Origin of the sequence: Moellerella wisconsensis (genome assembly GCF_022592395.1) — a bacterium.
GTDB classification, from domain to species: Bacteria; Pseudomonadota; Gammaproteobacteria; order Enterobacterales; family Enterobacteriaceae; genus Moellerella; species Moellerella wisconsensis.
On the sequence record NZ_CP093242.1, the window covers coordinates 2,537,542 to 2,595,212 of the forward strand.

Below are 57,671 nucleotides of genomic sequence, written 5' to 3' on the forward strand. Positions count from 1 at the left end.
TTTCTTGCTTTACTAATAGGCGGATTATTATTGGCAATGTACCTCCCAATCTTTAATCTTGGCAATATTTTTTCTTAAATTTTAAGCCATAAGTATAAACCATAATTTCATTTTATTAAAAATTCCATCTTATTTGTCATAGAGACTGAAGCAACATTATTGTAAAATACGGATAATATATTGATTCAGTAAATAACTAAAAGTGCGAGAAAATCATGGCTTATATAGTGGCTCTTACAGGAGGAATAGGAAGCGGTAAAACAACTATCGCTAATGCCTTTGCCGCATTAGGGGTTCCTATAGTTGATGCCGATATTATTTCCAGACAAGTTGTTGAGGCAGGATCACCGGCATTAGCTGCCATTGCAGCTCATTTTGGTCAGGATATTTTACTGCCTGATAGTACCTTAAATCGCCCGCTATTAAGACATGAAATTTTTTCTGACCCGCAGCAAAAAGCGTGGTTAAACGCATTACTTCATCCTTTGATCCAGCAAGAGACACAGCGCCAACTCAAGAATACTGATGCTTTGTATGTACTATGGGTTGTTCCCCTATTAATTGAAAATAATATTTCACACTTAGCAGACAGAGTGTTAGTCGTTGATGTTACGCCAGAAGAACAAATACAACGGACAATTACTCGAGATAATATTACCCGACAGCACGTTGAGCGAATTATTGCAGCACAAGCAAGTAGAGCTGAGCGATTAAGTCTGGCTGATGATATTATTTCCAACCATGATGGCGAGCATCAACAGCAAGATGATATCGTAAAACTTCATCAGAAATATCAGCAATTAGCGAAACAAGCTCAACAGGAAAATGCGAAATGAATGAGACAACCACTTTTGTCATCTACGAGCATCCTTTAAATGAAAAAGTGCGTTCTTGGTTACGGCTAGAAACGCTTTTATCTCAAATTTTTGCATTGCAGCACATTGATTCCTATACATCTGGTATTGCTTTCTTTCGGGCGGTATCTGAATTGATTGAAGTTCTCGATCGTGGTGAAGTGCGTTCAGAATTAATCAAAGAATTAGATAAACAACATCAGCGTTTAGTCGCATGGTCAGAAGCACCGTATGTGGATAAAGAGATCATTGTTGGCTTATTGGCAGATGTGAACACTAAACAAGTTAAAGTAAAAACAGCACCGCGATTTGCCCATCAATTACGCGGAGATAAAATAATCAGTATGGTTCGTCAACGACTTAGTATTCCAGGTGGCTACTGCGGTTTTGATTTACCCTTGCTTCAATTATGGCTAAACTTACCACAACCAGAGCGAGATCAACGAATGTCACTTTGGTTAGACGGTTTGTTGCCGCTTAAAGAGTCATTAGATGTTATCCTGCTGTTGATCCGTAATTCAGGTTATTTTGAATTAATAGAATCACATAATGGTTTTTATCAAGACAGCGTCGAAGATAAGTATTTATTACGAATAAAACTGCCAGTAAATGAATTAATTTACCCTCAAATATCGGGACATAAAACACGCTTTGCGATTCGTTTTCTGCATTTTGATAGCGAACATGGCATTATTCCTCCGATACTAAAATTTGAGTTGGCAAGTTGTTAAAAATATAAGTTAAGTAAATATGAATGAAATAATTGAAGTCTCTTGCCCTACCTGTGGCAAGAAAGTCATTTGGGGCGAAAACAGTCCTTATCGTCCATTTTGCTGTAAACGTTGTCAGCTAATTGACCTCGGTGAATGGGCTGATGAAGAAAAGCGTATTGCTAGCCAGAGTGATATTTCTGAAAGTGATACCTGGAGCGAAAATCCGGACGATTAGGATGTTCTAATCGTGAAATACATTGCAGGCGGATCTCTGCCTGCAATACTAGTTATTGAGTCAATATATCGACCACAATACGATTTGCTGGTGGAAATTGATCGGCAATTAAGTCAGATTGTTTAACCCAACGTGAATTTTGTCCTTCCCGCCCATAAGGTTGATTATCCCAATTGGTCACCAAGAAAAAATACAGAGTGATAAAACGATCATCAAATTCATGTTCAACTTTTTTAAATAATTGATATTCTGTTGCAATAATTCCTATCTCTTCATCTAACTCACGCACTAAAGCATCTTCTGCTCGCTCATTAGATTCTAATTTACCGCCCGGAAATTCCCAAAATCCGCCCATATGAGAACCCATAGGGCGCTGAGCAATAAAGATATTATTCTGAGGATCTCGAATGATACCCGCAGCAATATAAAGGTGTTTCTTTTGCATAATTATTTTCATCAATGTAAATTCGGTATCCCAAACGAGAGATTAAATGACATTATTCTGCAATCACTATAACAACAATTGAATCTGTCTATCGATAGGTTGTGATACCGTGGGTATAAAAAGGCGGGTTTCCCCGCCTTTATTTATGAGTTTAATATATTAGCATCATGGCTTAGTTTAAACGGCCATGGCAATGCTTATATTTTTTGCCTGAACCACAAGGACAAGTATCGTTACGACCAATTTTATGCCCTTCTGTTGCAATTTTAGCCTCAGCTTCGGACATCAATGCTTCTTCTTCCGTTGCATGACTTAATTGCTGCTGTTTCGCTAAACGTTCAGCTTCATTACGACGTTGTAATTCAAGCGCTTCAACTTCTTCTGGCATACGAACGTGAACTTTACTCAACGTGCTAATAACTTCATATTTTAATGATTCCAACATGTTAGAGAACATATTGAAAGATTCACGTTTATATTCTTGTTTTGGATCTTTCTGAGCATAACCTCGTAAATGAATACCTTGACGCAGATAATCCATCGCAGCTAAATGCTCTTTCCAAAGTGTATCCAGCGTTTGTAGCATGATGCCTTTTTCAAAATTACGCATCATCTCTTCGCCAACCACTTCTTCTTTCTTCTGATACACTTCAATCGCTGTCGCTAAAATACGCTCTCTCAACGTTTCTTCATGTAATTCTGGCTCTTTATCTAACCATTCTTTAATTGGCAAGTCTAAATCAAAATCGTTGATTAAACGTTTTTGTAGCCCGTCAATATCCCACATTTCTTCTAGAGATTGTGGTGGAATATAGGCATCAATTACTGTAGTAAATACATCTTCGCGAATACTATCAACAGTTTCTTTAACATCACCGCCATCCAGTAATTCATTACGCTGGGTATAAATAGCGCGACGCTGATCACTAGCTACATCATCGTATTCAAGCAATTGTTTACGAATATCAAAGTTACGATTTTCAACTTTACGTTGAGCATTAGCAATCGCTTTAGTCACCCATGGGTGTTCAATAGCTTCGCCAGGTTTCATGCCCAATTTACGCATCATGCCCGTTACGCGATCTGAGGCGAATATACGCATCAAAGCATCTTCCATCGACAAATAGAAACGTGATGAGCCTGCATCACCTTGTCGACCGGCACGGCCACGTAATTGGTTATCAATACGACGAGATTCATGGCGTTCTGTACCGATGATATGTAAACCGCCTGCTTTTAAAACCTCATCATGACGTTTTTGCCATGCAGCTTTAATCTCTTCAATCTGTTCTTTTGTCGGTTCTTCTAACGCGGCAACTTCAGTCTGCCAGCTACCGCCCAATACGATATCCGTACCGCGCCCAGCCATATTGGTCGCTATAGTCACCGCCCCAGATTGACCTGCGTTAGCAATAATATCAGCTTCCATTGCATGGAATTTAGCATTTAAGACATTATGTGGAATATTGGCTTTAGTTAACGCTTGAGAAATCAACTCTGATTTTTCAATGGAGATTGTACCAACTAACACCGGCTGACCATTTTGGGTTCTTTCGCGGATATCTTCGATAATTGCGTTAAATTTATCTGCCTCATTCATATAAACTAAGTCAGGTAAATCTTTACGTACCATTGGACGGTTGGTTGGGATAACAATCGTATCTAATTTATAAATTGAGCTGAACTCGAACGCTTCAGTATCCGCAGTACCCGTCATACCGGCTAATTTTTCATACAGACGGAAATAGTTCTGGAAGGTAATTGAAGCTAACGTCTGATTTTCATTCTGAATATCAACACCTTCTTTAGCTTCAACCGCCTGATGCAAACCGTCAGACCAGCGGCGGCCTTCCATAGTACGCCCCGTATGCTCATCAACAATAATAACCTGATTATCTTTAACAATATAATCAACGTCGCGGGTAAATAGCGCATGAGCACGCAAACCGGCCATCACATGGTGCATTAACATAATATTTGAAGGTGAATATAACGATTCCCCTTCCTGCATCAAGCCAGCTTCTGCCAGTAATTGTTCAATTAATACTAATCCACGTTCTGTTAAAGTTACCTGACGAGATTTTTCATCGACAGAGAAGTGACCTTCCCCTTCAAACGTTTCAGTATCTTCTTTTTCTTGACGAATTAATTTTGGAATTAACTTATCAACTTGTTTGTATAGCTCAGAACTATCTTCAGCAGGACCTGAAATAATCAATGGGGTACGAGCTTCATCGATTAAAATGGAGTCAACCTCATCGACCAAAGAGTAATGCAGTTTGCGCTGAACACGTTCTTCTGGGCTAAATGCCATATTATCGCGCAGATAATCAAAGCCGAATTCGTTGTTAGTCCCGTAAGTAATATCTGCGGCATAGGCTTCACGCTTTTGTGGTGCCGGCATATTTGGTAAGTTAATACCTACAGTTAATCCTAAAAACTCGAATAACGGACGGTTATTTTCAGCATCACGTTTTGCCAAATAGTCATTGACGGTAACAACATGCACCCCTTTACCGCTCAATGCATTAAGATAAGCAGGTAAGGTTGCAGTTAAGGTTTTACCTTCACCAGTTCTCATCTCCGCGATACAACGTTCATTCAATACCATGCCACCTATCAGCTGAACATCAAAATGACGCATACCAAACACACGTTTACTGGCTTCACGTACAGTTGCAAACGCTTCAGGTAAGATGCTGTCTAAACTTTCGTCTTTTTTCAGGCGCTCACGGAACTCGTTAGTTTTAGCTTTCAATTCATCGTCAGTTAGTTTTTGGAATTCAGGCTCTAAACGATTAACTTTCTCAACTTCTTTACGCAAGCGACGCAGAGTACGGTCATTACGGCTACCAAAAACTTTGGTCATTAATTTAGTTAACATAAATTTCTTTTCTCAAATCAATAGATTACAGGTTAGAGTTAATTAAATTGATATTGGCAGCATTCTTATTTAAAAATATCACTCATCAATATCAATCACAAAACGAAGCAGTTAAACCTGCTCTGGCCCGGCTCTAATCCCTTGAGTTTGAGATACCCACATTGCAGGTTGGCATGCAATGTCTGGTGGAAGTTTAATATTAAATGGCTTGAAGGTAGGTTCAATATATTGCAGCGAACGCTGAGCCAACATCGCATACAGCGTGTCTAGCATAATTTGCGGCTCAAGCTGTGCAACTAAGATTAAATCATCATTTTCTGCGGGTTCATCTTTCTCTGATTCCAAAGAAGAGAACGCGAAAGTAAGCTGACGAATAACATTTCTAACTGCATGTTGTTGCCAGTAATTAATTGAATAAGAAGATGAGGGGCGTTGGTTACTTTTTTGAGCAAATAGATTATCAAAGGCACTCATTGCCTGAGTTTGTCTTTCGGCAACTGAGGCATTAATCTGGATATTGTGGCTTTCAACCAGCGCACTCAGGATAGCGGGCATGCCGATACCGGCAGCCACAACACCTAACAATAGGTGGGGCCAAAAATATCGTCTACCAAATTGTCGCCAAAGACTTACAATACCCATCAAGAATTTTTAATTTATCTTTTTATGTTGATAAAGCAGCTGATTCAGTACAGAGTCAGCTATATTACGCTCAATTACCATCTTATTTACTATAGCTATGCTGCTATAACTTATATTTTATTACTTGTTTTGTTGCTGATATTTTATAGTTAATGTTACAGAATCTATACTGCTAATGAACCATGTTGCTAACGAACTAAGCTACTAAAGGCTTAATTTTACTATTAACCCACTACACTAGCTTAGATTTTTAGCTATATTTAACCCAACTATTATGTTTTCTGATTTAACCGGAGTTGCTATGCGAGATAGTCACCCTCAACCACTAAGTGATGTTTTAGACGATTCACTCTCTAAAAATACGTCTGATGCTAAGGGATCACTCCAAGCCATACAACGCACTGCAAAAGCGATACTTCAACTAAATCGTACAGTAAAAAGCCTACTGCCTGCGGAAATGAAACCAATGTGCAGAGTCGCAAATTACCGCAATCATATTTTAATTATCGAAGTCGCTAACGCAAGCTGGCTTAATCGAATGAATTATGAAAAGCCTAATATTGTTTCAGCGCTAAGAACCACTATTCTACCATCTTTATCCTCTATCGACATCAGAATCAACCCAGTTCTAATGACAAAAAAAGGACAAAATAGCTCAACAAATCATCATTTGGTTCAACCAGAACAAAAAAGTAACCAGCGACGGATTAGTGCTAAAACGGCAGAGCAATTATTAGTGTTGGCAGAAAGAAGCCCGAAAAAATTAAAAGAGAAGTTTGAGCGGCTGGCTGCATTAGCCGGAGAGAGTACTAATGCAGCCAACAGGAAACGTTAATGCGGATTATTTATTGATGCAAATAACGTTATTTATATTTATGACAATACTACTTATTAATTAATAGCGCGTTTTATTACTAGCGCGCTATCACCAACATGATTTATTCATTTTGCTTTATGGCAGATATTTTTATGCCATAAAGATTTAATCATCATCTAGCAATATTGTCTAAATCTAGTTATCTACGCTGTCTAGCAACGATTAATTACGCAAATACCGCAGAAGGGGCTTTAAATGCCAATGGCAATTCGGCCTCATCTTCATAAGTTACTAGATCCCAAGCAGATTCTGTAGCTAAAACTGCTTGCAGTAATTTGTTATTTAGCGCGTGTCCTGATTTATATGCTGTAAAGGCACCAATAATATTGTGGCCGCACATAAATAAATCACCAATCGCATCCAGCATCTTATGGCGAACAAATTCGTTTTCAAAACGTAAGCCATCGTCGTTCAATACACGATAATCATCGACGACAATCGCACAATCAAAACTACCACCGAGGCAAAGACCTTTCGATTGCAGATATTCAATATCACGCATAAAACCAAAAGTACGTGCTCGACTTATCTGGCGAACAAAAGATTCCGCAGAAAAATCTAAACTATAACGCTGTGTACTGCTGTCAATCGCTGGATGATTAAAATCAATGGTAAAATCCAAGCTAAATCCATTATAAGGAGACAACTCAGCCCATTTATCACCATCTTCAACGCGAACAGCTTCTTTTAGACGTAAGAATTTTTTCGCACAATTTAGTTCATCAATGCCCGCGTCTAGCAATAAAAATACAAACGGTGCTGCACTGCCGTCCATAATAGGAATTTCAGGTGCATCAACTTCGATAACAATGTTATCGATACCGAGGCCTGCTAGCGCTGCATTTAAATGTTCAACTGTCGAAATACGTACGTTGTCTTCATTTACCAGACAGGTACACAACATAGTATCACGTACAGATTTAGCGTCTGCCGGAAAATCAACCGGTGGATTTAAGTCAGTACGACGGTAGATGACCCCGGTATTTGCCGGCGCTGGACGTAATGTAAGCGTGACTTTTTTGCCAGTATGTAAACCGACGCCAGTCGCTTGAACAATACGTTTTAATGTCCGTTGTTTGATCATCGTTATTTTCTCACTATGTTAGCCGTCTTGCCAATTATCGTACATGATAATTAGCAAAACAGTTTAGCACAAAAAGCGGAGAGTCCAATTAATTTATAATTATTAATCAGCCTGCTTACGCAAGAAAGCAGGAATATCCAGATAATCTGGTTCCTTATTTGCTTGCGTGTTTTGGTCATTCACCACTTGTGCAGCAGGTTTTTCCTCGTTCAGTGAAGACATGCTATTTTGAATTTTCTGATAGCGCTGTTCCATCGAAGCTTGTTGTGTTGCTTTATTAGTGACCAAGGTAATTTCTGGACGTTTGTCCATACCAATCCCGGTTGCAACTACAGTAACGCGTAACTCATCATTCATTTCAGGGTCTAATGAAGTACCGATAACGACGGTCGCATTATCAGACGCAAATGCACGAATGGTATTACCCACAGTTTCGAATTCATCTAAACGTAAATCGAAGCCAGCCGTGATATTAACCAGCACACCGCGTGCACCAGATAAGTCGATATCTTCCAGCAGTGGGCTTGAAATCGCCATTTCTGCGGCTTCTTCTGCACGATCTTCGCCTTGAGCAACGCCAGAGCCCATCATTGCATAGCCCATTTCTGACATCACAGTACGCACGTCTGCAAAGTCAACGTTCATTAAACCAGGGCGAGTAATCAGTTCTGCAATCCCTTGTACCGCACCTTTCAGCACGTCGTTCGCCGCGCCAAACGCGTCTAATAAGGAGATCCCACGACCCAATACTTTTAATAATTTATCATTAGGGATGGTTATCAATGAGTCGACATGTTTTGACAGCTCAGTAATACCTGACTCTGCGAATGCCATGCGCTTCTTGCCTTCAAAATTGAAAGGTTTAGTCACGACAGCTACCGTCAGAATACCTAATTCTTTAGCAACTTCGGCAACCACTGGGGCTGCTCCTGTACCCGTACCACCGCCCATACCCGCAGCGATAAAGACCATATCTGCGCCATCTAATGCATTGCGCAGGGCTTCTCTATCTTCTTCCGCCGCGTTACGACCGACTTCTGGATTAGCCCCTGCACCTAGACCTTTAGTAATTTCATTACCGATTTGAATGGTCTGGCCAACGGCCGTTTTGCGTAATGCTTGGGCGTCTGTATTAATAGCGAAGAACTCAACACCTTCGATACGTTCACGCACCATGTGTTCGACAGCGTTGCCGCCGCCGCCACCAACGCCGATGACTTTAATCACCGCATCATTGGTTAGCTCCATTGGTTCAAACATAATGTCTCTCCGTTTTGTGCTTACTTCGAAGCTAAATAATATGCTTCTGAATAAAAATTAAAATTCTTTTCTCAACCAACTGGTAATTTTTGTAAACCAACTGCCAACTGAAGCACGTTTTTCCGTTTCGGTATCGTCACCTAAATGGCTTTCTTTACCGTAATGCAGTAGCCCTACTGCGGTAGAATAGTAAGGCTCCTGAGCATAATCCGTTAAACCCGTTATATTTAATGGCGTGCCAATACGCACCTGTGTATGAAACACACGTTGAGCGCATTCAGCTAAGCCATCTATTTGTGCTGCACCGCCGGTTAATACGATCCCAGCGGCTAAATGATGTTTGACACCTTGTTGGCGTAACTGTTCCTGTAATTTAAGAATTTCTTCATTCACTAAATTCAGTAATTCGGTATAACGTGGTTCAATCACTTCAGCCAATGTCTGCCGCTGCAAGCTTCTTGGTGGTCGCCCACCCACGCTAGGCACTTCAACATTTTCATCTTTACCGACGATAGACCCCAGCGCACAACCATGACGAATTTTAATCGCCTCAGCGTCAGTAGGTGGTGTACCGAATGCATAAGCAATATCGCTGGTCACAACGTTACCCGCATAAGGAATAACTTTCGTATGGCGCAGTGCACCACCGGTATAAACCGCCATATCCATGGTACCACCACCGATATCAACCACGCACACGCCTAATTCGCGTTCATCTTCGGTTAAGACTGCATAGCTCGCAGCCAAACCTGCAAAAATCAGCTGATCAACTTTTAAGCCACAACGCTCAACCGCTTTAACGATATTTTTCGCCATATCGTTATGGCAAGTGATCAAATGGACTTTAGCCTGCATGCGAACACCAGACAATCCTACTGGATTTTTGATCCCTTCCTGATAATCGATGGCAAATTCCTGAGGAATAACATGAAGAATACGATGCTCATCACGAACCCGTACTGATTTCGCCGTATGAACTACGCTATCAACATCTTCCTGCATCACCTCTTCTTCTGAAATTGGCACCATCCCAATTTCATTTTGGCAACTAATATGTTTGCCTGATAACGCTAAATAGACCGAGGATATTTGGCAATCCGCCATTAGTTCAGCTTGGTCAATCGCTCGCTGAACACATTTAACCACCGATTCAAGATCGTTAACGCCACCTTTATCCATACCCCGAGATGGGCAACTTCCCACCCCAATAATATTCACCATACCATCGGGCAGAATTTCACCTACCAGGGCAGAGACCTTGGAAGTTCCTATTTCAAGGCCAACAACTAGTTTTCTGTCCGTCGCTTTAATCATTATGGTTCTGCCTGTTTCTGAGCTGTTAGCAATATTTATTATTGTAACTCTAGTGGTGCATCAACTAAAAGCGGTGCCCACCCCACTGCTGCCCCACTGGTATAACGAAGATCAACATAATCAACACGTTTATCTGTGGTTTGCAACAAAAGCGGATAAAGCTCAAGAAAGCGATTTAACCGCCCTAAAATATCCTGTTTGCCAAGCTCAATCCGAATATCGTTATCTAATATCAACTGCCAAGCATTTCTAGCAGTCATGGATATTGATTTTAATTGCAGATTATTCTTAGCCAGAATTGCCTTAATTCGGGCATATTCGTTTAATACTTCCGTCTGGCTGCCTTGTGGGCCATACAGCATCGGGTAGTGCCCTTTAGCGTTCAGATCCGCCGGCAAGCTAAACACTCGCCCTTGGTCATCGACCATATTTTGGTCATTCCAGCGAGCGTAAGGTACATATTCTACCAGATTGATCTTTAGTTCGTCAGGCCACTGTTTACGCACCGTAACTTGCCTGATCCACGGCATCAAACGGATTTGATTCTGAATAGCGTTGACATCAACAGTCATAAATGTGCCCAACTGCCCAAGCGATAAAATCGCTTTTCTGACATCATCGTTGGAGGTGTAGTGACGCTCACCAGTTAATACCAATTTTGACATTGGCAATCTGTCGGCATCTTTCATCCAGTTCATGACCATCCAGCCACTCCAGATAATCGTCCCTAACACCATCAGAAAGAAAATCAGCCCGGCAAGATAAGCCCCGTTGCTTTGGCCTGAATTATCATTATCAGGCCCCTCATCCTGTTCTCGACGGTGACGCACATTTAACGCTGCCTGCGACATATCAATCAGCCAAAGATAAAATACGAGAAACTAACGCAGAGAAGCCGAGTCCAGCTTGTCTAGCCGCCATTGGTACTAAGCTATGGCTAGTCATGCCCGGTGAGGTGTTAATCTCTAATAAATAGAACTCACCATCGCTATCTTGCATAACATCCACACGTCCCCAACCGGAGCAACCCACACTTTTATACGCTTGCATGGATAACTCGGCTAAAGCTGCTTCTTGCTCTGCGCTCAAACCGCTCGGGCAAAAATATTGTGTTTCGTTAGATAAATATTTAGCTTCGTAATCGTAAAATACTCCGGGTGGCTGAATACGAATTGATGGCAATGTTTCTTCACCAAGAAATGCCACTGTATATTCAGGACCACTTAGCCATTTTTCAATTAGCACGACAGTATCATGTTTAAAGCCTAATTCTAACGCAGCTCTTAAATCGGCTAAGGAATCTACTTTACTCATCCCTACGCTTGAACCTTCAAGGCTCGGCTTAACGATCAATGGCAGCCCTAAATGATGGACATAATCGTTAAGCTGTTGATCATTTAATTGCTGCATCTGTTGTTTATTCAATGCAACATAAGGCGAAACAGGTAATCCCGCGCCCGCCCAAAGTTGTTTAGTTCTCAGCTTATCCATCGATAATGCTGACGCCATCACACCACTACCGGTATAAGGTAAATCTAAAAATTCCAACACACCTTGCAAAGTGCCATCTTCACCACCGCGACCATGTAAGGCAATAAAGACTTTATCAAATCCAGCATCTTTTAATTGAGTTGCAGGAAAATCTTTTATATCAACAGGATGAGCATCAATTCCAGCTTCAAGCAATCCTTCAACTACTGCTTTTCCTGATTGCAGTGACACTTCACGCTCTGCTGAAGTCCCCCCTAACAATACAGCGACTTTCTCCGCCATGATTATTCCTCACTCAATGTAGGCTGTAATTTTGATTCAGCCAAGTTACGCGCTATTTTACCTATATTTCCAGCACCTTGTACTAGAATTAAATCATTATTCTGAATAACCTTCGATAGAATATCAGCCACTTGGTCGGGTTCAGAAACCAAAATGGGATCGATTTGTCCGCGACTACGTATTGTCCGACATAATGCGCGACTGTCCGCGCCTGCAATCGGTTTTTCTCCTGCCGCATAAACTTCCAACATCAACAAGACATCGACTTGGCCTAATACATTGGCGAAGTCATCATACAAATCGCGCGTACGGCTATAACGATGCGGTTGAAAAAGCATCACAATTCGTTTATCTGGCCAGCCTTCACGTGCTGCTTTCACTGTCGCATCAACTTCGGTTGGATGATGCCCATAGTCATCCACCAGCATCACTTCCCCCTCAGAGCCATTCACATGGCGCAGTGGGAAATTGCCGAGAAAATCAAAGCGACGCCCAGTCCCTTGAAACTCAACCAGCGCCGTCAAAATATCCTGATCATCGATGCCTTCTTCTGTAGCAACCGCAACCGCGGCTGTCGCATTCAACGCGTTATGTCGCCCCGGTGCATTCAGCACCACGGTTAGCTCAGGCAAATTTTCACGCGCGATAGTAAAAAATCCTTGATTGCCTTTTTGCTCATACTGGGTAATACGCACATCGGCATCTTCGCTAAAACCATAAGTAGTAATATAGCGTCCGACTTTTGGTAAAATAGAGCGAACCACAGGATCATCAATACATAACACTGCGCGCCCATAAAACGGCAGATTATGCAGAAAATTAATAAAAGTATCTTTTAGATTTTCAAAGTTACCTTGATAGGTATCCATATGATCTGCTTCGATATTAGTTACTACTGCTACCATAGGCTGCAAATGTAGAAACGAAGCATCACTTTCATCGGCTTCAGCAATTAAATAACGGCTGGTTCCTAAACGGGCATGAGTGCCCGCAGCTTTAACTAATCCACCATTCACGAACGTCGGATCTAGCCCTGCTTGGGCATAAATACTGGAAATCATCGCGGTAGTCGTGGTTTTTCCGTGCGTTCCTGCCACCGCAATTCCGTGGCGATAACGCATTAATTCAGCCAGCATTTCTGCACGGCGGATCACCGGGATACGTAATTCATTAGCGGCGATAATTTCTGGATTCTCAGCCGAGATAGCGGTAGAAACCACCACTACACTGGCATTTTCAACATTTTCAGGACGATGATTAAAATAAATAGTCGCACCGAGTGCACTTAATTGTTGTGTCACTGCATTGGGCGCTAAATCAGATCCGCTGATTTCATAGCCTTCGTTGGCCAACACCTCGGCGATACCCCCCATGCCAGCACCACCAATGCCGACAAAGTGAATATGCCTGACTCTACGCATTTCAGGCACTGATGCTCGTAATTTCGCCAATTGTTGTGTATTCACGTTATTTTTTCACTATATCTTAGGGTTACAACTCATTTCACAGCGGTGAAAACCTATTTAGCCACATCAATCAAAACAGCAGCGACACGCTCTGTTGCATCCGTGATAGCGGTGGCTCGCGCTTTTTCTGCCATGGCGAGCAATTGCGCTCTGTCCCAATCACCGAGCAACTGGGCAACCGCGTCAGCCGTAAATTGGGGCTGCTCTAATATTTTGGCGGCACCGGCCTGCTCTAATGGCAACGCATTCCAATATTGCTGCCGGTCTTTATGCTGGAATGGAACAAAAATAGCCGGTAATCCGGCTGCAGCGACTTCACTCACGGTCAATGCACCGGAGCGACAAACAATAATATCTGCCCATGCATAAGCTTGCGCCATATCATCAATAAATTCAGTGACTTTAAACTCAAAATCGACTGAATTTTTACTCGCCTCATTATACAACGCTTCTGTAGATTGCTGTGCGCCTTTTCCCGCTTGATGCCATATATTTAGTTGTTTGGCGTATTTTTGAGCCGCGACTGACATAACTTCAGGCATGGTTTGATTCAAAATACGCGCCCCTTGACTGCCGCCAATCACTAATACACGGATCGCACCTTGACGTTCAGCCAGTCGTTGTTGTGGTAAAGGCAGTGCAAGAACATCATTACGCACTGGATTTCCGACAACTGGCGCGTTTGGAAAGGCCCCTGGAAAGGCCTGTAACACACGCTTGGCTATTTTAGCTAACCATTTATTCGTCAGACCAGCGATACCGTTTTGTTCATGCAGAACCACAGGAACACCACACGACCACGCGGCAATTCCTCCCGGGCCTGAGACATAACCACCCATGCCCAAAACGACATCAGGTTGATAGCGTTTAATAATCACTTTGGCTTGGCGAATCGCATTCCAAATCCGTAATGGTGAAGCTAAAAGCGCCTTAATTCCTTTGCCGCGCAAACCAGAAATTTTGATAAATTCAATATCGATACCATGTTTCGGTACTAAATCGGCTTCCATACGATCAGCCGTTCCTAGCCACAGTATTTCCCATCCCTGTGCTTTTAAATAATGTGCGACCGCAAGCCCCGGGAAGACATGCCCTCCGGTTCCCCCTGCCATCACTAAAAGTCGTTTTGGCTGACTCATTTAGCGCTCCTTACAAACGCCTGAGCTCGTTCCAGACGTGTTTCAAAATCAATACGTAATAAAATCGCAATCGCGATGGTCATAATTAATAAACTCGAGCCACCGTAGCTAATTAGCGGTAAGGTTAATCCTTTGGTAGGCAGCATACCCGCGGCAGCGCCGACGTTAACCAACGCCTGAAAGGTAAACCAAATTCCTATAGCACAGGCCAAATAACCGGAGAATTTTTGATTCGCCTGTAATGCGCGACGACCAATCATCATGGCTCTGAACGCGACTAAAAATACCATCAGCAATACCAGAACTACGCCGATATATCCGAGTTCTTCGGCTAAAACAGAAAAAATAAAGTCGGTATGCGCTTCGGGCAGATATTCCAATTTTTGGACTGAATTGCCTAAGCCTTGACCAAAGACTTCACCGCGGCCAAAAGCCATTAATGACTGAGTTAACTGGTAACCACTGCCAAATGGGTCTTCCCATGGATTTAAGAACGAAGTCACACGGCGTACACGGTAAGGTTCGAAATAAATCAAACCAACCACCCCTGCAGCACAGGTAGCAATACCAATAATAAATGGCGCTAAGCGTGCGCCCGCTAAGAATAATAAGGCGAGAGTGGTAACAACCAGCACCACCACAGTACCAAGGTCCGGCTGCAATAACAGCAAGAATGCCATGACTATCAAAATACCCATCGGCTTCAAGAACCCAAGAAAACGAGTTCTTACTTCTTCTGATTTACGCACTAGATAGCTAGAGACAAAACAAAAAAGAGCTAATTTTGATAGCTCAGCCGGCTGAATCTTAACGATACCAATATCTATCCAACGCGAAGCACCATTGACCGAGTTACCGGCAACTAAAACAACCGCCAACATAGCTAATGAGCCGATCAGCATAATATAATTATACTTTTCCCATATCACCATCGGAATACGTAGCACGATGAGTGCCAAAATGAAGGCTAATACAATATACAACGCATCGCGTTTAGCGAAATAGAACGGATCGTCCGTCAGCCGTTGCCCTACTGGCATTGAAGCGGATGTCACCATGATAAACCCTACTGTCGCTAACCCAAAAGCTAGCCACACCAGCGTTCTATCGTACAGTGTCGTCCCCAGCATCAAGCCATCGCGTTCGCCAGTTATCCACCCCTTTAAACGCAGCATTCCAGGCAAGGTCATCAGCCAAGCTCCTTCGCTAAACGAGCAAATTCATGCCCACGGTGTTCAAAACTTTTAAACTGATCCAGGCTAGCACAGGCAGGAGAAAGCAATACCATATCGCCACTGTGTAATTGCTTAGCGATTAATTGCATTGATTGTTCCATAGTTTCAGTCTGTTGAGTTATTTCAGGGCGTAATTCAGCTAATTGTGCTCTATCACGACCAAAACAATAAATTCTAATATTATCCGCAGCTAAATATTTTTTTAGCGCAGAAAAATCGGCGGATTTACCATCCCCTCCCAGCAGCAAGAATAAAGTCCCTTCGACTTTAAGCCCCTGCAAGGCGGCTTCGGTACTGCCCACATTGGTAGCTTTAGAGTCATTTATCCAGCGTACGCCATGATTAAAATGCACTAATTGGAAACGATGTGCTAAACCTGGGTAATGTTTTAACGCCTCAATACTGGCCTTACGAGGAATACCCACCGCATCCGCCAGTGCTAACGCAACCAACGCATTGGTATAATTATGCTGACCACTTAATAGCATGTCGCTAACCGCTAAAATCGGCTGTCCATGAACCACTAATTGGCGCTGTTGCTGATCAAAAAAATAATCGCCCTGCCCTACACCAAAGCTAATACAGCGTTGGTCTGCTCCCGTAGCGGGTAGTGTTAGCGCATCTTGTTGATTAACAATACAGTATTTGGCCTGATTATAAATTCGCAATTTAGCGGCACGATATTGCTGTAACCCATGCGGATAGCGATCCATATGATCTTCACTGAGGTTAATTACCGTAGCAACTGTCGCCTGTAAACTGTTAGTGGTTTCTAATTGAAAGCTAGAAAGTTCAAGCACATAAAGCTGATGATTAGCCTTCAGTAAGGACAGCGCAGGGATCCCAATATTGCCACCGACCCCCACCGATAATCCCGCCGCTTTAGCCATCTCACCGACTAACGAGGTAACCGTGCTTTTACCGTTAGAGCCAGTAATCGCCACAATAGGCGCCTTAGCTTCACGGCAAAACAGTTCAATATCGCCAACAATTTCAATGCCATTATCAGCCGCAGTTTGTAGCTCAGGCGTCGCAAGAGCAATCCCCGGGCTGGCAACGATTAAATCAGCTTCAGCCAGCCATTGAGGTTGAAAACTGCCACTGTGGCAAGCCACCTCGGGCGGGAGTCTTTCCATACCCGGAGGTGCTGCTCGGGTATCTATCACTTTTGGGATAACCCCGCGTGATAGAAAAAAGTCAACGCAGGAGAGACCCGTGATCCCTAATCCAATAATAACGACTTTTTTACCCTGATAATCAGCCATCTTAACGTACCTTCAGTGTTGCCAATCCAATCAGAACTAACATCAGCGAAATAATCCAAAAACGTACAATAACGCGAGGTTCTGGCCAGCCTTTCAGCTCATAATGGTGATGGATAGGCGCCATGCGGAAAATACGCTGACCCCGTAATTTAAACGAACCGACTTGCAAAATAACCGACAGGGTTTCAACGACAAATACCCCGCCCATAATCACCAATAAAAACTCTTGGCGCAGTAACACTGCAATTGTCCCTAAGGTGCCGCCTAATGCTAACGAACCGACATCGCCCATAAAGACTTGTGCTGGATAGGTATTGAACCACAGAAAACCGAGCCCTGCCCCAACCATGGCGGTACAGAAAATCACTAATTCACCGGCATGAGGAATAAAAGGGATATGCAAATAATTAGCAAAATTGACGTTACCAGTCGCCCAAGCGACTAACGCAAAACCGGCAGCAACAAACACCGTTGGCATAATAGCTAAGCCATCAAGACCATCGGTCAAGTTAACCGCGTTACTGGTACCGACAATCACAAAATAAGTCAGCAAAATATACAACATGCCTAATTGAGGCATCACATCTTTAAAGAACGGCACGACTAATTGGGTTGCAGGGGTATCTTTGCCGACGGCATACATGGTAAAAGCCACGGCCAAGGCGATAACGGACTGCCAAAAGTATTTCCAGCGAGCAATTAAGCCTTTGGTATCTTTACGCACCACTTTGCGATAATCATCCACAAAGCCGACAATCCCGTAGCCCACCAGGACAAATAACACGCACCAAATATAAGGGTTTTCTAATCTTGCCCACAGTAAGACGGAGACCGTAATCGAGAACAAAATTAATATTCCCCCCATGGTTGGGGTACCGCGCTTACTAAAATGAGATTCTGGCCCTTCGCTGCGTACCACTTGCCCTATTTGCATTTTCTGTAAAAAAGCAATCAGGTGCGGCCCCATCCATAAAGCAATCGCCAACGCAGTCAGCAAACCGACGATAGCCCGGAACGTCAGATAAGAGAAAACGTTAAACCCGGAAAATTTATGGGCTAATAATTCGGCCAGCCAAACTAGCATGTGTAGCACTCCTGTAATGCGTCTACGATATCTTCCATCGCAGTACTGCGTGAACCTTTAACTAAAATAGAAACAACGTCATTTTGTTGAATCAACGGAAGTAATTGGGCTAATAAATCGGCTTTATATGCAAAATGTTCGCCGCAGCCACTGGCCTGACTAATTTCATGGCTAAGCTGACCCACACTGAAAACTTTGTCTAAACTGTACTCGCGTGCCACTTCACCCACTTGCTGGTGGCACTCTTTGGCATATTCGCCTAATTCGCCCATATCGCCAGTGACGAAAATACGATATCCCGGCATTTGTGAGAGAACTCGAATAGCCGCTATCATCGAGCCTGTATTGGCGTTATAGGTATCGTCGAACACGATTTTTCCATCAGCGAGATGGATAGGATATAAACGCCCCGGCACCGCTTGAGCCTGTCTCAAGCCTTGTTTAATATCATCAAGTGTCGCGCCCACGGATAACGCCAGCGTACTTGCGGCTAACGCATTAGATACGTTGTGCATGCCCGGTAACGGCAATGAAATCTGCACGCTACCTACCGGCGTATGCAGAGTAAACTCTGTAGTTAATTGATTAACCACGATATCTGTCGGATAAAAATCTGCAGAATCTTGTGCGGTTAATGAATAACGCCATACTGTTTGCCGCGGATCCAGTTGTGCTATCCACTGAGCCTGATCATTACTGTCCAGATTAATAATTGCAGTGCCTTCATCGGGCAGCCCTTGATAAATCTCACCTTTTGCTTGTGCAACGCCTTCAAGCGAACCAAAACCTTCTAAATGTGCGGCAAATAAATTGTTTACTAAGGCACTTTCGGGTTTAACCAAATGGGTGGTATAGGCTATCTCACCGATATGATTAGCGCCCATTTCGATAACCGCATATTGATGCTCGTCGGTTAAACGCAATAAAGTCAATGGAACACCGATATCGTTATTTAAATTGCCCGCGGTATAAAGCGTTTTGCCTCGTTGGCGTAAAATAGCGGCGGTTAGCTCTTTAACTGAAGTTTTACCCGAAGACCCGGTTAACCCGACAATACGCGCAGAGCTCTGTTGTCTAACCCACGCGGCAATCTGCCCTAACGCTATATGGGTATTTTCAACTTTAATTTGAGGGCAATTAACCGCTAATTGGCGCTCGACCAATAATGCGCTCGCGCCCGCAGCGATGACCTGATCAATAAATTGATGCGCATCGAAACGTTCACCTTTTAAGGCAATAAATAAACATTGTTCACCAATTTGACGGCTATCGGTACTGACTTGCTGGATAATCAGTGTATCCGCAGCAGCAGTATTTTCAGTGATCAGCGTACCACCGGTGACTGCGGCCAGTTGACGTAAACTTACTGGGATCATGCCATTACCCCCAACAACCGAGCCACCGTTAAGCGATCTGAATAATCTAAGCGACGATGTCCAATAATTTGATAATCTTCATGGCCTTTACCTGCAATCACAATCATATCGTCAGGCTTAGCCTGCATGATGGCGCTAGTGACGGCTTCTGCGCGTCCCGCTATCGCGACAATGCGGCTACTGTCTAAAACTCCCGACATAATATCGTCAATAATAGACTGTGGTTCTTCGCTACGCGGATTATCATCGGTGATAACGACTCGGTCTGCCCATTGCTCAGCAATGCCGCCCATTAATGGTCGTTTGCCCTTATCACGATCGCCGCCGCAACCAAATACGCACCATAACTGACCAGCACAATGTAATCGTGCAGCAGTTAAGGCTTTTTCTAACGCATCTGGCGTATGAGCATAATCAACCACAACCGTTGGCTTACCCGGCGCGCTAAAGACTTCCATGCGCCCACAAACTGGAGTTAACACCTGCGTAGAGGCCAATAAGGCCTCTAATGGATAATCCAACATCAATAATGTCGCCATTGCTACCAACAAATTACTGACATTAAACGCCCCCATTAGTGGGCTATGAATAATCCCTTCACCCCAAGATGAATTAAATTGAATGGTAGCGCCTTTATCATGGTAATCAACCTGATGTGCCAAAACCCACGCTCCTTGCCAATCATTAGGTAAAGCATTTTCCATACTCACGGCACAAGCGGTAGGTAAACGTGCTAGCCACTGCAAACCGACGGGATCATCTGCATTAATAATTTTAGTTTTGGCATGATGGGTCGAAAACAATAGCCATTTTGCGGCTTCATACGCGGCCATATCACCATGATAATCAAGATGATCACGGCTAAGATTGGTAAATACCGCAGCATCGAAATCTAATGCAGCCACTCGGCCTTGAACTAATCCGTGAGAAGAAACTTCCATCGCGGTAAAGCTGGCGGTTTGTTTTAATAATTGTTGTAACTCAAGTTGAATATCGACCGCCGAGCCGGTGGTATTTTCGCTCGGCGTCACATGATTCAATAATCCATTCCCGACCGTCCCCATGACCGCGCTGGTTTCACCTAACCCTTGTGCCCACTGCGCAATTAGCTGAGTAGTGGTTGTTTTACCATTGGTTCCCGTCACGCCGATTAAGCGCATTTTTTGTGACGGATGTTGATAGAACTCGCCAGCCAACTGGGATAGCTTATGATTTAAATCATGCAGATAAACCACGGGAATGCCATGTTGATATTTGATTTCGCCTTCGTCAGCTTGGCCATCAGCTTCAGCAATAATGGCTGCCACACCTTGAGCTATCGCTTGAGGAATATAGTGCCGCCCATCAACTTCATGGCCTTTAATGGCAATAAACAGATCACTTGCGGCAGCTTTACGGCTGTCCAGCGTCATCTCACCTAGATTAATCTCAGGCGCGCTCACACCAAATGGCGCAAGTAAATCACGAAGATTACGATCTGCCACTTTTATCCTCTTTTATCTTATTAATCGCTAATTCATTTTTTGTATCTGTCGCCAACGCATCAGGTTCGATATTCATAATCCGCAGAACACCGCCCATGATGGCACCAAAGATTGGCGCTGAGACAACCCCACCGTAATACTTTCCTGCTTTCGGGTCATTAATCACGATAACTAACGCATAGCGAGGTTTACTCGCAGGCGCAATACCGGCAGTATATGAAATATATTGATTCACATAGCGGCCGTCTGGACCCACCTTTTTGGCTGTCCCAGTTTTAATCGCAATGCGATAGCCTTTTATCGCTGCACGTGTTCCCCCACCGCCAGGCAAGGCAACGCTTTCCATCATATGTACCACGGTTTTCATGGTGGATTCAGGGAAAACCCGCGTTCCTGGTACGGGTGGATCAACTTTGGTGATCGATAAAGGACGATAAATACCAAAACTGCCGATAGTCGCGTAGGCTCTCACCAACTGTAACGGGGTGACCATTAAGCCGTAACCAAAGGAGAAAGTCGCACGGTCTAAATCTGCCCAGCGGGTTTTCTTACTAGGGAAAATACCACTACTTTCACCCACCAGCCCCAGATTCGTCGGCTTCCCAAAACCAAAATTATAATAGACATCAACCAGCTCGGTGGCTGGCATTGCTAAGGCTAATTTCGATACCCCAACGTTACTTGATTTCTGTAAAATACCGGTAATCGATAGTTCAGCGTAACGTCCAACGTCTTTGATTTCATGCCCATTAACCCGATACGGATAAGTATTTAGTACGGTGTTTTCTTTGACAATACCGTTATGCAAGGCACTCATAACCACCAGCGGTTTCACCGTAGAACCGGGTTCAAAAATATCGGTGATAGCTCGATTTCGCATTAAATCCATTGTGGTGCCGGCTAAATTATTCGGGTTATAGGATGGACTATTTGCCATTGCCAGTATTTCACCGGTGTTCACATCCACCAGAATCGCGGTACCTGATTCGGCTTTATTTTCCTGCACCCCTTTGGTCAGTTCACGATAAACCAGCGACTGTAAGCGCTCATCAATACTGAGTACTAAGTTATGCGCGGCTTGGCTATCGGTCGAAGAAATATCCTCAATCACGCGTCCTGCGCGATCTTTACGCACGATACGTTCACCGGAAGAGCCTTTAAGCCAACGGTCAAAACTTTTTTCAATTCCTTCAATCCCTTCGGCATCAATATTGGTAACGCCAATTAAATGTGCGGCAACCGGGCCTGAAGGATAATAGCGGCGGGATTCTTTGCGCAGATAAATACCCGGCAATTTTAATTTGCGAATATAGTCGCCAATCGACGGATTAACTTGACGAGCGAGGTAAACAAAACGGCCTTTAGGATTAGCATTAACTTTAGTGTTAATTTGTTCTAATGGAATTTCTAGAGCATCTGCCAGCGCTTTCCAACGCTCATCATTGGTCACGCCACCTTCTTCGTGTACAATTTTTGGATCTGCCCAAATCGCATCAACGGGAACACTAACCGCCAATTGCCGCCCTTCTCTATCACTAATCATACCGCGAGTGGTGACAACTTCTTGCACTCGCAATGAGCGCATATCACCTTCTTTTACCAGTTTTTCAGGGCTAATAATTTGCAAATAAGCGACACGAGATAATAGACCTACTAATGCGAGTAGTATTCCCCCACATAACAACGCAAAACGCCAGCCGACATAGCTGCTCTGTTCTTCTTGTCGTTTGTTTTTGCTGGAACGAGGCGCTTTCATCCGAACCCTTAGTAATTACTTATAATTATTAATTAGTGACAACAATATTTTCTTGTGCCGGATCGACATGGATCATTTGCAATTTCTCGACCGATAATCGCTCGACTCGGCTATGATTTGCTAAGGCATTTTCTTCGAGGATCAGGTTGCGCCATTCAATTTCTAAGGCGTCCTTTTCTTCAAAAAGGCGATCTTTTTCAGCCGTTAATAAACGAGACTCGTGTGCTGTCGTCACCGTAGATACAGCACTGATAATTATCGCTATCAACAAAATCAGTGGAATAATTCCATAACTGAACAGATCGCGACCAATAACTCTTAATAGACTGTGTCTTTCAGGAGGCATTAATCTTCTACTCTTTCGGCAAAGCGAAGCACCGAGCTACGCGCTCTTGGGTTCTCAGCCACTTCAGCTTCTGGTGGTTTCATCTTACCTAAGGCGCGTAATTTTGCCGCCCCTAAGGCTTTAATTTGTGTTTCGGTTAACGGGATCCCCGCAGGCACTTTAGGCCCTTGGCTATTATGGCGAATAAAGCGTTTTACAATTCTGTCTTCTAAAGAATGAAAACTAATTACTGATAAACGCCCTGCCGGCGCTAATACCGCCATTGCGCCATTCAGCGCCTGTTCAATCTCTTCCAGCTCGCTATTAATATAAATACGGATCGCTTGGAAACTGCGAGTAGCCGGATGTTTATGGCGCTCTTTTACCGGGCTAACCTGAGCGATTAACTCAGCCAAATGACGAGTACGAGTTAACGGTTCTTTCTCAGGATCTTGATTACGCTCAACAATAGCTCTAGCAATTCGCTTAGCAAAGCGTTCTTCGCCAAAGGTTTTTAATACCCATGCGATGTCATCGGCTTCTGCATTCATTAGCCATTGTGATGCCGATTGGCCTTTGGTGGGGTCCATACGCATGTCTAAAGGTCCATCGCGCATAAATGAAAATCCACGTTCTGCATCATCCAACTGTGGCGAAGAGACACCTAAATCGAGCAACACACCGTCAATTTTGCCTATTAAACCTTCCTCTTCGACATAATCAGCTAGCGCAGAAAAAGGTCCATGCTTAATACTAAACCGTGGGTCATCTATCGCTTCGGCGGCTTTAATCGCTTCCGGATCGCGATCGATAGCAATCAAGCGTCCGTGATCACCTAATTGTGAAAGTATCAGACGAGAATGCCCGCCACGACCAAATGTTCCATCGATATAAATGCCATTTGGCTGAATATTTAATCCGTTTACTGCTTCATCAAGTAATACGGTAACGTGCTTAAATTGCTGTTCTGGCATTATTATAGTGACAAGTCCTGTAATCGGGTTGATAACGGCTGAATATTCTCCAGCTCAGCGGCAATATCCTGCTGAACTTGGTGATACCAACGTTGTTCATCCCAGAGTTCAAATTTATTAATTTGGCCAACGAGCATGACCTCTTTTGTTAGCCCTGCGTGCTGACGCAAAGTATTAGCTAACAAAAGACGTCCAGCATTGTCCATTTTACATTCACTGGCATGGCCTAGTAATAGGCGCTGTACACGTCGTTCCATCGGTTCCATTGAAGATAAACGCGATAATTTTTGTTCAATAATTTCCCATTCAGGCAAGGTATATAGCAACAAACAGGACTGATGAAGATCGATAGTACACACCATTTGTCCTTGGCATTCGTCAAGCAGCACTGCTCGATATCGGGTAGGCACAGTAATTCGGCCTTTACTGTCGAGATTAACCTGCGTTGCCCCACGAAACATACCCGTTCTTCCCCCTAAATTTCCACTTTCTCCACGCTCCCCCACAAATCACCACCCATGAAGTTTACGGATGGTATGAAAAGCTTGTCAAGCCAGAGGTTGCGCGCTTTAGCTTTATTTACAGTGCTAATGGAGTCACTATATTGTGGAAAAATATTCCCGAGGGTAGAAAACACAAATTAACATCATGATATAATTGATCTATTTTCAATATAATAACAATTAATTAAAATATATCCATAAATACGTGATAGATAAAATAAATAATTATATCTGTCGTGAATGTCTCATTTTTAAACAATTTATCAACGCCCAATTTAATGTTTTAAAAAAATGAAACAGACAAACCATATCGCCAGCTAAAAAAATAATCATTATTAATTAATAATACTTAGTTATATCAATATGATATAGATACTGATAAATACACAGTAGTTAATTTGAATTAAATCAAAATAATTAAACTTAATTTAAATTAATCTTTCTTAATATTTGATGGCCTTTAGTTATCAAATATTCAATAAAAAATAATCTGACGGTTAAGATTTCTCTTAAAGTGAAATTTAATCCCACACTTAACCAAAATAAAAAAAGCCCCTGAGATTAGGGGCTGTATTTTAATACTGAATGCTTTCTATATCACTGATTATTTGATACGAAATAGCATAAATTTATTGATTTAATTTATCTTCATTCAACAAATAACGCTTTTCTGCCTAAACTGCCTTTATGGCATAAATCACGGCGGATTTTGGTAATTCCAGCTTCCGGTTTTTGCTTCTCATCTAAACTCGCCAACACTAATTCTAAAACTCGTTCGGCTATATCTCGATGACGCTGAGCAAGTGATAATACCGGACATTCAAGAAAATCTAATAATTCACTGTCACCAAAGGTGGCAATAACCATATGCTCAGGTAATCGTCCACTGCGTTTTAATATGATATCTAATACGCCTTGCAATAGTGAGAAAGAGGTCGTAAATAAAGCATCCGGCATGTCATTACCTTTATCCAGCCACTGAGTAAAGGCCTCAGCTGCGGATTCACGCTCGTAACTATTGGCATATAAATAGCTTACTTCGCGCTGATCACCGTGCCAACCGGCACGGAATCCTTGCTCACGCAGAAAACTTACTGATAATTCAGGCAATGCGCCTAAATACAGCACAGACTTAGCAGGAAATTTACTTAACTCAGCAGAGATGACTGTCGCATCTTCCTGATCATCGCCAACCACACTGATAAAATGCTCTCGTTCCAATGCACGGTCTAAAGCAATTATCGGCAAAGAACGATTTGCCCAACGCTGATAGAACGGATGCTCGGGCGGTAAAGCCGTCGAAACAATAATCGCATCAACCTGACGCTGCAATAAATGTTCAACGCAACGAATTTCATTATCGGGCTGATCTTCAGAGCAGGCAATTAACAACTGATAACCGCGCTGACGTGCCTGACGTTCAAGATAGTTAGCTATTCGCGTATAGCTGGTATTTTCCAAATCAGGGATCACCAGCCCAATAGAACGCGTTCTGCCTGCGCGCAAACCTGCAGCAACAGCATTTGGATGGTAATTGTGTTCTCTGACAACTGCCATCACTTTTTCAACAGTTTTATCGCTAACTCGATACTGCTTGGCTTTGCCATTGATCACATAACTAGCCGTCGTGCGCGAAACACCTGCTAAACGGGCTATTTCATCCAGTTTCACTTTAACCTCTTTAAAAGTCAGGTAACTCGCTCAGAATCATTCTGAGCGCCACATTTGATGTATTTTAACCCCGTGTTACATATTTTTCACCGCATAATTTTATCGCCGCGAGAAACGCCGACAATTCCTGAGCGTACTACTTCAACAATTTCAGCAACCCCTCGTACAGATTCAATAAATGCGTCAAGTTTATCACTGGTACCGGCTAGCTGAACGGTATACAGCGTTGGTGTCACATCGATAATTTGGCCGCGAAAAATATCGGTACTGCGTTTAATCTCTTCACGCCCATAACCACTCGCCTGTAATTTCACCAACATAATTTCTCGCTCCACATGCTCTGATGCGGTTAATTCGCTAACACGAAGAACGTCGATCAATTTATGCAATTGTTTTTCAATCTGTTCCAGTACTTTCGCATCACCTTTTGTCTGAATTGTCATACGAGACAGGGTCGGATCATCTGTCGGAGCAACGGTTAAACTTTCAATATTATAACCGCGTTGTGAAAATAATCCGATAACTCGGGATAACGCCCCTGATTCATTTTCTAATAATACCGATAAAATACGGCGCATAATCAGGTCCTCTCCGTTTTACTTAACCACATTTCATCCATCGCGCCCCCGCGGATCTGCATCGGATAAACGTGTTCAGTTTCATCAATATTAACATCTACAAACACTAAGCGCTGATGGTTATTAACGTAATCTAATGCTTGTGTTAATTTACTGTCTAACTCGTCGGGGGTCTTAATTGAAATTCCGATATGGCCATAGGCTTGAGCTAATTTGACAAAATCCGGCAAGGATTCCATATAAGATTGAGAATGGCGACCTTGATAAATCATATCTTGCCACTGCTTTACCATACCTAAAAAACCATTATTAAGATTAAGCACCAACACCGGTAAGCTATATTGCAATGCCGTTGATAACTCTTGAATATTCATTTGGATACTGCCATCACCCGTAACGCAAACCACGGTAGCATCCGGATGTGCGAGTTTAACGCCTAGCGCCGCAGGTAAACCAAAGCCCATGGTACCCAGCCCACCAGAATTAATCCAATGTCTTGGTTTATCAAATGGATAATACAGCGCCGCAAACATTTGATGTTGACCAACATCTGAAGTCACATATGCATTACCTGCGGTTAAACGATAGATAGCTTGAATTGCCTGCTGTGGCTTAATTTTATCTTTTAATTGTGGATAATCGAGACAATGACGGCTACGCCAATCTTCAATCTGTTTCCACCATTCAGCCAAGGCCAATTTATTTTGTTTTGATTCTGCTGATGATAGCTGACTCAGCATTTGCTGTAACGTCTGTTTTGCATCGCCAACAATCGGGATATCTGCCGATACAGTTTTTGAAATTGATGCAGGATCAATATCAATGTGGATCACCGTGGCATTTGGGCAATATTTATCCAAATTATTAGTCGTTCGGTCATCAAATCGCACACCAACAGCAAAAATAATATCAGCGTTATGCATGACCTTATTAGCTTCATAAGTACCATGCATGCCTAACATACCAACCGATAACGTATGCGTTTCAGGGAACGCGCCTAACCCCATTAACGTCGATACTACCGGGAGACGTAAGCTTTCAGCTAATGTCAGCAATTCAGCTGAACATGCCGAGTTAATAGTACCACCACCAATATAAAGCACCGGTTTTTGTGCCGCCAATAATTTGGATAATGCCTTTTTAATCTGCCCTTTATGCCCTTGGATAGTCGGATTATAAGAGCGTAAGCTAACTTCAGCAGGATAATGGTATGGTTTTTTAATTGCTGGGTTTACTGTATCTTTGGGAAAATCAATAACTACAGGTCCCGGACGCCCACTCGCCGCAATAAAAAAGGCTTTTTTAATCGTCTCAGGGATATCTTGGGCATCTTTAACTAAAAAACTATGTTTTACGATTGGGCGCGAGATCCCAACCATGTCGCATTCCTGAAATGCATCATTACCAATCAATGAGCTAGCTACCTGCCCCGATAAGATAACTAGCGGTACTGAATCCATATACGCCGTAGCAATTCCGGTAATTGCATTGGTCGCTCCAGGGCCTGAAGTGACCAACACCACCCCAACATCACCCGTTGATCTGGCATAGCCATCAGCCATATGCACCGCAGCTTGTTCATGGCGAACTAGAATATGCTCAACCCCACCCACAGTATGCAATGCATCGTATATATCCAAAACAGCGCCGCCGGGGTAACCAAATACGTGCTTCACCCCCTGATCAATCAACGATTTGACGATCATCTCGGCTCCTGAGAACATCTCCATGAGTTTGCCTCCAAGCATAGTTTGCAAGTTTACAGAAGGATGGATCCTTCTTTTTGTTATGTCATTTTGTTATTTGATTTTTGAGCTAACCCCAATGATTGCAGGCAACCCTCCTAATAACATAACGTTCCATTTTGCAGTTCGCAAATAGCATTTTTGTAAAAATGGCCGAGTTTATAAGATAAAACTGGATTAACTTTGCTGAGCAATGGATTTGTCTAAAATTAAACAATTTTTCAGAATAATGAGGGGAGCAAAGACCGAGATATTTTATTTATTTAGCACAAAAAGTCTTCATAGGAAAAATATAAATCAGAGAAAAGGAGTGTTTAAGATGATTAACCAATAAAAATCGCCCCATAACAGTAAATAACATTCCTGCTAAGGGGTGGTCTTTTATCGTTAGCTTAGCGTGACACTTGTTCACCGTACATCAATTCAATTTCAGAATGATAACGCTGAGAAATTATTTTACGGCGCAATTTCAATGTGGGAGTTAATTCTCCACTTTCCATCGAAAAGTTATTGGATAATAAAGTGAAACGCTTAACCTTATGAAAATTGGAAAAATTATGCTGCATTTCTTTTAATCGACTATCAAATAAAGCTACGATACGTGAGTCTTTTAATAATTCTAAGCGATCATGATATTTAAGATTAATCGAACGAGCATATTCTTCTAATGAATCAAAACACGGTACTATTAGCGCAGAAACAAATTTACGCGCATCCGCGATTACCGCGATATGTTCAATAAATTTATCCTGCCCTAAGGTACCTTCGATCATTTGAGGAGCAATATACTTGCCATTTGAGGTTTTCATCAAATCTTTCAAACGTTCAGTTATATATAAGTTGCCTTGCTGATCAATCTGACCGGCATCTCCGGTACGTAACCAGCCGTCGTCAGTGAAGGTCTGCGCCGTATCTTCAGGTCGATTATAATAACCTTTCATCACTATCGGACCTTTAACCTGAATTTCATTTTCAGGACCAATACGCACCTCAATCCCGTTTAATGGCGTACCAATAGAGCCCAAACGATATTGGTTTTCTTCCCAGCAAGAAACTGTCGCACAGGTTTCTGTCATGCCATAGCCGTATTTAATATTTATCCCTGCGGCTAAAAAGAAACGAATAATTTTATCGTCTAAACGTGCACCCGCGGCCGGCAAAAAGCGAATTCGACCTCCGAGAATATTACGTAATTTACTGAGCACTAATTTTTCAGCTACTTTAACTTTAGCCCGACCAAAGCTGCTCAACGGTATATTTTGTTGATGGGCATTAACTTTAGCGTTCCCTTGCTTAATTGCCCAAGCAAATAATTTACGGCGTATCAACGGGGCTTTGGAGACTTTATCCTGAATTGCACTATATACTTTTTCATAAAACCGCGGCACCGCACACATTACCGTTGGTTTTACCGAGGTCATCGCTTCTCTCACTGCATTAGTATCGGTTAAATACACATTTTGAGCGCCAGAATGCATGACATAAAAACTCCATGCCCGTTCAAAAACATGAGATAACGGCAAAAATGAGAGAGAAACATCGCTTTCAGTAAGCTTCAGACGTTGATCATGTAAATAGAGCTGCGCCGCCATGTTGTAATAATCCAACATGACCCCTTTAGGTTCACCCGTCGTTCCCGACGTATAGATAATCGTAAATAAGTCACTTAGATTATGAGACGCAATACGCGCATCTAACATAGCTTGATACTGTGGCGCGGCTAATTGAATAAAATCAGATAAATAGAATACGGAGTCTGATTTTTCAATCGCCACCGAATCATTTAACACAATAATCGCATTAAGTTGCGGGCAGAGAGCTGGAAGCTCGCGAGCGATAGCATATTGATCTGCGTCGCCGACAAATAAAATCCGAATGTTAGCATCATTGATAATATAGGCTGCTTGCTCTTGGCTACTGGTACTGTAAAGCGGCACTGTTATCGCTCGGGTTTGCAAAATAGCCAAATCAACCAATGACCAATTCATACTATTTTGAGCGAATAAACCAATGTTTTCCTGACAATCAACATTCAAAGCAAGTAGCGCCAGTGATAATGCGTGGGTTTTCTCCCCGACTTCCCCCCAGGTCAATTGGGTTTGTAGCCCTTTTTCCCATTGACGAAAGGCAACTCTGCTAGCAAATTCTGTTGCGTTAATCCGATACTGTAGTCGATTGACTAAGTGATAAGAATGCAGATTTTCAGTAATCAAATTGTATTCCCTGTGAATAACAGTTGTTAACTGTATAAAACTGGTAAACACACAGTTTTATTGAACTGAGTAATAATTTCAGCTTACAAGTGTTAGCTTAGTTTTCAACAGAGTTTATCTATTAAATGCGATTCAGAAAAGACATATCGGGTAAATATTTGCAAATTTACTCAATATGCCAAAACCCATCACAATATCTTAGCAATGGGCTAGGCATTAGGAGTTATAACGCCATTATTAAAATAACTAATTAATAAGTGATTATAATGGAATAATATTCAATACTTAACACACTATTACTTATTGAATTAAATCAATGAATTGATATTTGCTTCGATTATATGTATATCAGCCCCCAGACTTGTTTATGGCCGCGAAGCTGCAATACTGAAGCTGTAGTACTATTTAGTATTAGTACCCTTATGATTAGCACACATATAGTCATTAATTTCAGATAACTGACCGAGCTGAGATTTCATCCACTGATGACCTTTATCTCGGGTTGTAGATTCATGCCAAATTAAATAACACGGACGATATGTTTCTTTCCACGGCAAACTAATAGCACGAAGTTTAAGACTCGATGAATAATATTCAACTAACCATCTTGGAGCAATCGCAACTAAATAAGTTTGTGAAACAATATTTAAAACACTATTTAAATCGGTACCTTGATAACTAATTGAATGGGATAATTCAGTATTAGTATAATAAGGTTTACTAAATGACCCCACGCTATCTAAAGACATTATCGCATGTTTTTCACAGGCTAAATCAACTAATGAAATACAATCACAAATTCTTGGGTGATTTTGCGAAACAGCTAAGACAAGTTCATCATTAAATAACACTTTATGCTGATATTCTGCTTTTTCAAATTCATTATAGCTAATAACAAATTCAGTTTCTTGATACTTTAATTGGTGGGCAATATTATCATCAAGATATGAGCGGATCATCACATCAATATGGGGAGCATTATAATTAAATCTATCAACAATTCCTGCGGCAATACGAATATCTAATGGACTGCATATAGATAAATTAAAGGTTCTTTCACTTTGCTGTGGATCAAAACCGGCACCAGGCAACTCATTATGTACTAACTGTAAGGCTTGTCTTACAGGACCGAATAATTGTTTTGCACGTGAAGTCGGTTGAATACCACGGCCATAACGAACAAATAATTCATCATTAAACATTGATTTTAATCGTGATACAGCATTACTGACTGCCGGCTGAGACATACCAAGAACTTGAGCAGCTCGGGTGACATTTTGCATCTGCATCACAACATCGAATACGGTTAATAAATTCAGATCGACATTACGCAAATGAATATCACAGTGTTCTTTTTTGGTTGTTGAAACTGTATTGTAGTCAGTCATTTTTCACTCCACTAATATATGTATCATTTTTTATGAATATAATAACCAGCGACTTAATAATGCTATTTGGCAATTTTTATATTCATCAAATTTTACTTTTATGAATAAATCATTAATCTAATGAATTACTCTGCTTTCCCTGCATGATTGAAACGACGTTCTTATCAATTACTATTCACTCAAGTTATTTAACTAAAGTTATTCATTAACATAAATCATGTCGACTAATACCGAATTAATTATTAATGTTATTAATGCGTTTAATTGAGTCACATGGCAACCATCACTAACCACCCATTTAAAACATTCATATTTTAAATTAATATATCGAAATCATTAAAATTAACTTTTCATCGCTCTGTTAATAATAAAAGAATTTACCGAAGAATTCATAATAAAAGTATCTATTTCTTTCTTGGTATTATAAACAATCAGATTAATTACAACGATTATGTTCTTTTTATTATATATAAACCAAGTATTAATAATTAATTAATATTTTTTTAGCTAATATATCATTTCCAATAAATGATTAGTCTAGCGATTAACCGCACAAAAAAACATCAACACATAACTTCTGACTATGTATCATAACCAAAAATTTTATAGCCAGAATTTTATCTGCTTATTATCTACTGATATAGATAAAAACATCACTAATAATTTAGAAATCAGCCATAACTACCAAGTTTAAATTATATATCAACATAGGTGAAAATCCACGCTATATGAAGATAAAAAACAGCATTTGACAGCCACTCAAAGATAACGTAACAATAAAGGCATACAGAGTTTAAGTTAAATCGGAATGAGCCAGCTATTATGATTAAATCTATTCGCCTACTAAGCCTACTACTAATCGCATCTCAAGTGCGCGGTATGCTTATAGGTGGAAAATAAGCTGAGAAATCTTCCACTAGATTAAGAAAACCCGCGCAAGCCGCGGGTTTTTTTATGCCTGCAGCCGCTGTAACACTCTAAAAAGCCACCTTCGAAATAAGGAATACAACATGAGCAACCAAGTCATTATCTTCGATACCACCTTACGTGATGGCGAACAAGCATTGCAGGCTAGTTTATCCGTTAAAGAGAAATTACAAATTGCATTTGCTTTAGAGCGCTTAGGTGTCGATGTTATTGAAGCCGGCTTCCCCGTTTCTTCACCCGGCGATTTTGAATCTGTTCAGACTATCGCCCGTGAAATTAAAAATAGTCGAATTTGTGCTTTATCGCGTTGCGTAAAAAAGGATATCGATGTGGCGGCAGAATCATTAAAAGTCGCTGAAGCCTTTCGATTACATTTATTTTTAGCCACATCCAATTTGCATGTTGAACATAAATTGAAAAAAACCTTCGACGATGCTTTGGTCATGGCAGTTGATTCGATTAAACATGCACGCAAATTTACCGACGATATTGAGTTTTCTTGTGAAGATGCTGGCCGTACCGATATCGATAATTTATGTCGCATTGTAGAAGCCGCAATTACAGCTGGCGCAACCACTGTCAATATTCCTGATACCGTGGGTTATACCACACCCTTTGAATTCGGCAATATTATTAAAACTTTATATAACCGCGTTCCAAATATTGATAAAGCCATTATTTCGGTTCATTGCCACGATGATTTAGGCATGTCGGTAGCAAATTCGATTAGTGCAGTACAAGCTGGCGCACGCCAAGTTGAAGGAACGATTAATGGATTAGGTGAACGCGCAGGCAACTGTGCGTTAGAAGAAGTTATTATGGCCATCAAATTGCGTGAGTCAATGATGGGCGTACACACCAATATCAATCATAAAGAAATCTATCGTACCAGTCAGTTAGTCAGCCAATTGTGCAATACCCCCATCCCTGCAAATAAAGCGGTGGTGGGTAGTAATGCCTTTGCGCACTCTTCTGGGATCCACCAAGACGGTGTCTTAAAAAACCGCCAAACTTACGAAATAATGACGCCGGCCTCGATCGGTTTAAAAGAAGTTCAATTAAATTTGACTTCACGCTCTGGCAGAGCCGCAGTCAAGCATCGTATGGAAGAAATGGGCTATAAAGAAGGCAAAGATTTTGTTTTAGATAGCTTATATGAAGCATTCTTACAGTTAGCCGACAAAAAAGGCCAAGTGTTTGATTACGATTTAGAAGCTTTGGCATTCTTCGCTCAGCAACAAGAAGAAGCCGAACACTTCAAAATGGAATATTTCAGCACCCAATCTGGCTCAAGTATCCTGGCTACCGCTACAGTAAAATTGATCTGCGGCGAACAGCAAAAATCAGAAGCTGCCACCGGCAATGGTCCCGTAGATGCAGTGTATCAAGCAATTAATAAAATCACTGGTTATCCAATAAAATTAGTCTCTTACCAGTTGTCCGCTAAAGGTCAGGGGGAAAATGCCTTAGGACAAGTGGATATTGTGGTCGAATACAATAATCGTCGTTTCCACGGTATGGGATTAGCTACCGATATCGTCGGTTCGTCCGCCAATGCAATGATCCACGTACTCAACTGTATTTGGCGCTCAGAGCAAGTCGAAAAAGAAAAAAATAAAATTCATCAAAATTCACAACCAAACACAAAGGAAGCAGAATAACTATGTCGAACAGCTATCATATCGCCGTATTGCCGGGTGACGGAATCGGGCCCGAAGTTATGGCTCAGGCTTATAAGGTGTTGGAGGCTATCCGCCAGCGTTTTCAAATGACGATAACGACCAGCGAATATGATGTGGGTGGGATAGCGATTGATCGTCATGGTCATCCACTGCCTCCTGCGACAGTTTCAGGTTGTGAAAAAGCCGATGCCGTATTATTTGGTTCGGTTGGCGGCCCTAAATGGGAGCATTTACCCGCGGACTCACAACCTGAGCGCGGTGCACTGTTGCCATTGCGTAAGCATTTTAAATTATTCAGTAACTTGCGCCCAGCACGTTTGTATTCAGGCTTAGAAGCATTCTGCCCTTTACGTGCCGATATCGCCGCTCAAGGATTTGATATTTTATGTGTCCGTGAATTAACCGGGGGTATTTACTTTGGTCAGCCGAAAGGACGTAAAGGTGAAGGCGATAATGAGCACGCCTTCGATACCGAAATTTACCATCGCTACGAAATCGAACGTATTGCACGTATTGCCTTTGAATCTGCGGCTAAGCGCCGTAAAAAAGTGACCTCGATTGATAAAGCTAACGTATTACAGAGTTCAATTTTATGGCGTGAAGTGGTCAATGAAGTTGCCAAAGAGTACCCAGAAATTGAGCTCAATCATATGTATATTGATAACGCCACCATGCAGATGATCAAAGCGCCATCTCAATTTGATGTGGTGTTATGTTCAAATATTTTTGGCGATATTCTTTCAGATGAATGCGCCATGATAACCGGCTCTATGGGCATGTTACCTTCTGCGAGTTTAAATGAAAAAAGTTTTGGTTTATATGAACCTGCGGGTGGCTCTGCGCCGGATATCGCAGGGCAAGATATTGCCAATCCTATCGCACAAATTTTATCTACAGCACTGTTATTGCGCTTTAGCTTAAATCAAAATGCTGCCGCGGATGCGATTGAACGTGCCGTAAATAAAGCCTTAGAAGATGGCTACCGCACGGCTGATCTAGCCACAGATGGCAATCCAATTACTACCCGTGAAATGGGCGATATCATCGCGCGTAACATTATCGAGGGGGCTTAACATGGCGAAAACTTTATATCAAAAATTATATGATGCGCATATTGTCCGTGAAGTCGCCGGAGAAACACCGCTGATTTATATTGACCGCCACTTAGTGCATGAAGTGACCTCGCCGCAAGCATTTGATGGGTTAAGAACCAAAAATCGCCCATTGCATCAGCCGAGTAAAACCTTTGCCACCATGGATCATAATGTCTCGACACAAACCAAAGATATTAATGCCTGCGGTGAGATGGCTCGGATCCAAATGCAAGAATTAATTAAAAACTGTGAAGAATTCGGCGTCCGATTGTATGATTTAAATCATCCTTATCAAGGAATTGTCCATGTAATGGGCCCTGAGCAAGGGATTACCTTGCCGGGAACCACCATTGTATGTGGCGATTCCCATACGGCGACTCATGGGGCGTTTGGTGCATTAGCATTTGGTATCGGAACCTCCGAGGTTGAGCATGTTATGGCGACACAAACCTTGAAACAAGCTCGAGCCAAAACCATGAAAATTGAAGTGGTGGGGAAAACAGCCGAAGGGATCACCGCTAAAGACATCGTCTTAGCAATTATTGGTAAAGTAGGCAGTGCAGGCGGTACCGGCTATATTGTTGAATTCTGCGGCGAAGCTATCGAGAATTTAACCATGGAAGGCCGCATGACCGTATGTAATATGGCGATTGAATTAGGCGCTAAAGCCGGCATTATCGCTCCAGATGAAACCACCTTTGCCTATATGCAAGGCCGCCAATTTGCGCCTAAAGGCCAAGAGTGGGAACAAGCGGTCGAATATTGGAAAAGCTTAAAATCCGACCCTGATGCAGTCTTCGATGCAACCGTCACCCTGCAAGCTGAAGATATTGCGCCTCAAGTCACATGGGGTACCAATCCGGGCCAAGTGATTGCAATTAACCAGCCGATTCCTATGCCGGGATCCTTTGTGGATCCTATTGAACGCGCGTCTGCAGAAAAAGCCTTGGAATATATGGGATTAACCGCTGGAATTAAATTATCAGACGTTGCGATTGATAAGGTCTTTATTGGCTCCTGCACCAATTCACGAATTGAAGATTTACGCGCAGCTGCGGCTATCGCGAAAGGAAAAAAAGTGGCTACAGGCGTCCAAGCGATTGTTGTGCCTGGCTCTGGCCCAGTAAAAGCGCAAGCAGAAGAAGAAGGCTTAGATAAGATTTTTACTGATGCCGGATTCGAATGGCGTTTGCCCGGCTGCTCAATGTGTTTGGCGATGAATAATGACCGCTTAAACCCGGGCGAACGCTGTGCATCGACCAGTAACCGCAACTTTGAAGGTCGCCAAGGCCGAGGGGGAAGGACGCATTTAGTTAGCCCAGCAATGGCTGCCGCCGCCGCTATTTGTGGTCATTTTGCTGATGTTCGTGACATTCAGGCTTAATCAAGGAGACTAACATGGAAAAATTGATCACTCATACCGGGATTGTCGCGCCATTAGATGCAGCCAATGTTGATACCGATGCTATTATTCCTAAACAATTTTTACAAAAAGTAACCCGCACCGGATTTGGTCAACATCTGTTTAATGACTGGCGATTTTTAGATGATGCCGGCCAGCAACCGAACCCCGAGTTTGTATTAAACCGCCCCGAGTTTAAGGGAGCGAGTATTTTGCTAACGCGTGAAAACTTTGGCTGTGGCTCTTCGCGCGAACATGCGCCATGGGCACTAACCGACTTTGGCTTCAGCGTAGTTATCGCGCCAAGTTTTGCCGATATCTTTTATGGCAACGCCTTTAATAACCAATTATTACCTATCAGCTTAACTGAAGAACAAATTGATCAGTTATTTGATTATGTTGCACAGCATCCCGGCTGCCAGTTCACTGTGGATCTCAACGAGATGACCGTCATCGCCGGTGATAATAGCTATCCATTTGAAATTGATAGCTTTCGCCGCCACTGTATGATGAATGGATTAGACAGCATTGGTTTGACATTGCAATATCAAGACCAAATCAACGCCTTCGAGGCCAATATTCCGGTATTTTTGCGTTAATCTGTCTCCACGCGCCGTGGATATCTTCTGCGGCGTACTTTATGCTCCTCCTCTACAGTTAGATTTTCTTCCTAGTATTGTCCATTTCAATTTGATTTTCCTCTCTATATTTATAACTCCATATTTATCTATCAATTTTCATTTTTCATTTTTCATTTATGCAATACGATTAAAATTCAAGACCATAAGCAATACAGAATAATAAATAACGAACATCGATACGAGATGAGATAAAAAAAACAATCGAAATAAAAGAGGAAATTTAAATAATAAAATAAATAAGACTATTGTGAGAATAGCTGACACAGAAAAAGGCCGATAAAACAAATATCGGCTGGTAAAATCACCATTACTCAATAAATTGGCGTTCAATCCGACCAAAGCCCGATTGACTAAAATGTTTAACTGCTTGACATTATGCCCGGTTACGCAGAAATTAAAATTGATGAAAAATCTCTTGAGGTTCCTCTTTTATGCCAAGCCCACGTTTACAAAATCAATTTGTCCGCCTGTGGCGGCACTTCAATGGTGTAAACAGCCAAACCAACTTACAATCTCTTGCCGAGGTTTTATATTGCTCTCGTCGCCATGTCAGAACCCTATTGAATGAAATGCAGACTAATGGCTGGCTCTCATGGGAGGCAGCTGCCGGGCGAGGAAAGCTTTCTTGGCTGCAATTTCATCGTAACGGGCTCGAATTACAGCAGGCTCAAGCCGAAAAATTATTACAACAAGAGGGCATTGAAAAGCTCGTAGCACTGGTCGGTGATAAAGATGCTATCCGTCAAACGGTACTGTCAGAGTTAGAACGTAGCTACCGGCAAGGAAAAAGTCTATTACGTATCGTTTATTACCGCGCATTTCCTAATTTATTGCCCGGAACCCCACTTCGACGTTCAGAAATCCACTTGCTCAGCCAGATATTTAATGGCTTAACCCATATAAATGAGGAAAAAGGGGAAGTAGAAAGCGGATTAGCCCACCATTGGCAGGCCATCAGTGAAACACACTGGCGATTTTATTTGCGTCCAGCCATTTATTTTCATCATGGTCGCGAATTACAAATGAACGATATTATTACGTCTCTTCAACGCTTAAAAAGCAGCTGGCCGCTATTTTCTCATATCGATCACATTGATTCCCCCCTGCCCTATATCATTGATATTTATCTTACTGAGCGTGATAAACAATTTCCTTGGTTAATGGGCAGTCCACATGCAGCTATTCTACCGAATGAATGGCAGCAAATTAAGGATTTTTCTAAACATCCTATCGGTACAGGACCGTATCAAGTCACAAAAAATACGCCCAATAAACTCACGATTAGCGCCTTTGATCGTTATTTTGGTTATCGCTCATTACTCGATGAAGTTTCTATTTGGGTATTACCCGAATTATCACAACAAATGGTATGTACCACTTTAAAAATGGAAGGCGATGAAGAAAACAGTGACTGTCTTGAAGGTAGAATGGAAGATGGATGCTATTTTTTATTGATGGATGCACGCTCTAAACTTAGCCAGCGTGATGATATACGCCAGTGGCTGTGCAGTTTTCTTACCCCGATCAATCTATTAGCCCATTGTGACCCTTTCTATCAACGCCATTGGGCGCCTGCTTATGGGCTACTGCTGCATTGGCATCACAGCAAAACGTTATCTTATTTACCGAAACCGCCTGAATTAACAGAGCTTACGGTGACTTTTTATCATCATCATCACGAATTTAATACTATCAGCCAGATAATGCAGCACGTACTCGCTATGCAGGGCGTAAAACTCAATATTAATATCATTGATTATGACGATTGGTTCAATGGCAACGCAGAAAGTGACATTTGGCTAGCGACCGCTAATTTTATTCGCCCTCTCGAATTCTCTCTTTTTTCTACACTGTATGAAATGCCTTTATTGCATAAATGTCTAAATACCTCCTTTAGTGCCGAACTTTCTCAATGGCGACAGAGAGAGCTTAATATTGAGCGCTGGTGCGCGAGTATGGTCGAGAGTCAAATGTTCCATCCCCTTTTACACCATCGATTAGAGATCCAAGGCCAGAGGACATTACGCGGGGTTAGAATGAATACTTTTGGTTGGTTCGATTTTAAATCAGCATGGTTTAAGCCGTTGGAAGATAATACACAGAAACCCTTAAAGTTATAAACACCCAAAGTAGATGATAAGGATTTTATTCACTTTTTCTGTGGATATCCATGTGAACAACATCATAACAATCGGGGTATAGTTTGTGAGTTATTGGCTGACAATATTTTACAAATTTTAAATTACTTATTTATAATCATATGGATAACATAAAATAAAATGCCTAAATAGACTATTTATTACCATAATAAAATGCCCTCAAAACCTCAAAGAACAAAAAACAACCAATAAGGTATTTATCCACAGGATATGTATCTTAGTTGCACAAATAGCACTAAAACTCGTAAAAAACCGCAACAGTCAAGCCTGTAAATTTAGCCAGTAGTTCGATGTTTTTCCAGTTATCCCACAAACCTGTGGATAACCTAGTATAAGATCCTGTTATTAATTGGGGATTAAAAGGCATAAGCCAAATATTATTGGCATTTTAACGCTAACTTGTTAAATATTTACTTTGTAAATCATCCAATTAAAAAATTATTATTTAAAATGTTATACTGAATAACTTATCGCTCAACTTAATGGTTATTTTTTAATCAAAACAATGAATTTTATCGCTCCCGCTCCCCCAACGGATCAAGCTACACTAATGGCGCGTGCAGACGCATTGGCTGGCTATACGCTTGGCGAATTAGCAAATTACGCCGGATTGCCAATCCCTCCCGATTTAAAACGAGACAAAGGCTGGGTTGGGATGTTACTAGAATACTTATTAGGCGCGTCGGCAGGCAGTAAAGCCGAGCAAGACTTCGCCAATCTAGGAATTGAACTTAAAACTATTCCAATTGATCGCACAGGAACCCCGCTAGAAACCACCTTTGTCTGCGTTGCTCCTTTAACAGGAAATAGCGGAATCACTTGGGAAAACAGCCATGTACGGCATAAATTATCCTGTGTATTGTGGTTTCCAATTGAAGGCGAACGACAAATACCTTTAGCTGAGCGGCGGATTGCCAGTCCCTTATTATGGCGTCCTTCAGCAATAGAAGATCAATTACTAAAACAAGATTGGGAAGAATTAATGGATTTAATTGTTCTTGGCAAAGTGGAAACTATTACGGCTCGGCATGGACAAGTTTTGCAAATTCGACCTAAAGCTGCCAACAGTAAAGCGCTAACCGAAGGGATTGGCCCAGAAGGACAACCAATTATGACCTTACCGCGAGGCTTTTATCTTAAAAAAGATTTTACCGGCCCATTATTAGCACGGCATTTCCGTGCAATAAATGAATAAGTTAGCTAAATAAATTGGCTGGCTGTTCGGCAAAAATATTTTTATTACTATGCCAGAAGCCTATAATCATCTAATCAATAATTTAATAAATATTAAAAGGTAGTCATCATGTTCGAGTGGTTAATAGACCCACATGCTTGGATGGCCTTAGCAACATTGACCATTCTAGAAATCATTTTAGGCATTGATAATATTATCTTTTTGGCGTTAGTGGTCAGTAAACTCCCCACCCATCAGCAAAATGCAGCACGCCGAACGGGGCTACTCGCAGCAATGCTCATGCGTTTAGCCTTACTGGCCTCAATTACTTTTATTATCCGCTTAACGCATCCTTTATTTATATTGTGGGAACAACCTATTTCGGCGCGCGATATCATCTTATTCGCCGGTGGATTATTTCTCATTTGGAAAGCCAGCAAAGAGATCCATGAAGCGATAGATCAAGTAGATGAAGATGAACAACCGACACAAAAAATTCATTCTTTTTGGAATGCCATTGTTCAGATTGCCTTACTCGATATTATTTTTAGTCTCGATTCGGTGATCACCGCCGTCGGTTTATCTGAACATTTAGTTATTATGATGGCCGCAGTCATTATTGCCGTAGGTGTGATGATGTTTGCGGCACGTCCGATTGGGAATTTTGTCGATCGCTACCCATCAGTCAAAATTCTGGCGTTATCTTTCTTGATTTTGATTGGCTTTACGTTGATTTTAGAAAGCGTACAAGTTCATGTTTCTAAAGGGTATATTTACTTCGCGATGTTCTTCTCAATGGCAGTGCAGTTACTCAATATTCTGCGCAGCAAAAAACAGAAATCACTAAAACAAAAATCACATTCATAACGGCGATTAATAGCCTGATAACGTAGAGATAGAGCTTGGTACAGATCACAAAAAAGCCTTATTTTTCAATAAGGCTTTTTATTCAGTCAACCAAAGATAATCAATGATTAGTCATCAATTGCTGTAAACTCAGGCGTATTAACGATAAACAATTCCGCCGTCGGTCAAAATAGATTGGCCGGTAATATAATCCGCGTCATCGCTGGCTAAGAAAGCGACCAGTGCCGCCACATCGTCTGGAGTCTGAGCACGACCTAAAGCGATACCATCCACATATTTTTTGTAGGTTTCACCAATCGGTGCGCCGGTAATTTCAGAGAAACGCTCATCAATTTCGACCCACATATCCGTACCAACAATCCCCGGGCAATAAGAGTTAACGGTGATCCCCGCACTGGCATATTCTTTGGCTGCTGCTTGGGTTAATGCGCGGACCGCGAATTTAGTTGCAGAATAGACACCTAACAACGCAAATCCATCATGGCCGGCAATTGAAGAGGCATTAATAACTTTACCTTTCTGCTCACGCTGTTTGAATTTTTCAGTCGCCGCTTGGATCCCCCAAGTCACACCATTAACGTTAATTTTGAAGATACGATCCATATCTTCCTGACGCACATCCGCTAAGGCTTTAACTTGAGCAATACCGGCATTATTAATCATAACATCAAAGCCACCTAAGGCTTGCTCAGCATGCGCTACTGCGGCAAACACTTCATCACGATGACTAACATCCGCAATAAACGTAGTGGCTTTACGGCCTAATGCTTCAACTTCTTTCGCCACATTAGTCAATTTGTCCTGGTTGAGATCAACTAGAGCGATGTCTGCGCCTTCTTTCGCTAAACGAAGAGCAATTGCGCGTCCGATGCCTTGTGCTGCACCTGTGACTAAAATAACTTTGCTGTTCAATGCCATTATTTTTCTCCAAGGATATCTCTAGTTGTTGATAACGATTATCAACAATAAGTTATAACACCCTAACAATAATAAGGAATAGATACAAAAAAATGACGTTATGCTAACAATTAGCCAAAAATCTAAATAATGATTAAATAAAATCGTGATATGAATAAATTGAAGAAATAAAATAGCTATATTGCTTTTGATGGTAGTTTTTTATGTTGCCAAGATACCACCAAAGGAGTATCCAAAAAGTGCTATTGGCTATTTTATGGACGGAAATCAAACAATTGAGGGGCGATGGAGTATTTTATACGGTGTAACTCTAGGAAGTTATGACTATTAATAATTGCCCTATTCTTCGCTTTAGGCAGAGAGCATTGTTAATCCATTTGGTCAGTTGCAGGCGATTCATCTTCTGCAACTGACGTTTAAACCGTGATATACGATTAAAATAGCTACATTTATAACTACATTTATAACTACATTTATAACTACATTTATATAACAGATTTTGTTTATAAATCAGCGTAGTAAATTACTTTTTAGCGGCTTGGATATACAGCATATCCAACGCTACCGTTGCCGCTGCAAGCGCGGTAATTTCAGATTGATCATAAGCTGGCGCAACTTCAACCACATCCATACCGACGATATTCAGTGACTGCAGTCCACGCAGGATTTTTAGTGCGCGATCAGACGTTAAGCCACCAACCACGGGTGTTCCGGTTCCCGGAGCAAATGCAGGATCAAGGCAATCAATATCAAAAGTCAGATAAACAGGCATGTCACCAACAATTTGTTTCACTTGCTCAATAATATCAGCTGCCGCTCTATCATTTACCTGACCGGCATCTAATACGGTAAAACCGTTGTCGCTATCATGCTCAGTACGAATACCAATTTGTACTGAATGAGTTGGGTCAATCAGCCCTTCTTTTGGCGCATGATAAAACATCGTGCCATGATCAAACTTGCTGCCATTGCCATAAGTATCGGTATGGGCATCAAAATGCACTAATGCCATTTTACCGAAATGCTTAGCGTGAGCGCGCAGCAATGGTAGAGTGACAAAGTGATCGCCACCAAATGTTAAGCATTTTTTGCCCGCAGCCAAAAGTTTTTCGGTATGTGCTTGTAATTTATCGCTCATATCCTGTGCATCGCCGAAAGCAAAGACGACATCACCGCAGTCAACAATTTTCAATTTCTCGGTAAGCTTGAAATTCCACGGCCAGCGATGACTTTCCCACGCAAGATTAGTTGAAACTTGGCGGATAGCAGCAGGTCCATGACGGCTTCCTGCGCGGCCAGATGTCGCCATATCAAACGGAACCCCCGTAATGACCCACTCGGCATCAGAGTCATAAGGTTGGAAGTTCAGCGGTAAACGTAAAAAACCAAACGCATTGGAAACCAAAGAGTTATCGGTTTCATTACCCAAAGTGCTGTTTATCATTATCTGTCCTTTATACGCAATATGCATCATACGCATCCGTTGCTCCCTCTCATCGTCGATGATCTTAACGATAAATTGACGCATACGAAGGAACAACGCGTTATATTCTGTTTATTTTTACTGCCAGCGATACCTTGAATAAGCATCGCTGAACTTAATGAAGATATTAGATTTTACTGTTAAAAACTGACTTCAGCGTGCAAAATTACACGTCCTCAAGACCGATCACTCTTCTTCAAGATAGGTATAGCCATATAAACCGTTCTCGAATTCAGCGACAAAATCTTTTTGTAACTGCTCGCTTAAGCCGGTGTTCTTGACTTGCTCAGTAAAGCTTTCTAGTAGAGTTTCAGGCACCAATTTGACATATTGCAGCATATCCGCCACCGAATCGCCTTCTTCACTTTGCAGATAACTGCTGTTACCTTGGCTATCAACCCACACATCTAAGGCGGCAGTATCCCCGAACAAGTTATGCATATTGCCCAAAATTTCTTGATAGGCCCCAATCATGAAAAAGCCAATCATCGGTGGATGTTCAGGATCATACGCCGGCATCGGCATCGTAGTTTCGATACCATCACCATCAACATAGTGATCGATAATACCATCAGAATCGCAGGTAATATCCAACAGAACAGCACGACGATCTAACGGTTTATCCAGCCCTTCAATCGGCAATACTGGGAAAACCTGATCGATACCCCATGCATCCGGCATAGATTGGAACAGCGAAAAGTTAACATAAAATTTATCCGCCATACGCTCTTGCAGCTCATCAATAATCGGACGATGCGCACGATTGCTAGGATCGAGATCTTGCTGAATACGACGACAAATATTCAAATACAGTTCTTCAGCCCATGCACGTTGAGTTAAATTGAGCACCCCATGAGCATACTGAGTATGAGCTTCTTGTAAGTCAAATTGACTATCATGCAACCATTCACGCAATGAACGGCTACTGCCTTGATGTTGCATCTCTTGCCAAGTTTCCCACAATGAAATCAATGAACGCGGTGCGTCTTTCTCCGGTGCAGAAGTAGTTGTAAACTCATTGCGTTCGACACCAATTACGTTAGAAACCAATACCGTATGGTGCGCCGTCAGAGCACGGCCAGATTCAGTGATCACCGTTGGATGTGGAAGGTCGAACTCCTCACATGCATCACCGATAGCCCAAATCACATTATTAGCGTATTCATTTAAGCCATAATTAACCGAACAATCAGATTGAGAACGGGTACCTTCATAATCGACACCCAAGCCACCGCCGACATCAAAACATTGAATATTAACGCCCAGTTGATGCAACTCAACATAAAAACGTGCCGCTTCACGCACACCGGTAGCGATATCACGAATATTGGCCATTTGGGAGCCCAAATGGAAATGCAGCAGTTGCAAGCTGTCTAATCGATCCGCTGCACGCAGCATATCGACCAGTTGCAGAACTTGAGTTGCCGCTAAGCCAAATTTAGATTTCTCACCGCCACTGGCTTGCCATTTACCCGAGCCTTGAGAAGCCAAGCGTGCTCTAACGCCGAGGCGCGGAATAACATCTAACGCTTTAGCTTCTTTGAGCACCATGTCTATTTCTGACATTTTCTCAATAACCAGATACACTTTGTGACCCAGTTTTTCACCAATTAACGCTAAGCGAATGTATTCACGGTCTTTATAACCATTACACACAATCACCGTTTGCGTCCGTCCCGCATTCGCCAGTACGGCCATTAATTCGGCTTTAGAGCCGGCTTCTAATCCTAACGGCTCGCCAGAATTAATTAATGATTCAATCACACGACGTTGCTGGTTGACTTTAATCGGATAAACTAAAAAATAATCGCCTTTATAACCATAAGACTTACGAGCGCGTGTAAACGCCGCATTAATTGAGCGCAAACGATGTTGAAGGATTTGAGGAAAACAAAACAACGCAGGCAAACGCAAACGTAAATGTTCTTGTTCTTCTTTTACCCGATAAACTAGATCGGCTAAATCAATGGATGCGTCTGGCTCCTCAGGATTAGGGCAAACACAGACGTTTCCGCGTTCATTCACCTGATAGTAACCTCCGCCCCAATATGCGATGTTATATGTTTGGCGCATTTTACGAGCGATATTATCATTCATAGTAGACTCCTTTATGGAGGGGTGAGTGACGCTTTCTCCTTCATTGCAGCTCATCAGCCATGATGGTGCCGAATTTATACGTGGGGAAAACAGCTATTACTCAGATTAACAAAGTGCTTAGTGAAACTAAACAATGGATGTGCAAACCATCAATATACCAGCATTACCTGCTAATGCTAATAAGTCGGGTTGTATATTTGGATTGGTAACTTCGTGATGAAGTTGATAAAGACAGGAAAGCCAAAGGCAATGACATACAGCGAGAGCTGCATGGCCGTGTGGTACTGTTATTCAGCAGATTATGGATCATTACCCATTAACCCCCAAACATCATTGTCGTATTCGACAGTCCTGATAGAAAGCAGTTTAAAACTAGGAATATCATCCTAGATTTATAAGTTCTAATTTTAGATTAATCAGACTATATCTGCTGGTATGCAACCATGAGATCAATGTCTCTGTTACGGGAGCAGTTTATACCTTCATTAGATGATAAATGCAAAATCTAATTATCTCTTATGCCAATAAAATTTAATTTTCAGAGAAATAATATATTCATCTATTAACCACACTAAAAAAAATCTGGAATTTTTTTACCTTTCGACCTAGAATAGACGTCTAGATGTTAAAACATCCATACACACATAAATCCCAGAATCACTCAAGGTATTAAATCTAATGACCATACATCTTTTTACTTCTGAATCAGTCTCAGAAGGGCATCCGGATAAAATAGCCGATCAGATTTCTGATGCGGTGCTTGATGCAATTCTGGAGCAAGATCCAAAAGCACGCGTTGCTTGCGAAACTTACGTTAAAACCGGCATGGTAATGGTGGGCGGTGAAATCACCACTAGTGCATGGGTTGATATCGAAGAAATTACTCGTAAAACCGTTCGTGATATTGGTTACACCAGTTCAGCGATGGGCTTTGACGCTGATTCTTGCGCGGTGTTAAGTGCGATCGGTAAGCAATCTCCTGATATTAATCAGGGTGTTGACCGTGCAGATCCTTACGAACAAGGCGCCGGCGACCAAGGTATTATGTTTGGTTACGCAACTAATGAAACCGACGTATTAATGCCTGCACCAATTACTTACGCTCACCGTTTAGTTGCACGTCAAGCTGAAGTCCGTAAAAGTGGAATTTTGCCTTGGTTACGTCCAGATGCTAAAAGTCAGGTTACTTTCCAATACGACAATAACAAAGTTGTCGGTATTGATGCCGTGGTCCTGTCGACCCAGCACTCTGAAGATATTAGTCAAAAAGACTTACACGAAGCAGTGATGGAAGAAATTATCAAGCCGACGCTGCCAAGTGAATGGTTAGTTCCAACCACTAAATATTTTATTAACCCAACCGGTCGTTTTGTTATTGGTGGCCCAATGGGTGACTGTGGTTTAACCGGTCGTAAAATTATTGTCGATACCTACGGCGGTATGGCGCGTCATGGTGGCGGTGCATTCTCAGGTAAAGATCCGTCTAAAGTTGACCGCTCTGCGGCTTATGCGGCACGTTACGTGGCTAAAAACATTGTTGCTGCTGGCTTAGCAGATCGCTGTGAAATTCAAGTTTCTTACGCTATCGGTGTTGCTGAACCAACGTCTATCATGGTTGAAACCTTTGGCACCGAAAAAGTACCAACGGCGCAATTAGTCCTGTTGGTGCGTGAATTCTTTGATTTACGCCCATATGGCTTAATTCAAATGTTAGATTTACTGCAACCAATCTATCAACAAACCGCTTCATACGGTCACTTTGGTCGTTCTCAGTTCCCTTGGGAAAAAACAGATAAAGCGGCACTGCTACGCGAAGCTGCAGGTTTAAAATAAGCCTCAGATTTAACATGCTTATTGGTTCAGTTAATGGCGGGATAACTCCCGCCATATCAGTTTATATCCCTATCTCGCTGAGTCTGCGCTCCCTGCTTATTTATCAAATAATCATTCATCGAATACGCGTTTATTAAATAGTTGATCAAACAGCTATCAATATCACCATATAGTCATTTATTAGGGCGTTATTAAATATTCGATAGCCAAATTCACCGCCTATAAAATTTAAAGTCAGTTAATTTATAATTAATTGTTTTTAATTGTTATTTTTACTTCTGTTTGTTATCGCTTATCTTATACTTTCTTCTAGTTATCCCTTCTACTACTCCACTCCATGTTTATAATTTTTGAGCCATAATCGATTATCTAAACGCATTGTCTAAGCGTATTGTTATAAACATATTATTATAACTGCCATAAACCGTTTGCTAACTTAGATTATTTCGGTTGATGAACTCGCTGAAAAATCCACATTCCCAATACCATAGCGAATGTAAAAATAATCCCCTGCCACTGCCCTGCTCCAGTTAATAATACCGCAGGCCCAGGACAAATGCCGGCGAGCCCCCAACCTATGCCAAATAACAAACTTCCAAGCACTAATTTTTTATCGATAACGGTTTTAGTCGGGATCTGTATATCACAATGCAACAGACTGCTTTTTCGCTGCTTGGCAATCCAAAAAGCCACGGCGCTAATAAGCATGGCAACCGCCATCGTCACTAATAATGAAGGATCCCATTGACCCGTGATATCTAAAAAGGCCAAAATTTTAGCGGGATTACTCATCCCGGCTATAATCAATCCGAAACCAAACAGTAAGCCACTGAATAATGCACTAATCGCCACCATAGTTTATCCTCCTAGATTGATATTATTGATGATGGCAACAGTAACAAATGCGCTGATCATGAAAATAAGCATCGCCACCAGCGAACGTTTAGACAAACGTGCCATGCCACAAATTCCATGCCCGCTGGTGCAGCCGCTGCCTAACCGTGTTCCATAGCCCACCAATAATCCGCCAATAATCAATAGTGGTGTGGTTGCAGCAATATGAATTACTGGCACAAAAAACCACCAAGAAAATAGTAAAGGAGCAATCAGAATGCCAATGATAAATGCCACTTTCCACAAAAACTCACCCTTGATTGGTTTGATTATTCCACCAATTATTCCGCTAATGCCAGCGATTCTGCCATTGAACAAAATCAAAATAGCGACGGCAACGCCGATAAATACGCCACCCATTGCCGCTGATAATGGGGTAAAATTCGCCCAGTCAATAGCCATAAAAATTACTCCTTAGCAGGGCAATAAAGTTGATATAACGTATTGAGTAATATTGCTATTTTTTCATCAGCAATCGAATAATAAATACGCTTACCTTCTCGCCGGGTGATCACCAAACCTTCGTTACGCAATACCGTCAATTGTTGAGATAACGTCGGTTGTTGTATTTGCAGCAGCGTCTCCAGTTCGCTCACACAAGCTTCACCCTGTGTTAATTGACACAGCAATAGCAGCCGGTCAGCATTTCCCAGTGTTTTTAATAAATTAGCAGTATCTGTAGCCGCAATTTTCATTGCGGTAAGCACTGCTGAATCCAACGAATTTGCCATAAATCTCTCTATTAATTGCATCGCTATAATTTACAAAAAAACAATATATCATTTTATATATTGAGTTACAATTGACGCTTGAATGGAAAAAATGACTGCGCTATGCTGCCGCGATGAAAATACCTCGTGTTCCTCTCACTCTACAACTTTCTGCGATGCGCTTATTGCGAGAAAAGCTCGCGCTCGCCAGTAACAAGCTCGAAAAAACATTTACTGAACCTACACTTAATTATCGCCAGCGGGGAACCACTGCCGGTAGTGCTTATTTAGCCGAGTGGCAAATTCGCCTTAATCCTGTGTTATTAATTGAAAATGGCGAGGCGTTTATTCAAGAGGTTATCCCGCATGAATTAGCGCATTTATTAGTGTATCGTTGCTTTGGACGCGTGGGCATTACACCGCACGGTAAAGAATGGCAATGGATGATGCAGGAAGTGCTCGAAGTAACGCCACAAAGAACGCATAAGTTCTCAGTTGAGTCAGTAAAAAGTCAAGGATTTATGTATCATTGTCGCTGTCCGCAGCCGCATGAACTGAGCCTGAGACGACATAACAAAGTCCAACGTGGAACAAGCCAATATCTGTGCCGTAAATGCAAAGAACCGCTCTCTTGGTTGGCGACTCCGCAACAGAAAAGCTAATTTCTTTCCTGTCGCGAAATAGCCTGAAACTCATTGAATCACTTATCCAGCTAGAATCAAATCGCCCAACCAGACTTCACTTGGGCGTGATGATAATATTTAGTCACTTAATTAAGCGAATTCAGTCATTACCTGCTGAGCAATTTCAAAATAGATAATCAAACCGGTTCCATCAATTAACGTCGCAATAAATGGCGCAGAAACTACAGCTGGGTCGATTTTCATTCTTTGTAAGACCATGGGAATGATAGATGAAACAATTGCACTCCACATAGTGATCGCCACAATGGTTAAACTAACAACAATGGTAACTTCCATACCCACGCCTAAGACCCATGCGCGAATTAATGCGGCACCGCCGATAGTTACCGCGACGAGTACCGAAGTTGAGACTTCTTTTCTCAGTACCGCACCAACGTTTTTCAGACTAACTTCACCTAATGCCATAGCTCGGACTAAGGTTGAAGTGATCTGCGTACCACTGTTTCCGCCAGTACCAATCAATAATGGAATAAAGAAGGCTAATGAGATAGCCGCTTCTAATTGATCTTCAAAGGCTTTTAATACCGTCCCCGTATAGGCCTCAGCGACAAATAGCATTAATAACCAAACCACGCGCTTGCGCCATAATGTCCACGGGCTGGTTTCTAAATATGGTTCATCTAGGGGAGTTGTCGCCCCTTGTAATTGCGCATCCAGTGTATTTTCATCTTCAATTAAATCAGAGATATCTTGTGGACGTAATACGCCAACAATTTTACCAAACTGAACTACGGGGATCATATCGATTCCGCTATTATTAATTAAATCATTCACTTCATGGCGCGATTGATCGGGTGCAACAGAGAAGTAATTATGTCGCATAATATCAGACACAAATAAATCATCCGCAGCGGTTAATAATGATTTAACTGACAGAATTCCGTTTAAATAATTATTCTGATCGACAACAAATACATATGTTGGAATTTGTTCTCCTTCAATTTTGTTGATCAGATTACTTTTAACGTGAGCGATAGAATCACCAACAGACGCAGAGATATAAGATTGACTCATATACGCGCTAACAATTGATTCATCTTTTTTGATAGGTTTATTTTGCTGGCGATTCATTTGATCGCCTTTCATCGCGGATTTAGCAACAACTGCCGCTGCTGTTTGCGCTTTATTCTGAGAAGAGAATGTCATTTTAATTGGACCCTATTACTGTTGTTAACTCAAACAGCACTCAAATAGGGGCGAAACCAGATGAGAGAATGCTATGGCTATCTCTACGTCTCGGTTTTAGCACTATACAACGTATCCCGATTATTACGGGAAGTTACATGGGGATATACCTTCGATCGATATATCCTGTCCTAATCTTGGGCGTCTCTCGACGTCGTCAGATCAGCAACCTGTGTTTGTATAGGAGCCTCGCCTAACGAGATACTGCACTATTAAGATGCGGCGCGAATTATAACCATTGACATCAGGATTACCATCCCGAATATGTGACTAATTATGTCAAAATTCATATTGTTTAAGCTTTGTTTATCTTTGTGAATTAAAAAATTATTATTTATTAAAAAATAAAACCTCCAATAAATTTAATGAAAATCAATATGATACGCAAACAAATAAGAGATAATTTACTAGATATAGAATGTTATTTCTAAAAATATAAATAATATTTACTGTTTATCGCTTATATTCCCAGAGTATCGAAAGAAAAATCCAGACATAAATTTATGTATAAGAAATAAAATAAAATAAAATAAATTAACTCGGAATATTAGACAAAAAACACTGAATTATTCTCAATAAATATTAATTTATTGGCTAAAAAACACATAAATCAATGCCATAATAATAAACACTTAAAATTAACAACATAAATATGAGCGGGGCATAAGTGGAATTAACTAAACTAATTAATAGATGAAATGATGAAAACAACCATAAAAAACAACCAAGATAAAACAAAAAGTTATCTTGGTTAGTTTAACAAAGAACAATAAAACAAACATAGATTTAATAAACAGGGTTTTAATAAATAATGTGACAAATAAGATTAATGAATGTGTTTAATAAAAAATAATTTTCGGAATAAATGAGCTAAAGATATAAAAATAATCTCCCTAAGACCTATCATAACAACCGATATTAAGGAGATAATCTACAGCATCATTATTTATGCGATTTCAATATTGCCGCGTAATTGGCAGCTACAAGCAAGAACATATCCCTGCTCTATTTCTTCCGCGGTTAATGTCATTTGGCTACTCTGCGTATAATCGCCAGTAATTATCTGGGTTTTACAGCTCCCACAGACACCTGCACGACACGCCGCAACCACAGGCAGCTTATTTAACTCCATCGCAGCTAATAACGATATTCCAACCGGTACGGAATAATCGGTTAATTGATGGCGCACTTTTAACATTACTGTTTGGCTATTTTCAGTACTTTTTCCCGCCTCTGATGGCTTATATTCTGTAAGAGCGGGCTCAGAAAGTAACGGCTCAGTAGAGAAACGCTCCATAAAGAAATTGGCGGCATCTACCCCCAGTTCCGTGGCAAAATTCTGTACATTCTGCATATAAGCCGCGGGTCCACAGGTCATTACTACACGGGATTGAATATCTGGTACCAAGGCTGCTAATTTTTGTTGAGTTAAACGGCCTTGAGTTATTTCTCCCCGATCGGGTGATCCCTGCATAATACACAATTGCAATTGCTGTGGATATTGGCCTAATAAATATTGCCACTCACGGGAAAAAATAACTTGCTGCTCATCACGCACATTAAATAATACTTTAATATTAGCGCTAGGCTTATTAGCTAATAACCAGCGCACCATAGACATAATTGGGGTAACACCACACCCCGCTGCTAGCATTAAATAATTATCATGGGCAATATTGGCGCAACTAAACTCCCCTTGAGCATCGGAAAGCCACAAATAATCGCCCGGTTTTACCGATTGAGTCAGCCAATTGGAACCCATACCATTATCGAGGCGTCTCACGGTTATGGTTATAAACGGGCTTAATCCCGGCGAAGATGAAAGTGTATATGCGCGCAGGGTATCACCGCTATTTTCAATACTGACTAACGCAAACTGTCCCGGATCATAAGTATAAAAATCATGATTAATTAAATTAATCGTCCAGACATCGGGGGTTTCCTGATATACCGAATGTACCTGCATACGGTTCGGGCATAAGGTTGTTGGCATGGTCATAAAAAGAGTCCTCAATAGGGAGAATAAGCTCTCCCCTGCACGAATTTATGCCGGCAGAATAGTTGCCAGATCCTGTTCAACAGTAGTAATACTGCGCATACCAAATTTTTCATTCAGTATATTCAGCAAATTTTCAGTCAAAAAGGCCGGAGCCGTTGGCCCGGTATAAATATTTTTGACGCCTAGAGACAATAGCGTTAATAAAATAACTATCGCTTTCTGTTCAAACCACGACAAAATTAAACTTAGCGGTAAGTCATTCACGCCACAGCCTAATTTCTCTGCCAGATTAACCGCCAGCATAATAGCGGAATAGGCATCATTACACTGACCTACATCAAGCAGACGCGGTAAACCTTCAATGGTGCCAAAATCCAGTTTATTAAAACGATATTTACCGCACGCCAAGGTCATTATTAAGCAATCTTGAGGCACGCTACGCGCAAAATCAGTGTAATAGCTGCGCTCACCTCGGCTACCATCACAACCACCAACTAAAAATACATGGCGTAATTTACCTTGAGCCACCAAATCAATGACTGCATCGGAGGCACTTAGCAAGGTTTTACGCCCAAATCCTACCGTGATTTTATGTTCGATTTCGGTATAAGGGAAACCACTAAGCGCTTGTGCCTGTGCAATAATGGCTGAAAAATCATCACCATTAACATGCTTCGCACCCGGCCAACCGACAATGCTGCGCGTCCAGATACGCTCTTTATACTGACCAACATCAGGATCAATAATGCAGTTTGAGGTCATTAAGATTGGTCCAGGGAATTTAGCAAATTCAACCTGCTGATTTTGCCATCCGCTGCCATAATTACCGACTAAATGTGGGTGTTTTTTTAATTCAGGATAACCATGAGCCGGTAACATTTCACCATGGGTATAAATATTAATTCCGGTTCCTGCTGTTTGATCTAACAACAATTGGAGATCTTTCAGATCATGCCCAGAAATAAGAATACATTTGCCTGCTACAGGACGCACATTAACCTGCGTAGGGATCGGATCACCAAATTTTTTGGTCTCCCCAGTATCAAGTAATTCCATGATACGGAAATTCATCATCCCGATAGCCATTGATTGCTCAAGCAGCGCATCCATCTCTGTTGGTAATGTTCCGAGCCATGCCATTATTTGATGGAATTGACCATAAACATCATTGTCATACTGACCTAAAACATGGGCATGCTCCATATAGGCCGCCGCACCTTTTAAACCATATAGGCACAACATACGTAAGCCATGAATATCCTCACCAACCTGCTGTAAATCACGATTTAATGCAAATTCAGTGGCTTGTGCCAACAAAGTCGGTAAATCCGAGCCTTGTAACTGCAAATTTGCCATCGGATGATCGACCTGAGCTAAGCTATTCTTGGACAGGCAACGTTTAACTAATTGTTGGCGTAAATAAATCGCTTCACGGGCATAACCAATAATTCTATCTGAATCAAAATTTACATTAGTTAATGTGGCGAAAAAAGCCCGAGGAACAAAACTGTCAATATCATGATCGATAATCTCTAGCTCGCGCGCGGTAACCGCCCAAGCTGATAATCCTTGCAGAACGGCAACTAATAAATCTTGCAGATCGGAGGTTTCAGCAGTTTTACCGCACATGCCCTGTGCGTATGCACAGCCATTACCCGCTGGTGTTTTCATTGTTTGTTCACATTGCACACAGTACATGAATATTACCCTTATAAGTTGCATTTAAAATACACCTATAAGATTAATACTTTCCTGCGTTTATAACAGGTATTTTATCTACAACTTAATTTGTTATTGATCTGCCGCAAAAATAAAACGCAATGATAATTGTTTATAGCTTATGTCATCAATATGAACATCAAATCAACATCACATTGATAGGTATTACCTATAGCACTGACCGATAACATTTCTTGGCTGTATGTACTATGATTAACGAATAGTTAACTAATTATTTGATGATTAGTTAATAACTAATAACAAACTCCGGCTTACAGACCCTACTATGGGAGAATTACCATGATCACATTAAAAGACATAGCCCCCGAGAACCAACCTAAAAAATGTTACCAATTATTGATCGATGGACAATGGACTGATAGCGTTTCGCACAAAACTAACCAAAGTTACAATCCAGCCACGGGTGAATTATTAACCGAATATCAAGAAGGCTCAGCAGAAGATGTCGATTTAGCCGTTGCCGCTGCGCAAAAAGCCTTTGTCAGCTGGCAGCATAGTACCCCAGTTGAACGTCAAAATATTTTGCTTAAAATTGCAGATAAGCTCGAACAAGAACAACAACGTTTTGCCGTATTAGAATCTCTCGATAACGGTAAACCTTACAATGAATCATCTAAAATAGACTTACCGGCAGCGATTGATCACTTCCGCTATTTTGCTGGCGTGATCCGTTCACATACTGATGAAACATCAATTATCGATGCCAATACTATTAGCTTAGCTATTCGCGAACCTTTAGGCGTTGTCGGCCAAATTATTCCTTGGAACTTCCCATTATTAATGGCAGCGTGGAAGCTCGCTCCGGTTATTGCTGCCGGTGATACTGTCGTTATCAATCCTGCTAGCCTAACCCCAATCAGCCTGTTAGAACTCGGTCGTATTATCAATGAATTCGTACCTGCTGGTGTGGTTAATATCGTAACTGGGCGCGGATCTGTGGTTGGTCAAGCTATTTTAGAACATCCTGGCATTGATAAGTTGGCCTTTACTGGTTCAACTAGCGTGGGCTACACCGTTGCCGCAGCGGCCGCCAAAAAACTGATCCCCGCTACACTCGAACTGGGGGGGAAATCAGCTAATATCGTATTCCCTGATGCCAATATGGAAAAAGCGGTCAAATATGCCGCCATCGCCATCTTGATGAACCAAGGCCAAGCCTGCGAATCGGGCTCTCGCTTGTTCCTACACGAAGATATCTACGATTCGTTCTTAGCGGCATTAAAAACTCGCTTTGAATCAGTAAAAGTGGGCGATCCAATGGCTACTGATACCCAAATGGGCAGCCAAGTTAGTGAGGCGCAATTAAATACCATTTTAAATTATGTCGATATCGCCAAAAAAGAAGGCGCGACCATTCTTACTGGGGGTAAACGTCTCACCGAGAATGGACTAGATAAAGGCTTCTTTATGCAGCCAACCATAATTTCTGACGTGACCAATGATATGCAGGTGGCTATCGAAGAAATTTTTGGTCCGGTATTGTGCGTGATTAAATTTAAAGATGAACAAGAAGTTATTGATTTAGCCAATGATTCCGAATATGGCTTAGGCGGCGCGGTATGGACACAAGATATCAACCGAGCAATCCGCGTCTCGAAAGCCGTCAGGACAGGTCGTATGTGGGTTAATACCTACCATGAATTACCGGCTCATGCACCTTTCGGTGGCTATAAAAAATCTGGATTAGGCCGTGAAACGCATAAAATGATGTTAGACGCTTATACTGAAGTGAAAAACATTATCATCAGTACCAGTGAATAATTTATATCCAGAATTTCTATAAATAGTTAATTGAAATAAATAGTTAATTGAAATAAATAGTTAATTAAAATAAAAAATCAAGATAGATAGAAAGTTAATTTGTCCCGATAAGCTGATA

The 57,671-nt window shown here is 41.7% G+C and carries 48 protein-coding genes and 1 riboswitch (1 of these 49 running past the window's edge); of the genes, 15 read left to right on the forward strand and 33 right to left on the reverse strand.

The genetic code is table 11. The features are described 5' to 3' along the window. The 4 genes from MNY66_RS11170 to yacG form a co-directional block, all read left to right on the forward strand. On the forward strand, positions 1 to 78 hold the 3' end of the coding sequence (locus MNY66_RS11170; protein ID WP_241500868.1) for a type II secretion system F family protein. Its footprint begins 1,116 nt before the window's first position; the window shows 78 of its 1,194 coding nt (coding positions 1,117-1,194); its start codon lies off the left edge, out of view; it ends in the stop codon at positions 76 to 78. 137 nt (positions 79 to 215) lie between these two features. Then, positions 216 to 836: a dephospho-CoA kinase gene (coaE, locus tag MNY66_RS11175; protein ID WP_241500869.1), complete on the forward strand. Its 621-nt coding sequence runs from the start codon at positions 216 to 218 to the stop codon at positions 834 to 836. After that, a complete protein-coding gene (locus tag MNY66_RS11180) occupies positions 833 to 1,585 on the forward strand; it encodes a cell division protein ZapD (protein ID WP_047256296.1) in 753 nt (250 codons plus the stop codon). Before coaE ends, MNY66_RS11180 begins: the two co-directional genes overlap by 4 nt. A 19-nt stretch (positions 1,586 to 1,604) precedes the next feature. Continuing rightward, a complete protein-coding gene (gene yacG, locus MNY66_RS11185) occupies positions 1,605 to 1,802 on the forward strand; it encodes a DNA gyrase inhibitor YacG (RefSeq protein WP_047256297.1) in 198 nt (65 codons plus the stop codon). Between the two features lie 52 nt (positions 1,803 to 1,854). On the opposite strand, the gene mutT is transcribed toward yacG, so the two are convergent. From mutT to secM, 3 genes are all read right to left on the reverse strand, one after another. Then, positions 1,855 to 2,247 (reverse strand): 8-oxo-dGTP diphosphatase MutT, encoded by a 393-nt coding sequence (gene mutT / locus MNY66_RS11190; RefSeq protein ID WP_047256298.1) that lies wholly within the window; start codon positions 2,245 to 2,247, stop codon positions 1,855 to 1,857. Between the two features lie 172 nt (positions 2,248 to 2,419). After that, positions 2,420 to 5,131 (reverse strand): preprotein translocase subunit SecA, encoded by a 2,712-nt coding sequence (gene secA, locus MNY66_RS11195; RefSeq protein ID WP_241500870.1) that lies wholly within the window; start codon positions 5,129 to 5,131, stop codon positions 2,420 to 2,422. Between the two features lie 111 nt (positions 5,132 to 5,242). Next, positions 5,243 to 5,773, reverse strand: a complete 531-nt coding sequence (gene secM / locus MNY66_RS11200) for a secA translation cis-regulator SecM (RefSeq protein WP_241500871.1) — start codon at positions 5,771 to 5,773, stop codon at positions 5,243 to 5,245. A gap of 301 nt (positions 5,774 to 6,074) precedes the next feature. On the opposite strand from secM, the gene MNY66_RS11205 reads away from it, so the two are divergent. Further along, complete coding sequence (locus MNY66_RS11205) at positions 6,075 to 6,608, forward strand: DUF721 domain-containing protein (RefSeq protein WP_047256301.1); 534 nt, start codon at positions 6,075 to 6,077, stop codon at positions 6,606 to 6,608. A gap of 208 nt (positions 6,609 to 6,816) precedes the next feature. Here the strand turns inward: MNY66_RS11205 and lpxC are convergent, their stop codons facing one another. The 21 genes from lpxC to leuO form a co-directional block, all read right to left on the reverse strand. Next, complete coding sequence (lpxC, locus tag MNY66_RS11210) at positions 6,817 to 7,734, reverse strand: UDP-3-O-acyl-N-acetylglucosamine deacetylase (RefSeq protein ID WP_047256302.1); 918 nt, start codon at positions 7,732 to 7,734, stop codon at positions 6,817 to 6,819. Positions 7,735 to 7,836: 102 nt separating this feature from the next. Continuing rightward, positions 7,837 to 8,994: a cell division protein FtsZ gene (gene ftsZ, locus MNY66_RS11215; RefSeq protein ID WP_241500872.1), complete on the reverse strand. Its 1,158-nt coding sequence runs from the start codon at positions 8,992 to 8,994 to the stop codon at positions 7,837 to 7,839. Positions 8,995 to 9,051: 57 nt separating this feature from the next. Continuing rightward, positions 9,052 to 10,308 carry a cell division protein FtsA gene (gene ftsA / locus MNY66_RS11220; protein ID WP_047256304.1) on the reverse strand — a complete coding sequence of 419 codons (1,257 nt, stop codon included), beginning with the start codon at positions 10,306 to 10,308 and terminating at the stop codon, positions 9,052 to 9,054. A gap of 38 nt (positions 10,309 to 10,346) precedes the next feature. After that, positions 10,347 to 11,159: a cell division protein FtsQ gene (gene ftsQ / locus MNY66_RS11225; protein ID WP_241500873.1), complete on the reverse strand. Its 813-nt coding sequence runs from the start codon at positions 11,157 to 11,159 to the stop codon at positions 10,347 to 10,349. 1 nt (position 11,160) lies between these two features. After that, the gene (locus MNY66_RS11230) at positions 11,161 to 12,081 is read right to left on the reverse strand and encodes a D-alanine--D-alanine ligase (RefSeq protein WP_047256306.1); all 921 of its coding nucleotides are present in this window, start codon (positions 12,079 to 12,081) and stop codon (positions 11,161 to 11,163) included. Between the two features lie 2 nt (positions 12,082 to 12,083). Then, positions 12,084 to 13,547, reverse strand: a complete 1,464-nt coding sequence (murC, locus tag MNY66_RS11235) for a UDP-N-acetylmuramate--L-alanine ligase (RefSeq protein WP_047256307.1) — start codon at positions 13,545 to 13,547, stop codon at positions 12,084 to 12,086. Positions 13,548 to 13,600: 53 nt separating this feature from the next. After that, positions 13,601 to 14,686: an undecaprenyldiphospho-muramoylpentapeptide beta-N-acetylglucosaminyltransferase gene (gene murG, locus MNY66_RS11240; protein ID WP_241500874.1), complete on the reverse strand. Its 1,086-nt coding sequence runs from the start codon at positions 14,684 to 14,686 to the stop codon at positions 13,601 to 13,603. Then, positions 14,683 to 15,876 carry a cell division protein FtsW gene (ftsW, locus tag MNY66_RS11245; protein WP_047256309.1) on the reverse strand — a complete coding sequence of 398 codons (1,194 nt, stop codon included), beginning with the start codon at positions 15,874 to 15,876 and terminating at the stop codon, positions 14,683 to 14,685. The genes murG and ftsW overlap by 4 nt, the downstream gene beginning before the upstream one ends. Further along, positions 15,876 to 17,186 carry a UDP-N-acetylmuramoyl-L-alanine--D-glutamate ligase gene (gene murD, locus MNY66_RS11250; RefSeq protein ID WP_241500875.1) on the reverse strand — a complete coding sequence of 437 codons (1,311 nt, stop codon included), beginning with the start codon at positions 17,184 to 17,186 and terminating at the stop codon, positions 15,876 to 15,878. Before murD ends, ftsW begins: the two co-directional genes overlap by 1 nt. 1 nt (position 17,187) lies before the next feature. Beyond that, positions 17,188 to 18,270, reverse strand: coding sequence for a phospho-N-acetylmuramoyl-pentapeptide-transferase (mraY, locus tag MNY66_RS11255; protein ID WP_047256311.1), 1,083 nt, complete (start codon positions 18,268 to 18,270; stop codon positions 17,188 to 17,190). Continuing rightward, positions 18,264 to 19,646: a UDP-N-acetylmuramoyl-tripeptide--D-alanyl-D-alanine ligase gene (murF, locus tag MNY66_RS11260; RefSeq protein ID WP_241500876.1), complete on the reverse strand. Its 1,383-nt coding sequence runs from the start codon at positions 19,644 to 19,646 to the stop codon at positions 18,264 to 18,266. Before murF ends, mraY begins: the two co-directional genes overlap by 7 nt. Continuing rightward, positions 19,643 to 21,130 (reverse strand): UDP-N-acetylmuramoyl-L-alanyl-D-glutamate--2,6-diaminopimelate ligase, encoded by a 1,488-nt coding sequence (gene murE, locus MNY66_RS11265; protein WP_047256313.1) that lies wholly within the window; start codon positions 21,128 to 21,130, stop codon positions 19,643 to 19,645. The genes murF and murE overlap by 4 nt, the downstream gene beginning before the upstream one ends. After that, the gene (ftsI, locus tag MNY66_RS11270) at positions 21,117 to 22,886 is read right to left on the reverse strand and encodes a peptidoglycan glycosyltransferase FtsI (RefSeq protein ID WP_047256314.1); all 1,770 of its coding nucleotides are present in this window, start codon (positions 22,884 to 22,886) and stop codon (positions 21,117 to 21,119) included. The genes murE and ftsI overlap by 14 nt, the downstream gene beginning before the upstream one ends. 28 nt (positions 22,887 to 22,914) lie before the next feature. Next, the gene (gene ftsL, locus MNY66_RS11275; protein WP_047256315.1) at positions 22,915 to 23,232 is read right to left on the reverse strand and encodes a cell division protein FtsL; all 318 of its coding nucleotides are present in this window, start codon (positions 23,230 to 23,232) and stop codon (positions 22,915 to 22,917) included. Beyond that, positions 23,232 to 24,185: a 16S rRNA (cytosine(1402)-N(4))-methyltransferase RsmH gene (gene rsmH, locus MNY66_RS11280; protein WP_241500877.1), complete on the reverse strand. Its 954-nt coding sequence runs from the start codon at positions 24,183 to 24,185 to the stop codon at positions 23,232 to 23,234. Before rsmH ends, ftsL begins: the two co-directional genes overlap by 1 nt. 2 nt (positions 24,186 to 24,187) lie before the next feature. Then, on the reverse strand, positions 24,188 to 24,646 hold the full coding sequence (gene mraZ, locus MNY66_RS11285) for a division/cell wall cluster transcriptional repressor MraZ (RefSeq protein WP_047256364.1): 459 nt from the start codon (positions 24,644 to 24,646) through the stop codon (positions 24,188 to 24,190). A gap of 690 nt (positions 24,647 to 25,336) precedes the next feature. Further along, positions 25,337 to 26,359, reverse strand: coding sequence for a catabolite repressor/activator (cra, locus tag MNY66_RS11290; protein WP_047256317.1), 1,023 nt, complete (start codon positions 26,357 to 26,359; stop codon positions 25,337 to 25,339). Positions 26,360 to 26,445: 86 nt separating this feature from the next. After that, complete coding sequence (gene ilvN / locus MNY66_RS11295; RefSeq protein ID WP_047256318.1) at positions 26,446 to 26,937, reverse strand: acetolactate synthase small subunit; 492 nt, start codon at positions 26,935 to 26,937, stop codon at positions 26,446 to 26,448. A gap of 2 nt (positions 26,938 to 26,939) precedes the next feature. Further along, positions 26,940 to 28,667 carry an acetolactate synthase 3 large subunit gene (gene ilvI, locus MNY66_RS11300; protein ID WP_047256319.1) on the reverse strand — a complete coding sequence of 576 codons (1,728 nt, stop codon included), beginning with the start codon at positions 28,665 to 28,667 and terminating at the stop codon, positions 26,940 to 26,942. 407 nt (positions 28,668 to 29,074) lie between these two features. Next, positions 29,075 to 30,895, reverse strand: coding sequence for an AMP-dependent synthetase/ligase (locus tag MNY66_RS11305; protein WP_047256320.1), 1,821 nt, complete (start codon positions 30,893 to 30,895; stop codon positions 29,075 to 29,077). Positions 30,896 to 31,296: 401 nt separating this feature from the next. Beyond that, positions 31,297 to 32,283, reverse strand: coding sequence for a transcriptional regulator LeuO (gene leuO, locus MNY66_RS11310; protein ID WP_047256321.1), 987 nt, complete (start codon positions 32,281 to 32,283; stop codon positions 31,297 to 31,299). Between the two features lie 1,010 nt (positions 32,284 to 33,293). On the opposite strand from leuO, the gene leuA reads away from it, so the two are divergent. From leuA to MNY66_RS11345, 7 genes are all read left to right on the forward strand, one after another. Then, positions 33,294 to 34,871 (forward strand): 2-isopropylmalate synthase, encoded by a 1,578-nt coding sequence (leuA, locus tag MNY66_RS11315; RefSeq protein WP_047256322.1) that lies wholly within the window; start codon positions 33,294 to 33,296, stop codon positions 34,869 to 34,871. 2 nt (positions 34,872 to 34,873) lie between these two features. After that, positions 34,874 to 35,965, forward strand: coding sequence for a 3-isopropylmalate dehydrogenase (gene leuB, locus MNY66_RS11320; RefSeq protein ID WP_047256323.1), 1,092 nt, complete (start codon positions 34,874 to 34,876; stop codon positions 35,963 to 35,965). 1 nt (position 35,966) lies between these two features. After that, entirely contained in the window at positions 35,967 to 37,370 is a 1,404-nt protein-coding gene (gene leuC, locus MNY66_RS11325; RefSeq protein WP_047256324.1) for a 3-isopropylmalate dehydratase large subunit, read from the forward strand. A 14-nt stretch (positions 37,371 to 37,384) separates the two neighbouring features. After that, positions 37,385 to 37,987 carry a 3-isopropylmalate dehydratase small subunit gene (gene leuD / locus MNY66_RS11330; protein ID WP_047256325.1) on the forward strand — a complete coding sequence of 201 codons (603 nt, stop codon included), beginning with the start codon at positions 37,385 to 37,387 and terminating at the stop codon, positions 37,985 to 37,987. A gap of 473 nt (positions 37,988 to 38,460) precedes the next feature. Further along, the gene (sgrR, locus tag MNY66_RS11335) at positions 38,461 to 40,149 is read left to right on the forward strand and encodes an HTH-type transcriptional regulator SgrR (protein ID WP_241500878.1); all 1,689 of its coding nucleotides are present in this window, start codon (positions 38,461 to 38,463) and stop codon (positions 40,147 to 40,149) included. Positions 40,150 to 40,693: 544 nt separating this feature from the next. Continuing rightward, positions 40,694 to 41,383 (forward strand): DNA mismatch repair endonuclease MutH, encoded by a 690-nt coding sequence (mutH, locus tag MNY66_RS11340; RefSeq protein WP_241500879.1) that lies wholly within the window; start codon positions 40,694 to 40,696, stop codon positions 41,381 to 41,383. A 108-nt stretch (positions 41,384 to 41,491) separates the two neighbouring features. Beyond that, on the forward strand, positions 41,492 to 42,229 hold the full coding sequence (locus tag MNY66_RS11345; RefSeq protein ID WP_241500880.1) for a TerC family protein: 738 nt from the start codon (positions 41,492 to 41,494) through the stop codon (positions 42,227 to 42,229). 138 nt (positions 42,230 to 42,367) lie between these two features. Here the strand turns inward: MNY66_RS11345 and MNY66_RS11350 are convergent, their stop codons facing one another. The 3 genes from MNY66_RS11350 to speA all read right to left on the reverse strand — a co-directional run bounded on the left by MNY66_RS11350 (position 42,368) and on the right by speA (position 46,727). Then, the gene (locus tag MNY66_RS11350) at positions 42,368 to 43,147 is read right to left on the reverse strand and encodes an acetoin reductase (RefSeq protein WP_047256329.1); all 780 of its coding nucleotides are present in this window, start codon (positions 43,145 to 43,147) and stop codon (positions 42,368 to 42,370) included. Between the two features lie 523 nt (positions 43,148 to 43,670). Continuing rightward, on the reverse strand, positions 43,671 to 44,591 hold the full coding sequence (gene speB, locus MNY66_RS11355) for an agmatinase (RefSeq protein ID WP_047256365.1): 921 nt from the start codon (positions 44,589 to 44,591) through the stop codon (positions 43,671 to 43,673). Positions 44,592 to 44,816: 225 nt separating this feature from the next. Next, the gene (gene speA, locus MNY66_RS11360; protein ID WP_420029601.1) at positions 44,817 to 46,727 is read right to left on the reverse strand and encodes a biosynthetic arginine decarboxylase; all 1,911 of its coding nucleotides are present in this window, start codon (positions 46,725 to 46,727) and stop codon (positions 44,817 to 44,819) included. Between the two features lie 678 nt (positions 46,728 to 47,405). On the opposite strand from speA, the gene metK reads away from it, so the two are divergent. Beyond that, a complete protein-coding gene (metK, locus tag MNY66_RS11365; protein WP_047256331.1) occupies positions 47,406 to 48,560 on the forward strand; it encodes a methionine adenosyltransferase in 1,155 nt (384 codons plus the stop codon). Between the two features lie 441 nt (positions 48,561 to 49,001). Here the strand turns inward: metK and MNY66_RS11370 are convergent, their stop codons facing one another. From MNY66_RS11370 to MNY66_RS11380, 3 genes are read right to left on the reverse strand one after another with little or no spacing between them, the layout of a single operon-like run. Further along, positions 49,002 to 49,415: a DUF6691 family protein gene (locus MNY66_RS11370; RefSeq protein WP_047256332.1), complete on the reverse strand. Its 414-nt coding sequence runs from the start codon at positions 49,413 to 49,415 to the stop codon at positions 49,002 to 49,004. Between the two features lie 3 nt (positions 49,416 to 49,418). Beyond that, a complete protein-coding gene (locus MNY66_RS11375) occupies positions 49,419 to 49,856 on the reverse strand; it encodes a YeeE/YedE family protein (protein ID WP_241500882.1) in 438 nt (145 codons plus the stop codon). 5 nt (positions 49,857 to 49,861) lie between these two features. After that, positions 49,862 to 50,185, reverse strand: coding sequence for an ArsR/SmtB family transcription factor (locus MNY66_RS11380; RefSeq protein ID WP_241500883.1), 324 nt, complete (start codon positions 50,183 to 50,185; stop codon positions 49,862 to 49,864). Between the two features lie 113 nt (positions 50,186 to 50,298). Between MNY66_RS11380 and MNY66_RS11385 the strand changes: the two genes are divergently transcribed. After that, positions 50,299 to 50,826, forward strand: coding sequence for a SprT family zinc-dependent metalloprotease (locus tag MNY66_RS11385; RefSeq protein WP_241500884.1), 528 nt, complete (start codon positions 50,299 to 50,301; stop codon positions 50,824 to 50,826). A 111-nt stretch (positions 50,827 to 50,937) separates the two neighbouring features. Here MNY66_RS11385 and MNY66_RS11390 read toward each other — a convergent pair whose 3' ends face one another. The 3 genes from MNY66_RS11390 to hcp all read right to left on the reverse strand — a co-directional run bounded on the left by MNY66_RS11390 (position 50,938) and on the right by hcp (position 55,750). Then, entirely contained in the window at positions 50,938 to 52,014 is a 1,077-nt protein-coding gene (locus tag MNY66_RS11390) for a magnesium transporter (protein ID WP_047256336.1), read from the reverse strand. Between the two features lie 74 nt (positions 52,015 to 52,088). Further along, positions 52,089 to 52,261, reverse strand: a riboswitch (M-box (ykoK) riboswitch). Positions 52,262 to 52,999: 738 nt separating this feature from the next. Beyond that, positions 53,000 to 54,052 carry an NADH oxidoreductase gene (gene hcr / locus MNY66_RS11395; RefSeq protein WP_241500885.1) on the reverse strand — a complete coding sequence of 351 codons (1,053 nt, stop codon included), beginning with the start codon at positions 54,050 to 54,052 and terminating at the stop codon, positions 53,000 to 53,002. 45 nt (positions 54,053 to 54,097) lie between these two features. Then, positions 54,098 to 55,750, reverse strand: coding sequence for a hydroxylamine reductase (gene hcp, locus MNY66_RS11400; RefSeq protein WP_241500886.1), 1,653 nt, complete (start codon positions 55,748 to 55,750; stop codon positions 54,098 to 54,100). A gap of 321 nt (positions 55,751 to 56,071) precedes the next feature. Between hcp and MNY66_RS11405 the strand changes: the two genes are divergently transcribed. Further along, positions 56,072 to 57,553 carry an aldehyde dehydrogenase family protein gene (locus MNY66_RS11405; RefSeq protein ID WP_047256339.1) on the forward strand — a complete coding sequence of 494 codons (1,482 nt, stop codon included), beginning with the start codon at positions 56,072 to 56,074 and terminating at the stop codon, positions 57,551 to 57,553. The last annotated feature ends 118 nt before the right edge of the window (positions 57,554 to 57,671 follow it).

Excerpts from the sequence above, each read along its gene's own strand:
- leuC (WP_047256324.1), top strand. The coding sequence starts at position 35,967 with ATGGCGAAAACTTTATATCAAAAATTATATGATGCGCATATTGTCCGT.
- ftsZ (WP_241500872.1), bottom strand. The coding sequence starts at position 8,994 with ATGTTTGAACCAATGGAGCTAACCAATGATGCGGTGATTAAAGTCATC.
- hcp (WP_241500886.1), bottom strand. The coding sequence starts at position 55,750 with ATGTACTGTGTGCAATGTGAACAAACAATGAAAACACCAGCGGGTAAT.
- murD (WP_241500875.1), bottom strand. The coding sequence starts at position 17,186 with ATGGCTGATTATCAGGGTAAAAAAGTCGTTATTATTGGATTAGGGATC.
- rsmH (WP_241500877.1), bottom strand. The coding sequence starts at position 24,185 with ATGCCAGAACAGCAATTTAAGCACGTTACCGTATTACTTGATGAAGCA.
- ftsQ (WP_241500873.1), bottom strand. The coding sequence starts at position 11,159 with ATGTCGCAGGCAGCGTTAAATGTGCGTCACCGTCGAGAACAGGATGAG.
- ftsI (WP_047256314.1), bottom strand. The coding sequence starts at position 22,886 with ATGAAAGCGCCTCGTTCCAGCAAAAACAAACGACAAGAAGAACAGAGC.
- MNY66_RS11375 (WP_241500882.1), bottom strand. The coding sequence starts at position 49,856 with ATGGCTATTGACTGGGCGAATTTTACCCCATTATCAGCGGCAATGGGT.
- MNY66_RS11385 (WP_241500884.1), top strand. The coding sequence starts at position 50,299 with ATGAAAATACCTCGTGTTCCTCTCACTCTACAACTTTCTGCGATGCGC.
- murG (WP_241500874.1), bottom strand. The coding sequence starts at position 14,686 with ATGAGTCAGCCAAAACGACTTTTAGTGATGGCAGGGGGAACCGGAGGG.
- leuA (WP_047256322.1), top strand. The coding sequence starts at position 33,294 with ATGAGCAACCAAGTCATTATCTTCGATACCACCTTACGTGATGGCGAA.
- MNY66_RS11390 (WP_047256336.1), bottom strand. The coding sequence starts at position 52,014 with ATGACATTCTCTTCTCAGAATAAAGCGCAAACAGCAGCGGCAGTTGTT.
- ftsA (WP_047256304.1), bottom strand. The coding sequence starts at position 10,308 with ATGATTAAAGCGACGGACAGAAAACTAGTTGTTGGCCTTGAAATAGGA.
- ilvI (WP_047256319.1), bottom strand. The coding sequence starts at position 28,667 with ATGGAGATGTTCTCAGGAGCCGAGATGATCGTCAAATCGTTGATTGAT.
- MNY66_RS11350 (WP_047256329.1), bottom strand. The coding sequence starts at position 43,147 with ATGGCATTGAACAGCAAAGTTATTTTAGTCACAGGTGCAGCACAAGGC.
- yacG (WP_047256297.1), top strand. The coding sequence starts at position 1,605 with ATGAATGAAATAATTGAAGTCTCTTGCCCTACCTGTGGCAAGAAAGTC.
- coaE (WP_241500869.1), top strand. The coding sequence starts at position 216 with ATGGCTTATATAGTGGCTCTTACAGGAGGAATAGGAAGCGGTAAAACA.
- MNY66_RS11345 (WP_241500880.1), top strand. The coding sequence starts at position 41,492 with ATGTTCGAGTGGTTAATAGACCCACATGCTTGGATGGCCTTAGCAACA.
- MNY66_RS11380 (WP_241500883.1), bottom strand. The coding sequence starts at position 50,185 with ATGGCAAATTCGTTGGATTCAGCAGTGCTTACCGCAATGAAAATTGCG.
- leuO (WP_047256321.1), bottom strand. The coding sequence starts at position 32,283 with ATGACTGACTACAATACAGTTTCAACAACCAAAAAAGAACACTGTGAT.
- leuB (WP_047256323.1), top strand. The coding sequence starts at position 34,874 with ATGTCGAACAGCTATCATATCGCCGTATTGCCGGGTGACGGAATCGGG.
- sgrR (WP_241500878.1), top strand. The coding sequence starts at position 38,461 with ATGCCAAGCCCACGTTTACAAAATCAATTTGTCCGCCTGTGGCGGCAC.
- secM (WP_241500871.1), bottom strand. The coding sequence starts at position 5,773 with ATGGGTATTGTAAGTCTTTGGCGACAATTTGGTAGACGATATTTTTGG.
- hcr (WP_241500885.1), bottom strand. The coding sequence starts at position 54,052 with ATGACCATGCCAACAACCTTATGCCCGAACCGTATGCAGGTACATTCG.
- MNY66_RS11230 (WP_047256306.1), bottom strand. The coding sequence starts at position 12,081 with ATGGCGGAGAAAGTCGCTGTATTGTTAGGGGGGACTTCAGCAGAGCGT.
- ftsW (WP_047256309.1), bottom strand. The coding sequence starts at position 15,876 with ATGACCTTGCCTGGAATGCTGCGTTTAAAGGGGTGGATAACTGGCGAA.
- MNY66_RS11180 (WP_047256296.1), top strand. The coding sequence starts at position 833 with ATGAATGAGACAACCACTTTTGTCATCTACGAGCATCCTTTAAATGAA.
- speB (WP_047256365.1), bottom strand. The coding sequence starts at position 44,591 with ATGATAAACAGCACTTTGGGTAATGAAACCGATAACTCTTTGGTTTCC.
- MNY66_RS11370 (WP_047256332.1), bottom strand. The coding sequence starts at position 49,415 with ATGGTGGCGATTAGTGCATTATTCAGTGGCTTACTGTTTGGTTTCGGA.
- ilvN (WP_047256318.1), bottom strand. The coding sequence starts at position 26,937 with ATGCGCCGTATTTTATCGGTATTATTAGAAAATGAATCAGGGGCGTTA.
- speA (WP_420029601.1), bottom strand. The coding sequence starts at position 46,727 with ATGAATGATAATATCGCTCGTAAAATGCGCCAAACATATAACATCGCA.
- mraY (WP_047256311.1), bottom strand. The coding sequence starts at position 18,270 with ATGCTAGTTTGGCTGGCCGAATTATTAGCCCATAAATTTTCCGGGTTT.
- murF (WP_241500876.1), bottom strand. The coding sequence starts at position 19,646 with ATGATCCCAGTAAGTTTACGTCAACTGGCCGCAGTCACCGGTGGTACG.
- ftsL (WP_047256315.1), bottom strand. The coding sequence starts at position 23,232 with ATGCCTCCTGAAAGACACAGTCTATTAAGAGTTATTGGTCGCGATCTG.
- mraZ (WP_047256364.1), bottom strand. The coding sequence starts at position 24,646 with ATGTTTCGTGGGGCAACGCAGGTTAATCTCGACAGTAAAGGCCGAATT.
- mutH (WP_241500879.1), top strand. The coding sequence starts at position 40,694 with ATGAATTTTATCGCTCCCGCTCCCCCAACGGATCAAGCTACACTAATG.
- lpxC (WP_047256302.1), bottom strand. The coding sequence starts at position 7,734 with ATGATCAAACAACGGACATTAAAACGTATTGTTCAAGCGACTGGCGTC.
- MNY66_RS11205 (WP_047256301.1), top strand. The coding sequence starts at position 6,075 with ATGCGAGATAGTCACCCTCAACCACTAAGTGATGTTTTAGACGATTCA.
- secA (WP_241500870.1), bottom strand. The coding sequence starts at position 5,131 with ATGTTAACTAAATTAATGACCAAAGTTTTTGGTAGCCGTAATGACCGT.
- metK (WP_047256331.1), top strand. The coding sequence starts at position 47,406 with ATGACCATACATCTTTTTACTTCTGAATCAGTCTCAGAAGGGCATCCG.
- leuD (WP_047256325.1), top strand. The coding sequence starts at position 37,385 with ATGGAAAAATTGATCACTCATACCGGGATTGTCGCGCCATTAGATGCA.
- mutT (WP_047256298.1), bottom strand. The coding sequence starts at position 2,247 with ATGCAAAAGAAACACCTTTATATTGCTGCGGGTATCATTCGAGATCCT.
- MNY66_RS11405 (WP_047256339.1), top strand. The coding sequence starts at position 56,072 with ATGATCACATTAAAAGACATAGCCCCCGAGAACCAACCTAAAAAATGT.